The organism is Kitasatospora sp. NPDC048239 (assembly GCF_043202015.1).
Lineage (GTDB): Bacteria > Actinomycetota > Actinomycetes > Streptomycetales > Streptomycetaceae > Kitasatospora.
Window position 1 is genome coordinate 1 of sequence record NZ_JBICZP010000011.1, and the last position, 57,171, is coordinate 57,171.

General features: G+C 72.4%; 49 protein-coding genes and 4 pseudogenes (1 of these 53 only partly in view). 31 read left to right on the forward strand and 22 right to left on the reverse strand.

The genetic code is table 11. The annotated features are described in order from the left end of the window. Positions 1-196: 196 nt before the first annotated feature. From fdxA to ACGFZP_RS26550, 3 genes are all read left to right on the forward strand, one after another. A complete protein-coding gene (gene fdxA, locus ACGFZP_RS26540) occupies positions 197-517 on the forward strand; it encodes a ferredoxin (RefSeq protein ID WP_392937647.1) in 321 nt (106 codons plus the stop codon). 221 nt (positions 518-738) lie between these two features. Then, on the forward strand, positions 739-1,794 hold the full coding sequence (locus tag ACGFZP_RS26545) for a magnesium and cobalt transport protein CorA (RefSeq protein WP_392937649.1): 1,056 nt from the start codon (positions 739-741) through the stop codon (positions 1,792-1,794). A 94-nt stretch (positions 1,795-1,888) separates the two neighbouring features. Then, entirely contained in the window at positions 1,889-3,466 is a 1,578-nt protein-coding gene (locus tag ACGFZP_RS26550) for a phytoene desaturase family protein (protein WP_392937651.1), read from the forward strand. Positions 3,467-3,486: 20 nt separating this feature from the next. On the opposite strand, the gene ACGFZP_RS26555 is transcribed toward ACGFZP_RS26550, so the two are convergent. After that, on the reverse strand, positions 3,487-5,172 hold the full coding sequence (locus ACGFZP_RS26555) for a histidine decarboxylase (protein WP_392937654.1): 1,686 nt from the start codon (positions 5,170-5,172) through the stop codon (positions 3,487-3,489). Between the two features lie 179 nt (positions 5,173-5,351). On the opposite strand from ACGFZP_RS26555, the gene ACGFZP_RS26560 reads away from it, so the two are divergent. From ACGFZP_RS26560 to ACGFZP_RS26590, 7 genes are all read left to right on the forward strand, one after another. Then, positions 5,352-5,855, forward strand: a complete 504-nt coding sequence (locus ACGFZP_RS26560; RefSeq protein WP_392937657.1) for an Lrp/AsnC family transcriptional regulator — start codon at positions 5,352-5,354, stop codon at positions 5,853-5,855. 335 nt (positions 5,856-6,190) lie between these two features. Further along, positions 6,191-7,483 (forward strand): hypothetical protein, encoded by a 1,293-nt coding sequence (locus ACGFZP_RS26565; protein WP_392937660.1) that lies wholly within the window; start codon positions 6,191-6,193, stop codon positions 7,481-7,483. Between the two features lie 119 nt (positions 7,484-7,602). Continuing rightward, on the forward strand, positions 7,603-8,685 hold the full coding sequence (locus ACGFZP_RS26570) for a hypothetical protein (RefSeq protein WP_392937662.1): 1,083 nt from the start codon (positions 7,603-7,605) through the stop codon (positions 8,683-8,685). 63 nt (positions 8,686-8,748) lie between these two features. Continuing rightward, complete coding sequence (locus ACGFZP_RS26575; protein WP_392937665.1) at positions 8,749-9,927, forward strand: hypothetical protein; 1,179 nt, start codon at positions 8,749-8,751, stop codon at positions 9,925-9,927. Positions 9,928-9,945: 18 nt separating this feature from the next. Beyond that, positions 9,946-10,929: a hypothetical protein gene (locus ACGFZP_RS26580; protein WP_392937668.1), complete on the forward strand. Its 984-nt coding sequence runs from the start codon at positions 9,946-9,948 to the stop codon at positions 10,927-10,929. A gap of 88 nt (positions 10,930-11,017) precedes the next feature. Next, the gene (locus tag ACGFZP_RS26585) at positions 11,018-11,818 is read left to right on the forward strand and encodes a hypothetical protein (protein WP_392937670.1); all 801 of its coding nucleotides are present in this window, start codon (positions 11,018-11,020) and stop codon (positions 11,816-11,818) included. Positions 11,819-11,977: 159 nt separating this feature from the next. Further along, on the forward strand, positions 11,978-12,292 hold the full coding sequence (locus ACGFZP_RS26590; RefSeq protein WP_392937673.1) for a hypothetical protein: 315 nt from the start codon (positions 11,978-11,980) through the stop codon (positions 12,290-12,292). A gap of 88 nt (positions 12,293-12,380) precedes the next feature. On the opposite strand, the gene ACGFZP_RS26595 is transcribed toward ACGFZP_RS26590, so the two are convergent. Continuing rightward, the gene (locus ACGFZP_RS26595) at positions 12,381-12,818 is read right to left on the reverse strand and encodes a hypothetical protein (RefSeq protein WP_392937676.1); all 438 of its coding nucleotides are present in this window, start codon (positions 12,816-12,818) and stop codon (positions 12,381-12,383) included. Between the two features lie 249 nt (positions 12,819-13,067). Here ACGFZP_RS26595 and ACGFZP_RS26600 point away from each other — a divergent pair, with 249 nt between their 5' ends. The 3 genes and pseudogenes from ACGFZP_RS26600 to ACGFZP_RS26610 form a co-directional block, all read left to right on the forward strand. Beyond that, positions 13,068-13,562, forward strand: coding sequence for an SgcJ/EcaC family oxidoreductase (locus ACGFZP_RS26600; protein ID WP_392937679.1), 495 nt, complete (start codon positions 13,068-13,070; stop codon positions 13,560-13,562). Positions 13,563-13,572: 10 nt separating this feature from the next. Beyond that, positions 13,573-14,181 carry a chloramphenicol phosphotransferase CPT family protein gene (locus ACGFZP_RS26605; protein ID WP_392937681.1) on the forward strand — a complete coding sequence of 203 codons (609 nt, stop codon included), beginning with the start codon at positions 13,573-13,575 and terminating at the stop codon, positions 14,179-14,181. 90 nt (positions 14,182-14,271) lie between these two features. Next, a pseudogene (locus tag ACGFZP_RS26610) lies at positions 14,272-14,550 on the forward strand (SMI1/KNR4 family protein); the annotation flags it as partial. A 204-nt stretch (positions 14,551-14,754) separates the two neighbouring features. On the opposite strand, the gene ACGFZP_RS26615 reads toward ACGFZP_RS26610, so the two are convergent. The 3 genes and pseudogenes from ACGFZP_RS26615 to ACGFZP_RS26625 all read right to left on the reverse strand — a co-directional run bounded on the left by ACGFZP_RS26615 (position 14,755) and on the right by ACGFZP_RS26625 (position 18,090). Next, entirely contained in the window at positions 14,755-16,116 is a 1,362-nt protein-coding gene (locus tag ACGFZP_RS26615) for a serine/threonine-protein kinase (RefSeq protein WP_392937684.1), read from the reverse strand. A gap of 251 nt (positions 16,117-16,367) precedes the next feature. Beyond that, positions 16,368-17,081 (reverse strand): annotated as a pseudogene (locus ACGFZP_RS26620) (FHA domain-containing protein); the annotation flags it as partial. A gap of 121 nt (positions 17,082-17,202) precedes the next feature. Continuing rightward, positions 17,203-18,090 (reverse strand): peptidoglycan DD-metalloendopeptidase family protein, encoded by an 888-nt coding sequence (locus tag ACGFZP_RS26625; RefSeq protein WP_392937686.1) that lies wholly within the window; start codon positions 18,088-18,090, stop codon positions 17,203-17,205. A 226-nt stretch (positions 18,091-18,316) separates the two neighbouring features. Between ACGFZP_RS26625 and ACGFZP_RS26630 the strand changes: the two genes are divergently transcribed. The 3 genes from ACGFZP_RS26630 (at position 18,317) to ACGFZP_RS26640 (ending at position 21,168) form a co-directional block, all read left to right on the forward strand. Next, positions 18,317-18,628, forward strand: coding sequence for an ArsR/SmtB family transcription factor (locus ACGFZP_RS26630; protein WP_392937689.1), 312 nt, complete (start codon positions 18,317-18,319; stop codon positions 18,626-18,628). Between the two features lie 204 nt (positions 18,629-18,832). Further along, positions 18,833-20,047, forward strand: a complete 1,215-nt coding sequence (locus ACGFZP_RS26635; RefSeq protein ID WP_392937692.1) for an MFS transporter — start codon at positions 18,833-18,835, stop codon at positions 20,045-20,047. 209 nt (positions 20,048-20,256) lie between these two features. Then, entirely contained in the window at positions 20,257-21,168 is a 912-nt protein-coding gene (locus ACGFZP_RS26640; RefSeq protein WP_392937694.1) for a phytoene/squalene synthase family protein, read from the forward strand. A gap of 70 nt (positions 21,169-21,238) precedes the next feature. On the opposite strand, the gene ACGFZP_RS26645 is transcribed toward ACGFZP_RS26640, so the two are convergent. Next, a complete protein-coding gene (locus ACGFZP_RS26645; RefSeq protein ID WP_392937697.1) occupies positions 21,239-22,156 on the reverse strand; it encodes a phospholipase in 918 nt (305 codons plus the stop codon). A gap of 418 nt (positions 22,157-22,574) precedes the next feature. Then, the gene (locus tag ACGFZP_RS26650) at positions 22,575-23,930 is read right to left on the reverse strand and encodes a tannase/feruloyl esterase family alpha/beta hydrolase (protein WP_392937699.1); all 1,356 of its coding nucleotides are present in this window, start codon (positions 23,928-23,930) and stop codon (positions 22,575-22,577) included. Between the two features lie 400 nt (positions 23,931-24,330). On the opposite strand from ACGFZP_RS26650, the gene ACGFZP_RS26655 reads away from it, so the two are divergent. The 4 genes from ACGFZP_RS26655 (at position 24,331) to ACGFZP_RS26670 (ending at position 28,762) form a co-directional block, all read left to right on the forward strand. Then, positions 24,331-25,521 (forward strand): sensor histidine kinase, encoded by a 1,191-nt coding sequence (locus ACGFZP_RS26655; protein ID WP_392937700.1) that lies wholly within the window; start codon positions 24,331-24,333, stop codon positions 25,519-25,521. Positions 25,522-25,604: 83 nt separating this feature from the next. Continuing rightward, complete coding sequence (locus ACGFZP_RS26660; RefSeq protein WP_392937702.1) at positions 25,605-26,336, forward strand: response regulator; 732 nt, start codon at positions 25,605-25,607, stop codon at positions 26,334-26,336. Positions 26,337-26,582: 246 nt separating this feature from the next. Next, a complete protein-coding gene (locus tag ACGFZP_RS26665; protein WP_392937705.1) occupies positions 26,583-27,386 on the forward strand; it encodes a glycerophosphodiester phosphodiesterase in 804 nt (267 codons plus the stop codon). Then, a complete protein-coding gene (locus ACGFZP_RS26670) occupies positions 27,383-28,762 on the forward strand; it encodes an MFS transporter (protein ID WP_392937708.1) in 1,380 nt (459 codons plus the stop codon). The genes ACGFZP_RS26665 and ACGFZP_RS26670 overlap by 4 nt, the downstream gene beginning before the upstream one ends. Before the next feature lie 171 nt (positions 28,763-28,933). On the opposite strand, the gene ACGFZP_RS26675 is transcribed toward ACGFZP_RS26670, so the two are convergent. Further along, positions 28,934-31,792 carry an ATP-binding protein gene (locus ACGFZP_RS26675; RefSeq protein WP_392937711.1) on the reverse strand — a complete coding sequence of 953 codons (2,859 nt, stop codon included), beginning with the start codon at positions 31,790-31,792 and terminating at the stop codon, positions 28,934-28,936. A gap of 135 nt (positions 31,793-31,927) precedes the next feature. Further along, on the reverse strand, positions 31,928-33,337 hold the full coding sequence (locus tag ACGFZP_RS26680; RefSeq protein WP_392937714.1) for a PLP-dependent aminotransferase family protein: 1,410 nt from the start codon (positions 33,335-33,337) through the stop codon (positions 31,928-31,930). 48 nt (positions 33,338-33,385) lie between these two features. Between ACGFZP_RS26680 and ACGFZP_RS26685 the strand changes: the two genes are divergently transcribed. Continuing rightward, a complete protein-coding gene (locus ACGFZP_RS26685; protein WP_392937716.1) occupies positions 33,386-34,585 on the forward strand; it encodes an MFS transporter in 1,200 nt (399 codons plus the stop codon). Positions 34,586-34,627: 42 nt separating this feature from the next. Here ACGFZP_RS26685 and ACGFZP_RS26690 read toward each other — a convergent pair whose 3' ends face one another. Further along, positions 34,628-35,359 carry a heparin lyase I family protein gene (locus ACGFZP_RS26690; RefSeq protein WP_392937719.1) on the reverse strand — a complete coding sequence of 244 codons (732 nt, stop codon included), beginning with the start codon at positions 35,357-35,359 and terminating at the stop codon, positions 34,628-34,630. Between the two features lie 645 nt (positions 35,360-36,004). After that, the gene (locus tag ACGFZP_RS26695; RefSeq protein ID WP_392937722.1) at positions 36,005-36,709 is read right to left on the reverse strand and encodes a TetR/AcrR family transcriptional regulator C-terminal domain-containing protein; all 705 of its coding nucleotides are present in this window, start codon (positions 36,707-36,709) and stop codon (positions 36,005-36,007) included. Positions 36,710-36,832: 123 nt separating this feature from the next. On the opposite strand from ACGFZP_RS26695, the gene ACGFZP_RS26700 reads away from it, so the two are divergent. Further along, positions 36,833-38,074, forward strand: a complete 1,242-nt coding sequence (locus ACGFZP_RS26700) for an FAD-dependent monooxygenase (RefSeq protein ID WP_392937724.1) — start codon at positions 36,833-36,835, stop codon at positions 38,072-38,074. A gap of 166 nt (positions 38,075-38,240) precedes the next feature. Here the strand turns inward: ACGFZP_RS26700 and ACGFZP_RS26705 are convergent, their stop codons facing one another. Both ACGFZP_RS26705 and ACGFZP_RS26710 read right to left on the reverse strand, forming a co-directional pair. Continuing rightward, the gene (locus ACGFZP_RS26705; protein WP_392937726.1) at positions 38,241-39,281 is read right to left on the reverse strand and encodes a hypothetical protein; all 1,041 of its coding nucleotides are present in this window, start codon (positions 39,279-39,281) and stop codon (positions 38,241-38,243) included. Then, complete coding sequence (locus ACGFZP_RS26710; protein WP_392937729.1) at positions 39,281-39,850, reverse strand: RNA polymerase sigma factor; 570 nt, start codon at positions 39,848-39,850, stop codon at positions 39,281-39,283. The genes ACGFZP_RS26705 and ACGFZP_RS26710 overlap by 1 nt, the downstream gene beginning before the upstream one ends. 520 nt (positions 39,851-40,370) lie before the next feature. Here ACGFZP_RS26710 and ACGFZP_RS26715 point away from each other — a divergent pair. The 3 genes and pseudogenes from ACGFZP_RS26715 to ACGFZP_RS26725 form a co-directional block, all read left to right on the forward strand. Continuing rightward, a pseudogene (locus tag ACGFZP_RS26715) lies at positions 40,371-40,454 on the forward strand (transposase); the annotation flags it as partial. 104 nt (positions 40,455-40,558) lie between these two features. Beyond that, entirely contained in the window at positions 40,559-41,806 is a 1,248-nt protein-coding gene (locus ACGFZP_RS26720) for a sensor histidine kinase (protein WP_392937731.1), read from the forward strand. Beyond that, the gene (locus ACGFZP_RS26725; RefSeq protein ID WP_392937733.1) at positions 41,794-42,444 is read left to right on the forward strand and encodes a response regulator; all 651 of its coding nucleotides are present in this window, start codon (positions 41,794-41,796) and stop codon (positions 42,442-42,444) included. Before ACGFZP_RS26720 ends, ACGFZP_RS26725 begins: the two co-directional genes overlap by 13 nt. A gap of 37 nt (positions 42,445-42,481) precedes the next feature. Here the strand turns inward: ACGFZP_RS26725 and ACGFZP_RS26730 are convergent, their stop codons facing one another. Next, a complete protein-coding gene (locus ACGFZP_RS26730; RefSeq protein WP_392937736.1) occupies positions 42,482-43,042 on the reverse strand; it encodes a GNAT family N-acetyltransferase in 561 nt (186 codons plus the stop codon). Between the two features lie 602 nt (positions 43,043-43,644). Between ACGFZP_RS26730 and ACGFZP_RS26735 the strand changes: the two genes are divergently transcribed. Further along, a complete protein-coding gene (locus tag ACGFZP_RS26735) occupies positions 43,645-44,748 on the forward strand; it encodes a DUF4037 domain-containing protein (protein WP_392937739.1) in 1,104 nt (367 codons plus the stop codon). 19 nt (positions 44,749-44,767) lie between these two features. On the opposite strand, the gene ACGFZP_RS26740 is transcribed toward ACGFZP_RS26735, so the two are convergent. The 6 genes from ACGFZP_RS26740 to ACGFZP_RS26765 form a co-directional block, all read right to left on the reverse strand. After that, a complete protein-coding gene (locus ACGFZP_RS26740) occupies positions 44,768-45,418 on the reverse strand; it encodes a hypothetical protein (protein WP_392938123.1) in 651 nt (216 codons plus the stop codon). A 56-nt stretch (positions 45,419-45,474) separates the two neighbouring features. Continuing rightward, the gene (locus ACGFZP_RS26745; protein WP_392937741.1) at positions 45,475-45,912 is read right to left on the reverse strand and encodes a hypothetical protein; all 438 of its coding nucleotides are present in this window, start codon (positions 45,910-45,912) and stop codon (positions 45,475-45,477) included. A gap of 36 nt (positions 45,913-45,948) precedes the next feature. Beyond that, positions 45,949-46,173, reverse strand: coding sequence for a hypothetical protein (locus ACGFZP_RS26750; RefSeq protein ID WP_392937744.1), 225 nt, complete (start codon positions 46,171-46,173; stop codon positions 45,949-45,951). 68 nt (positions 46,174-46,241) lie between these two features. Further along, positions 46,242-47,516 carry a hypothetical protein gene (locus ACGFZP_RS26755; RefSeq protein ID WP_392937747.1) on the reverse strand — a complete coding sequence of 425 codons (1,275 nt, stop codon included), beginning with the start codon at positions 47,514-47,516 and terminating at the stop codon, positions 46,242-46,244. Positions 47,517-48,407: 891 nt separating this feature from the next. Further along, positions 48,408-48,881 (reverse strand): hypothetical protein, encoded by a 474-nt coding sequence (locus ACGFZP_RS26760; protein WP_392937750.1) that lies wholly within the window; start codon positions 48,879-48,881, stop codon positions 48,408-48,410. Between the two features lie 21 nt (positions 48,882-48,902). Continuing rightward, positions 48,903-49,133 carry a hypothetical protein gene (locus ACGFZP_RS26765; protein ID WP_392937753.1) on the reverse strand — a complete coding sequence of 77 codons (231 nt, stop codon included), beginning with the start codon at positions 49,131-49,133 and terminating at the stop codon, positions 48,903-48,905. Between the two features lie 182 nt (positions 49,134-49,315). Here ACGFZP_RS26765 and ACGFZP_RS26770 point away from each other — a divergent pair. From ACGFZP_RS26770 to ACGFZP_RS26780, 3 genes and pseudogenes are all read left to right on the forward strand, one after another. Continuing rightward, positions 49,316-49,972 (forward strand): annotated as a pseudogene (locus ACGFZP_RS26770) (PhzF family phenazine biosynthesis protein); the annotation flags it as partial. Between the two features lie 242 nt (positions 49,973-50,214). Beyond that, entirely contained in the window at positions 50,215-51,741 is a 1,527-nt protein-coding gene (locus tag ACGFZP_RS26775; protein ID WP_392937754.1) for an MFS transporter, read from the forward strand. A gap of 22 nt (positions 51,742-51,763) precedes the next feature. Further along, positions 51,764-52,294 (forward strand): TetR family transcriptional regulator, encoded by a 531-nt coding sequence (locus ACGFZP_RS26780; RefSeq protein WP_392938126.1) that lies wholly within the window; start codon positions 51,764-51,766, stop codon positions 52,292-52,294. A gap of 109 nt (positions 52,295-52,403) precedes the next feature. On the opposite strand, the gene ACGFZP_RS26785 is transcribed toward ACGFZP_RS26780, so the two are convergent. Next, positions 52,404-53,468 (reverse strand): LysR family transcriptional regulator, encoded by a 1,065-nt coding sequence (locus tag ACGFZP_RS26785; protein ID WP_392937757.1) that lies wholly within the window; start codon positions 53,466-53,468, stop codon positions 52,404-52,406. 137 nt (positions 53,469-53,605) lie between these two features. Between ACGFZP_RS26785 and ACGFZP_RS26790 the strand changes: the two genes are divergently transcribed. Next, on the forward strand, positions 53,606-54,766 hold the full coding sequence (locus ACGFZP_RS26790) for an iron-containing alcohol dehydrogenase (protein ID WP_392937759.1): 1,161 nt from the start codon (positions 53,606-53,608) through the stop codon (positions 54,764-54,766). 111 nt (positions 54,767-54,877) lie between these two features. On the opposite strand, the gene ACGFZP_RS26795 is transcribed toward ACGFZP_RS26790, so the two are convergent. Further along, entirely contained in the window at positions 54,878-55,966 is a 1,089-nt protein-coding gene (locus ACGFZP_RS26795; RefSeq protein ID WP_392937761.1) for a trypsin-like serine peptidase, read from the reverse strand. A 189-nt stretch (positions 55,967-56,155) separates the two neighbouring features. On the opposite strand from ACGFZP_RS26795, the gene ACGFZP_RS26800 reads away from it, so the two are divergent. Then, positions 56,156-57,171, forward strand: partial view of an ABC transporter ATP-binding protein gene (locus tag ACGFZP_RS26800; RefSeq protein WP_392937764.1) — the 5' portion only. 865 nt of this gene lie beyond the right edge of the window; the window shows 1,016 of its 1,881 coding nt (coding positions 1-1,016); its start codon is at positions 56,156-56,158; the stop codon falls past the right edge of the window.

Genomic DNA, 57,171 nt, shown 5'->3' on the forward strand with positions numbered 1-57,171 from the left:
GAAGATCGTCGAGACCCTGATCGAGGAGGCCCTCAAGCTCGCCGAGCAGATGCAGGCCGACGGCGTCGAGTCCGGCGCCCCCACCGTCACCGCCGCGAAGTGACCGGCCGTCCGCTCCGGCGCCCCGGTCGGGCGTCCGGGCCGGACGCCCCGGTCCGGCCGGATTCCCTTGCCACAGTGAGGAAGTGAGGAACCCATGACGTACGTCATCGCCCAGCCCTGCGTCGACGTGAAGGACAAGGCCTGCATCGAGGAGTGCCCCGTCGACTGCATCTACGAGGGCCTGCGGTCCATGTACATCCACCCGGACGAGTGCGTCGACTGCGGTGCCTGCGAGCCGGTCTGCCCGGTGGAGGCCATCTACTACGAGGACGACACCCCCGCGGAGTGGAAGGAGTACCGGACGGCCAACGCCGACTTCTTCGAGGACCTCGGCTCGCCCGGCGGCGCCGCCGGCCAGGGGCTGATCGAGAGCGACCACCCCTTCGTCGCGGGACAGCCCGTCCGGACGGCGTGACCCCCGGGCGGCCCGGCGGCGGGCCGCCGTCCTGCCCGATCGCGGGGCGGACGGCTCCGGCTCCGGCTCGCCGAGCCGGAGCCGGAGCCCCCCGCGCGGCCCGACGCGGCGCAGGTCCGGCCGAATCGGAGGAGCATGGACTGCTGGGAGTCGGCTACGGCGTGCATCGCCGCCGGTGGGGCGACGGACGGCGCGGTCGGCCGGGCGCGAGGAGGAAGGCCATGATCGTCGACTGCGCGCACTACCGCGACGGACGCCGGCAGCACGAGGGCCCGATGCCGCTGGAGGAGGCGGCCGCACGCTGCACGCAGGGCGGATTCGTCTGGCTGGGCATGTTCGAACCGGGCCCCGAGGAACTGGCCAGGGTGCGCGAGAGCTTCGGACTGCACGAACTCGCCGTCGAGGACGCCCAGGCCTTCCACCTGCGGCCGAAGGCCGAACGGTACGAGGACGGCACCGAGCTGATCATCCTGCGCACCGCCCGCTACGACGACGAACGCGAGGAGATCGACACCGGCGAGATCAGCATCTTCCTTGCCGAACACTTCGTGATCACCGTGCGCCAGGGCATCGCCAGCGAACTGACCGGCGCCCGCAGCCGACTCGAACACAGCCCCGAACTGCTGCGGACCGGCAGCGCCTCGACACTGTGGGCGATCCTCGACCAGGTGGTCGACAGCTACGCACCCGTCGTCACCGAACTCGAACGCGACATCGAGCAGATCGAGGCCACGGTGTTCTCCGGCACGGTCGCCCCGACCGAACGGATCTACTTCCTGCGCCGCGAGGCCACCGACTTCTACCGTGCCGTCCACCCCCTCCTCGCCGTGCTCGCCCGCCGGCTGCCGCCCGGCAGGTCGGCGCCCGAACTGCTGCCGTACTTCCGCGACGTGCACGACCACCTCCTGCTGGTCAACGAGGAGGTCGCCGCCCAACGCGACCTGCTGACCACCGTCCTGGAGGCGAACATCGCGGTGATCTCCGTCGAGCAGAACAGGATCACCCTCCGGCAGAGCGCCACGATGGAGCGGCTCACGATCGTCGCGACCGTGTTCCTCCCGCTCTCCTTCGTGGTCGGCTTCTTCGGGCAGAACTTCGAGTGGCTGGTCCGGCACATCGACACCTTCCCGGCGTTCCTCGCCCTCGGCCTCGGCGGTCTGATGCTGCCCTGCCTGGTGCTGTACGTCTGGCTGCACCGGCAGCGCGGCCGGACGGCACCACCGCTGCCGGAGGCGGGCAACGGGCTCCACCGCACACCTCGGTCCGCACCGGGGTAGCGGTCGGCGCGGACGCGCAGCCCGCCGGGATCCGGGTGGAACGGGTGGACGCACGCCCGTTCCGCGGCCGTGCGAAGTGGCGTAGCGTGGCCGCGTGAACACGGACTCGCCCTCCCGGCACGACGTCGTGATCGTCGGCGGCGGGCACAACGGGCTGGTGGCAGCCGCGTACCTCGCGCGGGCCGGACTCCGGGTGCTGGTGCTCGAACGGCTGCCGCAGGTGGGCGGGGCGGCGGTGTCGGCCCGGGCGTTCGCGGGGGTGGACGCCAGGCTGTCGCGATACTCGTACCTGGTGAGCCTGCTGCCGCACTCGGTGGTGCGGGACCTGGGGCTGCGGCTGGACCTGCGACGGCGCCGGATCGCCTCGTACACACCCGCCGTCCGGGACGGGAAGCCCACCGGGCTGCTGGTGGATGCCGCCGACCCGGGCCGGACCCGGGAGTCCTTCCGGGCGCTGACCGGTACGGAGCGGGAGTGGGAGGCCTGGCAGCGCTTCTACGGGGCGGCCGGGCGGATCGCCGAGCGGGTGTTCCCGACGCTCACCGAGCCGCTGCCCGCCCGGGCCGAACTGCGCCGGCGGATCGCGGACGACGCCGTCTGGGAGGCGTTCTTCGAACGGCCCCTGGGCGAGGCGATCGAACGGGCCTTCACCGACGACCTGGTGCGCGGCGTGGTCCTGACGGACGCGCTGATCGGCACCTTCACCCACGCCCACGACACCTCGCTGCTGCAGAACCGCTGCTTCCTCTACCACGTGATCGGCAACGGGACGGGCGACTGGGACGTCCCGGTCGGCGGGATGGGCGCGGTGACGGACGCGCTGGCCGAGGCGGCGCTGGCGGCCGGCGCGGAGATCCGGACCGACTGCGAGGTCACCGCCGTCGCCACCGCCGGCGCCGGTGACGCCGAGGTGGCCTACCGCCACCGGGACGGGGAGGCCACGGCCGTCGGCCGGCACGTCCTGGTGAACGCCGCCCCGGCGGTCCTGGCCCGGTTACTGGGCGAGGAGGCCGGGCCCGCGCCGGAGGGCGCCCAGCTGAAGGTCAACATGGTGCTCCGCCGGCTGCCGCGGCTCCGCGACACCGCCGCGGATCCCCGGGACGCGTTCGCGGGCACGTTCCACATCGCCGAGGGCTACCGGCAGTTGGAGACGGCCTACGCCGAGGCGCGGGCGGGCCTGATGCCCTCGGCGCCGCCCTCGGAGATCTACTGCCACACCCTCACCGACCCGTCGATCCTCGGCCCCGAGGCGCTCCGGCAGGGGTTGCAGACGCTCACCCTGTTCGGACTGCACATGCCCGCCCGGCTGTTCACCGACCCGGCGGCCAAGGAGCGTGCGCTCGCGGCGAGTCTGGCGCAGCTCGACGAGGTGCTGGCCGAGCCGATCGCCGACTGTCTGGCATCGGACGCCGACGGGCGGCCCTGTGTGGAGGCCAGGACCCCGCTGGACCTTGAGCGGGAGGTCGGCCTGCCGGGCGGCCACATCTTCCACCGGGACCTCTCGTTCCCCTTCGCGACCGAGGCTCCGGAGAGCGCCGCCGCCCGCTGGGGCGTGGCGACGGCGCACCCGAACGTGCTGCTGTGCGGGGCGGGGGCGGTCCGCGGCGGCGGCGTCAGCGGCATCCCCGGGCACAACGCGGCCCGGGCCGTGCTGGAGGAGCTGGGCCGGTAGCCGCCCCCGGTCGGAGAGGGTCAGACGGCGCACCCGCGGATGACGGGATCCTGGGCGAGTTCGGCCAGCAGCGCGTCCAGCTTCGTCCGGTCGACCGAGGGCATCACGAAGACGTGCACGTAGCTGCGGCGGGAGGACTCGTCGCCCGGGACCATCAGCACGTCCTGGGAGGACAGCGACCACTTCGCCACCAGTCCGGGGCTGGGCTTGCGGAAGCGCACGGTGACCGCGCCGGGGGTGCGGGCCGTCCAGAGATCGACGCCCGTCTCCTGCTCCAGCTCCCTCAGCCGGCGCTCCAGGTAGCCGGCCAGCTCCTGGGCGCTGCGGATCCGGTCCACCTGGTCCTGGTAGGAGTGCCGGGAGAGGTGGTCCCAGATGACCAGCGGGGAGAACCCGTTCCGGGAGCCCGCGAAGGTGGTGTCCGGCGCACCTATGTAGTCCGGCTGGGACGGCGGCGAGATCTGGTACTTGACCTTCGTCATGTAGATGCCGCAGGGCCACGGCGCACCCGGCCACTTGTGGCCGCTCATGGCGATCGAGGAGACCATGTCGAGGTCGCCGAACTCCGCGGTGGGCAGCCTGAGACCGAAGTCGTACTCGGGGAGCTCCACTTCGGGGGTCCAGCCGTACGCCGCCGGGTCCTGGGAGGCCATCCGCAGGAACGGCGCGTAGCCGGCGCCGAGCGCGCCGTCCACGTGGATCCAGAAGCCCCTGCGCAGGTCGACCAGCGGCTCGCCGGTCTGCGGGTCCGTACCGTACGCCACCTGGCGCCGGATCAGGCCGTGGCGCTCGAAGACCGGCAGCAGGCGCTCACAGACCCGCCGGACGTCGTCGTGGGCGCCCTTGAAGGTGCTGCCGAGGTTGAGGTTGACGAAGACCGGGTGGCCCTTCGCGGCGAAGAACTCGACCAGCACCACGAGGGCGTCGACGTCGATCTCGCCCGGGCCGTCCCAGGACCGGCCGGAGGGGCCGGGGCTGGAGGGCACCTCGGTGGGCCACTCGCGGAGTCCGGTGGCGGGGTCGACCAGCGGGCACTCGTCCGCGTACTTCTCCAGACCGACCGCGTGGAAGGTCTCGACGCCCAGCACCCGCACCGCCTTGGCGAAGGAGTAGTGGGTGTCCTCGGAGTAGAACGCCACCGGGCGGTGGGCGTTGGGGTTGTGCCGGTCGGGCGCGGCCTGAACGTACCGCAGGGCGTCGAACGGGGCCGTCGGCGGCTGGATCAGCGCCTTGCCGCTCAGGTAGTCCCGGGCGTTCCAGAGCGCGTACATGTTGCCCTCGGTGGAGCCCATGGACAGCATGTAGCCCCAGTACGACTCGGGGTCGGCGGGGTCGTGCGGCCGCTCGGCGTTCCACAGGGCCGCGTAGTAGTCGAGCACCGCCCGCTCGACGACCTTGGTGTTCGGCTTGTAGCCGCCGCTCTGGAACGGGTCGCCGAGGTTGTTGATGTTGTTCGGCATGAACCGGGCCAGGTCGAGCGCGCAGCCCTGCATGTCCTGGGTGGCCTGGTAGCCGACCAGGTGCCGGCGCTTCCTCGACAGGTACTCGTCCACCGTGTCGAGGGCGTGCAGGCGGCGTTCGTCGTCCAACCCGCTCGTGGGGAGCGCGAAGTCGCGGGCGTCCAGCTCCGCCCCCGGGTCGACGGCGGGCACGGCGGTCGCGGCGGACACGGCGGTCGCGGCGGCGAAGGTGGCGGTCGGGCTCATGGGCGCGGCACTCCGGGATCGGTGCGGGCCGATCCGGGCGGGGAGCGGCAGAGGGGCGTTCGCCGCTCGCGGCCCAGGATGGAACTTCACGGCGCCCGGCGGAAGATCCTCCGAACAACATTCGGTAGTACCGCGTGATGTCTTGCGAATCGACGGGAACAGCTGGAATCCTGCCCGGCATGCCGAATTATCCGCCGACCCGCAGGTCGGCCATCGACGACGTGGACCGGGCGATCATGCGCACCCTGACCGACAACGCCCGGATGCCCAACAACGCGCTCGCCGAGGCGGTCGGCATCGCCCCCTCCACCTGCCTGGCCCGGGTCCGCGCCCTGCAGGAGCGCGGGATCATCCGCGGGTTCCGGGCGGACGTCGACCCCGCCGCGATCGGGCTGCCGCTGCAGGCGATGATCTCCGTCCGGCTCCGGGCCCACACCCGCGAGCAGAACGAGAGCTTCCGCGGCACCGCCCCCGACCTGCCCGGCGTCCTGGCGGTGTTCCACATGGCGGGATCCGATGACTACCTGCTGCACGTCGGCGTCGCGGGCCCCGAGGGCCTGCGCGACTTCGTGGTGGACAACCTCACCACCCACCCGGCGGTGGCGCAGACCCGGACCAACCTGATCTTCGAGCAGATAGCCGGGCGCCGCTACCTCGACGAGCCCTCCCCCGCGACCACCTGAAGCACCTTCGGGAACGGCCGGGCGGGTCGCTCGCGGTCGGGCCGGGCTGGTCGCTCGCGGTCCGGCCGCCGCGCCCGCCGACGGGCGAGCGGCGACCCGGCGACCCACGACCGGGGACCGGTACGCGGAGTCACCGGTGAGCGTGTCAACTTCCCGCTCCGACCCCGCAATCGGGGCTCCCTCCGGATGCGACGGCCACCACATGGGAGCACGGTGGAGATGAGGACGGCGGTCTACAGCCGGTCGGAACTCCGCAGGGGGCACAGGGGAGCCGGGGGCAGTGGTCGCCGTCGGGGCCGCGCCCGGACGGATGGAAGGGACGGGGGCTGAGAACCATGGCCGAGAAGGTCTACAGCATCATCGAGGTGGCGCAGCAGGACGGCAGGTGGGGGTACTCGGACATCAACTTCGCCGAGGGGAGGACGGCCGGTTCAGGGTCCGGCGCCGGGCCGGTGTGGCGGCAGATCAGCCCGCTGCCGCTCGCGGGCAGCGGGCTGGCGGCCGCCGGGTCCGCCGAGGACCAGCGGCGGGTCTACTACCAGGAGTCCGACCGGAGTGTGGTCGGCGCGGTGTACGACCCGTCGTCGCCGGACGGGCACTGGGCCGGGTACCGCGTCTTCACCACGGAGATCGGTGCGCCCAGCGCCGCCGTGGGCAGTGCGCTGGCGGTCACGGGGCGGATCGGGGGTCTACGGGTCTACTACCTCGACGGCGGCCCGCTGGGCGACGAGCTGCTGGGCGACGGCCGGTTGGACGGGAGCCGGTTGGACGGGGGCCGCCACCCGGTACGGCTGGAGGAACGGGACGGGGAGTGGACGTTCTCCGTGTGTACCGTCGCCCCGCCGGCCTCCCTGATCAGCCCGCTGGCCGCCGTCACCACCGAGCAGGGCGAGTACGCCTACTACCTGGACGGGCAGGGCCACCTCGTCGAGGTGTCCTGGCTGGGGGCGGAGGGCTGGTCGGTCTGCGACCTGACCTCCGCGGTCGAGGGCTGCCCGGCCCCCTCCCCGCTCAGCCGGCTGGCCGTCGCCGGCCGCGGGAGCGGCGTCCGCCTCGTGTACTTCCTGGACGGGGGCAACCGGCCCGTCCAACTGGAGCACACCGTCATCGAGGGGACGAAGAAGAGACCGGAGGGCGGCGTGCTGTGGCAGGTGTGCGAGCTGTCCGCGTACGGGGCTCCGGCTGCGGCGGCCGGCAGTCAGCCGGCGGTCGTGCTCGGCGTCGACGGCCATCCGCGGCTCTACTACCTGGACGCCGGCCGGATGGTGGTCGGGGTGGAGTACAACGGCCGCGGGTGGGACGTCCGTCATGCCGGGGTGGATGCCGACAGCGGTGCGGGCGCTCCCCCGGCGGCCGCCGGGGGTTCACTGGCCGCCGTGGCGGGCCCCGACGGCTCGGACGTCCGGGTGTACTACCTGGGAGCGGCCGACGCGGGTGCCGGACCGGAGGATGCCGGAGCACCGGAGGGCGACCACGACCTGATCGAGCTGAGCGGGTCCGGCGACAAGTGGACCTCCCTCGACCTGGGCGCCGAGCTGGACCTGCCCGATGTCGCCACCGGCGTGCCCAGTCCGTTCGCCGCCTCCTGCACCAGCGGCCCGCGCGTCTACTACACGAGCGAGGAGTAGCCGAGGAGTAGCGGAGTCACCGGCTGCCGGGTACCCCACGGCCACGGCGGGACGACCGGGCGACCGGCGCCCTCGGGACGGTGGGCCGCCGAACGGCCGTACGCGCGAAGGAGCCACCCATGCGCATGAACGACACCTACCAGGACGCCATCAGCGGGACCCTCACGTCCGCGGACGACGGACGCCGGACGAACATGACGGTCACCAACGCCACCCCGGTCCACCTGCTGGTGTACTGGGTCGGCCTCGACGGCCTGCTGTACGGCCGCAACCCGCGGACCCGCAAGCTGGTCCCCGGCCACCCGGGCCAGGTCCTGGACCCAGGGGCAACCATCACCTGGACCAATGTCGACCCGTCCTACTGCTTCGTCGCCAAGGCCGGGTACTCGGGTGCCTTCGCGGCGGCCTGGCGGGTCGGCCGGGACAACGCCGCCGTCACCGTCACCGGCCGTGACCTGCTGGACCCGGACGACATCGGGGAGATGCCCGCGCCCACCCCCACCGTGATCATCCCGCCGAACGGTCCGAGGATCCTGGTGGGGGTGGGAGTGCTGCCGAACGGCAACTTCGTCACCCGCGAGCAGTTCTGGCAGCGTCTGCCGGAGTCGTACAGCCTCGCGGCCGGGGAGGAGAAGACCGTCAACTACACGCAGACGCAAGGGATGCAGCAGAGCTCCTCGGACTCCAAGACGGTCTCGGCGTCGGTCAGCGCGAGTGCCAGCGCCGGCTGGGGCCCGTTCAGCGCCTCCGTCAACGCCTCCCTGAGCACGGCCTCGACCAAGACCCAGCAGGTGACCGTCTCCACCCAGACGACGAGCTTCACCTCGAACCAGTACACCAACGACACGATCCACGCGTGGATGTACCTGTTCTGGCAACTCATGGACATCGTCACGGTGTTCGACGGAACGGGTACGCCGTTGTCTTCGGTCGTCTCGGCCAAGGGCCCCCCGGTCGTCTGGCGCCCCGTCAACGTGGACGACCTGGTCGCCGGGAAGTCGGGCGCGGGTGCGCTGAGCACCGGCACCTCCGCTGCCGCTGCCGCTGCCGCTGACACCGGCACTGACACCGGCACCGGCACCGGCACCGGCCTGCCGGACGATGCTCCCGTGATCGTCGCCGTCCAGCCGGCCGCCGAACCGGCCGTCGAACCGATCCGGCCGGCCCGAGGCCCTCGTCCCTCGGCCGGGCCCTGGGGCTGAGCGGCCGAGCGACCAACCACCCGTCCAACGCACGGGTGCACCTACCAGCAGCCGGAGGAGATCATGGCAGCAGAGGGCGCCCGCCCCCTGGGCGTGACCCCGGGCGGAGAGTACACGGCGGTCATCGAAGTGGCCCGCAGAGCGAGCGGATCGTTCTCCTGGGCCAACCTGAACATCCTCGCGGGGACGCGCGTCGGGCCCGGCGTCATCAGGCCTGCGCCCTTCCCCGCCCTGACCGGCGGATTCGCCGCGATCGGATGGGGACCAGACTACCGGCGCGTCTACTACGCGGACACCGACGGCGCCCTCATCGAGCTCGGGACCAACGGGGAGAGCTGGGCGTACCGCAACTTCACCAGTGAACTGGGCGCCCCCGCAGCCGCATGGAACAGCCCGCTGGCCGCGGGCGGATGGCTGGACGGGAGGATGAACGTCTACTACGCGGCCGAGAGCGGCGACCTCACCATCCTGCTGTTCGACGGCGGTTGGCGTCTCGGCACCGATGCCAAAACCCCCAAGGTCGCGTCGAACAGCCCGCTGGCCGCGATGCAGAACGACAGGGGCTGCTTCGCCTACTACTTCGACGACCTCGGCCACCTCAGAGAGGTGGAGGCGTTCGGGACGCATCCGGCTCAGGCCACCGATCTCACCAAATTCGCCGGACTCCGCCCGGCGTCCCGGCTCAGCGGGCTTGCCGCGCTGGGGCGGGGCAACGACGCCCGGCGCGTCTACTACGCGGACACCGCGAACAACCTCATCGAGGCGATCGGCTACGGCGAGACGAAGGGGTGGTCGTGGCAGAACCTCGCCTCGATCGGTGCCAGGCCGCTCAAGGACGGAGGTCCGCTGGCGGCGGCGTTCCGCATCTCGCGGGAGGACGCCTCCGTGACCGGCGTCGCCCAGTTCTGCCGGGAGTCCAAACCGGTCTGGCTCGGTCGGACGGGCAACGGGTGGTCGAGCCAGGACATCTACTCGACCCGGGCGGGAGTCCGTCCGGTGGCGGCCGCCAACAGCTACGTCGCGTGCGCGGTGTCCGGCGACGGCCGCCCCTGGGTGACCTTCGTGACCGACGAGAACCACCTCGTGCTGTGGCGGGGGCCGGCATCCGACTGGTCGTGGTGGGACCTGACCGCCGACGGCCTTCCGCCCGTCGCCAAGGTGGCCGCGCAGGGCCCGCTGGCCCTCGTGCACACCGAGGACGGTCCCCGCGTCTACTACCTCACCGACGAGCCCGCATACTGACGGCCACCGGAGCTCACCATGCGCATGAACGAGACCTATCGGACGGCCCTCTGCGGGACTCTCGTCTCGCCTCCCAAGAAGGCCATGGCCGAGATCCTCATCTTCAACGACCTCTCGGTCCCCCTCGACTTCTTCTACGTCGACCAGTCCGGCGAGCTGTGCGGGCGCACCGACGGGGCCTGGACCGCGGGCCTGCCCGGGCTCCTGCTGGAGCCCAACGGCGGCAACCTCCTGGTCACCGGCGACTGCTGGGCCGACAGCTACTGGGTGGCGAAGTCCCACTACTCCGGAGCCTTCGCGGCCGTGCTGCAGAACCTGCCGGGCAAGAGCACCCTCTCCTTCACCGGGGCCGACCTGCTGGACCCCAACGACATCGGACCGATCCCCGAGCCCAGCGCCGACATGCTCATCCCCCAGGACGGCCCCGGTGTCCTGGTGGCCACCGGTGTCGTCCAGCACGGCGCCACGTCCCGCAGCCCGGTGACCCTCCCGGAGGGCGACCAGGCAGGGCTCGGCGTCGCCGTCACACGCGAACAGTTCTGGCACTGCACCGGGGAGTCCTACAGCCTCGCGCCCGGTGAGAGCAGGACCGTCAGCTACACCGTCACCCAGGGCATGCAGAACAGCAGCTCGGAGACCGACACCACCAACGCGTCCGTCGGCGTGAGCGCCAGCGCCGGCTGGGGCCCGTTCAGCGCCTCCGTCTCCGCCTCCCTGAGCGAGTCGTCCACCACCAGCCAGCAACTCACCGTGTCCACGCAGACGACGTCCTTCGTCTCCAACACCTACACGAACCTCGGCTCGTACCCGGAGCTGAACCTCTTCTGGCAGCTGACCGACGTCGCGACCGTCTACGACAAGGACGGGCTGCCGCTGGCCTCCGTGATCTCCGGCGAGGCCCCGACCGTCGTCTCCGGTCCCTGGGAGGTCCAGGAGATCGAGAAGAAGGACAGACGGGCGCTCGTACGCAAGCAGAGCCGCGACCGGCCGCCCCGCACGTGAGCGTTCGCACGGGACGGACCGGGGACGGCCCCCTGGTCCGGGCCCGACCCCGGCGGGATCACGTGCGCAGACCGGAGGTGCGGCGCCCATGCCGTTGAACAGCTACCAGCATCCGTGTCCGGGCGGGTACCAGATCCAGGCCGCCGACATGCTGATCGGCGGCACCCTGGGGGCCAGAGTGAACTGGGGCGACCCCGCCAGGGACGTCGTCATCACGGCCGGTCACCTCGTGAACAACCTGAACGCGGCCGTCTTCCAGCCCGGCGCCGGTGTCCCGGGCGAGAACCAGCGGATCGGACACGTCGCCGGTAGGTCGCCCCTGCGGACCTATCCGAGCTCCCGGGAGTTCCTCGGCACGCGCGCCGAGACGCCGGGGCAACGCATCACCTGCCGCTACGACTTCGCCTACATCGAGGTGGCGGGCGACTCCGCGGCGACCTCGTACCGGATTCCGGGAATCAACGACACGGACGAGCCGCTCGCCGTCCGGGACCCGATCGAGGGCGAGCCGGTGCACTGGCTCGGAAACACCACGGGAATCGTCCTGGGCGGACACGTGCGGGACCTCTCGTACTGGATGACGATGGAACTGGACCCGACGAACGCCGCCAACCGGCAGTACCTGAGCGTGCAGCCCCTGACCCTGATCGAGGTCCAGGGCACCATGCCCACCCGGGGAGGGGATTCGGGCGCCGCCGTGGTCGCCGTGAACGACCGGCACATCGTCGGCGTTCACTGCCTCGGCGGGACCACCAGGAAGGGCCGCCCGTTCACCATGGCATCCAGGGTGCCGGCCTCACCGCAGGCACTGGCGGAAGGGAGCTCCTCCGCCGGCTTCGACGAGGTCCTGACCTGGATCGCGCGGACGAAGGCCTGGGTGAACTCCTAGAGGCCCTGTCCGCCTGGCTCCGTGTGCCGGGCCCGGGTTCGTCTTCCGGACGGTACGGGAGGGACCGCGCGGACGTGTACGTCATCGGACGGGTCGGCGGGAGAACACACCGCCTCGAGTACCGGAGCCCGCAGCACCGCCGCCGTACAGCACGGACGGGTGGTCGACGACGACTTCCGGATCCCCTGGTGGGAACAGAACGGGTTCTCTTCGAACTTCGGCCCTGCCGTGAAGATCGACGGCGGCTCCGGTCTGCCCGGGGACTGCGGCGCCGCCATCGTGGCCGACGACGACCGCCACGTCATCGGTGTGTTCTGCTTCTCCTCACGGCAGAAGAACTACACGGTGGCGTCCGGGATCCCCTCCCCCGCCCAGGAGTTGGACCAGCGGGGTACTCAGGTGGTCAGCAGGAAGACGGTCGTGGACCGCGTGGCCAAGCTGAAGAGCCCGGGGTTCGGGACCGGAGGCCCGTGAGCGGCCCGGTGGACGGCCGGGTGGCGGCCGGGTGGACGGCCCGGCCTCGGTCGTGGGGAAACCGGGGCCGGGCCGTCCGAACAGGGGGTCAGCAGTTCTGCAGCGACCAGACGTCCGACCAGTTGAACGACCCCCTGGCGCCGACCGGGATGCTCGGGAACCCGCCGCCCCAGCGGTCGAAGAACGTCGTGGTCACGGGCCCGGTCTGGTTGTTGATGTAGTAGCCGCCACCCTCCCAGTTGGACACGGAGTAGCGCCGGCACGGGTCGAAGTAGAAGACCTTCCACTTCTGCGCGCCCGGGTCGTCCACGGAGATGCACAGGCTGCCGCTCGGGCACGGGATCCGCAGCATGTCGGTCTCGTAGCGGTAGTACTGCGTCGGGACCGACGGCGAGACCGACGGCGACGCCAACACCAGCCGGGCGGATTCGACCGGGGCGGCCTGGGCGGATCCGGCGCCGACGACGAGCGCCGGCAGCAGGGCCACGGCGCCGAGCAGGCTGGCGGCGGAACGCTTGAGATTCATGGTGGTGTCCCCCTGGAGTCGGTGAGTGACTCCAGAGTGGCCCGCGGCCCGCACGGGCGGTACCTCGGACCTCCGAGGGTGCCCCCACCACCCTGCCCGCCCAGCCTGCCCGTCCGCCATGACGACGGCGTGGCCCGGGTGTCCGGGCGCGGTGCGGGAATCGCTCCCCGCCCGTTCCCCGGACCTCTATACGCAGCGGGCGCTCCGCGGCCTTCGCCGTCAGACTGTCGTAAAGCGGTGGAGTGCGACGTGGCAGTACGTCCCGGCCCGGTCGACGACGGGCCTCAGGCCATCGTCGACAGTCACCGCGCCCTCTTCGGCGGCTTCGCCAGGGGCACCCGGCTGGCCGACGCCGTTCTCGACAACCGGTTCCCGGCACCCGGCGTGGCCGTGGTCAACGGCCGCGGAGACACCTACAAGGGCAAGCGGCCCGAGAAGCTCAGCAAGATCCAGACCTGCACCCTGGTCCGCGAGGACGACGGCGAGTGGCGGATCGCCGCCTTCCAGAACACCGGGCACCGGCCGCTGATGGAGGCCGTCTCCCACCGGCTCGCCCCCGGGCCTGGTCCCGGTCGCACAGCGCTGACGCCTCCATGTCCCGCACCCGCACCCGCAGTTCCGCCCCGGCCCCACGGAGACCTCGCATGCGGCGCTCAGCCGCCCGGAGGGGCCTGGCACGCCAACGGCGCCCGACCCGACGAGGTGTCAATCAGGCGGATGCGGCGCCGTGGAGGCGCCATGTGACCATGCTGATATGATATCCGGTCGGATCATCCTTCTCAACGGTACGTCCAGCTCAGGGAAGTCGAGCATCGCCCGGGAGCTACTGGACATCCTGGACGACGGCGTCTTCTTCCACCTGGCGGTCGACGACTTCAACGCGATGCGCAGCAGGCGGGAGCTCGGAGCGGAGGAGCTCGACATCGCGCTACGGCAGACCAGGATGGGCTTCCACCGCTCGATCGCGGCCATGGCCGAAGTGGGCAACGGCATCGTGGTCGACCACGTGCTGAGCGAGCCGTGGCGGCTGCTCGACTGTCTGACGGTGCTGCGGCCCGAGGACGTACTGTTCGTCGGCGTCCACTGTCCGCTGGACGAACTGGGCCGCCGCGAGCTGGCCCGGGGTGACCGCCCGCCGGGCCTTGCTGCACACCAGTACGACCTGGTTCACGCTCACGGCGACTACGACCTGGAGTGCGACTCCAGCACGGCGAGCCCACGTGAATGCGCCCAGCAGATCAAGGAATTCCTCCCTCACCGCCCCAGACCTACCGCTTTCACCCGCCTCCGCCGACGCCGTCTGGCGGACAGTCAGTCGAGCCTGACAAACCTGACGAAGGCGAGGCCCCGGGGAACCACGTGACCGCCGACACGCACCTCGCAGAGGCTGGTAGGCCCGGCAACCCGGGCAGCGGTACTCCGAGAGGGAGGTGACCGCGGGGTGGCCGGATCGCCTGAAGGCGTCGTACCGATCCTGACCTGGGGCTGTGGCGTGTACGCAGGTGTTGATTGTCTCAGCAACGACGGTCAGGTCCTGCTCTTCGAGCCGAACCCGTACAGCGGCGGATCGTGGGATCAGTGCTGGTTCCTCGACTCCACCAGCCTCGCAGCATGGCTGGAGACATGGCTCGCGGGGACGGGCTGGTTCGAGGAGGACGCCTTCGACAGGGACGACCTGATCGAGCCCCAACCATGGGACCAAGCCGCGAGCCGACTGCACTCCGGCGCATAGCGAAACACCAACGCTTCGACCCGTTGGCGAGACGCGCCATCCCGGCAGTGCTCTCGGCTCCCTTCGGAGCGCCGGCATCGGAAGGGCGACCAACCCACGGGCTGCGCGTATGGCGACCTGCGCGAGTGCCATGGTCCCGCGTTCGTCTCGCGCTGGAGGATCAAGTGCGGGGACGGCAAGTGGTGCGCCACTCCTTCGCCTGTTCTACGGGGTGCAACTCCTGAGCCACAGATGGGAGTTCGGGTGCTCCTGGCCGGAGAGGTTGCGGCGGCGGCCGTTCTTGACGCAGCCGAGGAGGGTTTGGTGGTCAGGGTCGGCGAAGTACTGGACGTCGATCTGGGTGGCGCCCTCGGAGAGGTCCTGGCCGTTGTTGAAGACCGAGCGCGGGGCCTGCCGGGCGGCCCAGGGGCAGCCGGTCTCGCCTTCGGACCAGTCGGTGTCCGCGTCGACCCAGGCGCAGATCTCGCCCTGGCCGTCCGTCTCGGTGAAGAAGCACACCGCGCCGCGGCGGCAGCGGTCGTAGCCGCTCGCCCCGGCGGTGCTCGGCAGGGCGGCCAGGAGGCCGGCGAGCAGGGCCGCCGCGAGGGCCGCGGCGACCAGCAGGGGGCGGCGGCGACGGCGGAGGAAGGGGCCCGGCCGCCAGGGTGCGCGGCGGCCGGCGGCGGCCGCCTCCACCCGGCGCAACAGCGAGCTCGCGGTGTGCGGGGCGCGGTCCTCGTGTCGGCGGGCCAGGCAGTCCGTCAGGACGGTGCGCCAGGCCTCGGGGAGGTCGGGTGCGAGCCGGAGCCCCTCCTCGCCGCGGGCGTAGCGCATGGCGGCGTCGCGGCGGGCGGCCGGGGTGCCGCCGGGCAGCGGAAGGGTGCCGGTGAGTACCAGGTGGGCCAGGACGCCGAAGGCCCAGATGTCGGCGCTAGGACGGATCTTGCGGCCGCGTTCGCCGATCTCGCACCAGAGCAGGTCCGGCGGGGTGTAGTCGGCGGTGCCGAAGGCCGGGGCGTAGGCGTGGGTGCCCTCCAGTTCGGCGGCCATGTTGAAGTCGGCCAGGCGGGCGGTGCCGTCGGGCATCAGCAGCACGTTGCCGGGCTTGAGGTCGCCGTGCACCCAGCCCGCACGGTGCAGCTGGTCCAGGCCCTCGCAGACGTGGGCGAGGAGTGCGGGGCCGCCGCGCGGGACGGGGTCGACGGCGAGCAGGTCGTCCAGCGAGCCCTCCGCCGCCTCCAGCACGAGGACGGTGGCGCCGTCGAGCTCCGGACGGGCGGGGTCGTCGACGGTGCGTACCTCGTACAGCCGGATCAGTCGGGGGGCGCGCACCCTGCGCAGCAACGCCGTCTCCCGCTCGGCGAGTTCGCGCAGGTGGGTGAGCTGGCGCGGGGTGCGGGTGCCGGTCGGCAGGACCTTGAGAGCGGCCCGGGTGGGCACCCCGGCCTCGGGGACGGCGCGGCGCGCGGCGAAGACGCAGCCGAAGGCGCCGGAGCCGAGCAGGCGGCCGACCGTCCAGGGTCCGATCCGGTAGCCGGCCGGGAGGGGGAGGAGGTCCCCCGGCGGGCCGCCGCGGCGGGCGGTCACCGTGCCTGGTCCGGCACGGGGGCGGTCTCGGCGGCGGCGGTCTCGCCGGCAGCGGTTTCGGCGGCGGCGGTTTCGGCGGCGGCGGTTTCGACAGCAGCGGTCTCGCCGCGGGCGGGCGAGGCGGGCACGGCCGAGGCGGGGGTGCCGGAGCGGGCGGGGACGGGTGCGGAGCCGGATCTGGGAAGCGGTACGGAGCCGGGCCCGAACACCGGGACCGTGCCTGCGGGTGCCGGTCCGGGCGCGTCGGTGTCCAGGCTACGGAGGTCGTCCTCGCGGACCAGGTCGAAGCGCAGCGCCAGCGAGACGAGCGAGTCCTTCTTGCCGGCCAGCCGGGGGCCGGGGTCGGCACTGTCCGGGCCGGGCTTGATCCGCAGCTTCACCGCGAGGTAGTCGATGTTCCACTGCACGGCGGCGCGGTTGGCGGCCGGCCAGAGCGGGCGCAGCCGTTCGACGACCTGGTCGACGGTGGGTGTGGGGGCGTGCGGGGCGACGCGCAGGCGCGGTTCGCAGAGGGCGGTGAGCACCCGGAAGTAGCGCTTGGAGCGGTCGAGCGGGAACGCCAGCAGGGTGGGTTCGCCGCCGGGTGCGGTCCACAGGTCGCGGTCGGCGTAGTCGTGGCGGGGCGCCCAGACGTCCAGGGTGATCAGGTCGGAGCCGGCCGGAAGCACGAGCCGGGAGAACTCGAAGGGCACCGGGGCGCCGAGCCGACCCGGTGCGATCTTGAGGTGCTCGCCGGCGCCCTCGGGGTTCTCCACCACGTAGGTGGCGGTGCGGCTGAGGTTGCTGAGCAGCCAGTGGGTGCCGTCGGCGGTGATCTCGCCGGCGGTCCTGGAGACTCCGCTGTGCGGGATGAACAGGTCCCCCGCTCCGCCGTCCCGGCCGAAGCGCAGGGTCTGGCCGGGGGCCAGCCGCTGTTGGCCCCCGGGCTCCATGCCCGGCCCCGGGACCACGATGATGCTGTACACGCGCTGTTCCCCTCCCCCGCTGGTGCTGGGGGAAGGGTAGCGAGCGGAATGAATCATTCAGGTAACGATGGCCATGAGCCTGTCAGGCGACCCCTGTCAGGCGCGACCCCTGTCGGGCGGCTCAGCACTCCCCGCGCCACTCGAAGCGATCGACGATCCGCCCGCCGGCCGGCAGCTCGCCCCGGCCCTCCGTCCAGCCGTAGTGCAGGCAGAGGCTGCCCCCCTCCCGGAAGTACACCTGCACGTGGTCGTAACCGGGCTGCGGCGTGCCGTTGTTGAAGAAGGAGCGGCGGAGGCCGCAGGTACTCGCGGGCTGGTCGGCGTCGGAGCGGCAGACCGAACCGGTGCCGTCGAGGCCGGAGTAGAAGCAGACGTACCCGCTCGGGCAGTCCTGCCAGGCCGCCGGTGCGGCGGTGCAGTTGTGGCTGGTGACACTCGGCCAGGTGGCGCCCGGACCGGAGTACTCGACGCCGTCGAGGAGGGCCGGCACCCGGTGGCGCTCGTCGGTGAAGTCACCCGAGGCGAGGTAGCGCTGCTCGTAGTGCAGGTGCGCCCAGCCGGAGGCGCCCGAGGTGCCGATGCGGCCGATGGTGGTGTCCGGCGCCACCCGGTCACCCTTCCGCACGTACGCGGCCGGGTCGTCCTTGAGGTGGTAGTAGGCGGTGAACCAGCCGTTGCCGTGGCTGATCTGGATGGTGTTGCCGGAGCCGGGGTCCTGGTACACGGCGGACACCGTGCCTGCGGCGGAGGCGAGCACCGGCAGGCCGTCGGAGCCGGTGTTGCCCTCCACCACCATGTCCAGCGCGGGGTTGTGGCCCCAGGTGTCCAGCCGCCAGGCGGTGCCGCACGGGAACGGCAACTGGAACACGGGCCGCTCGGAGGGCGGACCGGTCACCGCCGGACCGGCCACCGCCGCCGGACCGGTCACCGCCGCCGCCCCCGGCGCGACCACCGGTATCAGCGCCACCGCCGCCAGCCAGGCCAGCAGTCCCACCCACGCTCTGCGCATCGTTCTCCTCCTGAGCTCCCCGGCGGCGGGCACCGCCCGGCCGTCATGCTGGCGGCCCTGGAGCCGCCCCGCCACCTCGGACCTCCGAGGGTCCGACGGGTGCGCTCCGGAGGGCCACCCCCGCTGATCCGACCCTGGCCGCACCCCCCGCACTTGACACGATTCTTCGTATCGAGAATATTGGATATGTCTTTGCGGGATCATCGTGCGGAAGGAGTGTGGGGCGGTGGATCCACTGGCGGTTCACAAGGCGCTCGCCAACCCGGCGCGTGCGGAGTTCCTGCACTGGCTGAAGACGCCCGAACGCTACTTCGACGAGGACTACTACCGTGAGCGCGGTGTGGGGTTCCACATCGGCGTGTGCGTGACGGACATCCGCGAGCGCTCCGGGCTGGCCCAGTCGGTGGTCTCCGGTTACCTGCAGATCCTGCGGGACGCCGGACTGCTCGAATCGGAGCGCATCGGCAAGTGGACCTTCTACCGTCGCAACGAGGAGACGATCGCCGCGTTCGCCGCCTACGTCCGCGACGTGCTCTGACCCCTTCTCGCTCCGACCCCTCCCCTCCCCTCCCCGCTCCGACCCGACTCCGGCGTGACGCCTCCCGCGTCGCGCCGCCCTCTGGCGTCCCCGCTCCATTTTTCCGGCACGACCCATCTACCTATCTAGATTTGTCGCTCGATCCGAGAGGCCGCGCCACGCGAGGCCGTGTGCCACCCCCGGAGCCGAGTGCGGAAGGCTGCCATGCGAAAGACCGGTCTCGTCGTCCTGACCCTCGCTCTGGGGGTGTTCGGGATCATCACCACGGAGATGGGCGTCGTCGGCGTCCTCCCCCGGATATCCGAGGAGTTGGGCATCGCACCGGCCACGGCCGGATGGCTGGTCGGCGTCTTCGCGCTCGTGGTCGCCGCCACCGGGCCGTTCACGACCCTGCTTGCCTCCCGCGTCCCCCGCAAGACGGTCCTGGTGACCGCGCTCGGCGTGTTCGCCGTCTCCAACGCCGTCTACGCGCTGACCGACCGGTTCGAGGTGATGTTCGCCTTCCGGATCGTCCCCGCGGTGTTCCACCCGGTGTTCTTCTCGGTCGCGCTCACCGCCGCCACCCGGCTCGTCCCGGCGCAGAAGGCCACCCGGGCCGCGACGACCGTCTTCGCCGGCGTCACGGTCGGCTTCGCCTTCGGTGTACCGCTCACCTCCTACCTCGCCGAGCACCTGGGCCTCGCCGCCGCGTTCTGGTTCGGGGCGGGCGTCAACCTGCTCGCCCTGCTCGGCGTCCTGGCCCTCTTCCCCTCGATGCCATCCGATCAACGCCTCTCCTACGGAGCCCAGTTGACCATCCTGCGGCGCCCCCGGCTCTGGCTGGCGGTGCTGGCCGTGGTGTCCGTGTTCGCGGCGATGTTCTCGGTCTACGGGTACTTCGCCGAGTACCTGGAGCAGGTCACCCGGCTGAGCGGCTCCCAGGTCGGCGCGGCGCTGATGGCCTTCGGGATCGTGATGGTCGCCGGGAACCTCCTGTTCGGCCGGATGCTGGAACGCGACCCGGTCCGCACGGTGACCGCCTTCCCCGTGCTCTACGTGATCGTCTACGCCGCCGTCTACGCCGTCGGGCCGTGGACCGTCCCGATGGCCCTCGGGGTGCTGTTCTGGGGGGCGGTGCACTCGGGCGGGCTCGTCGTCAGCCAGCACTGGCTGGCCCGGGACGCCCAGGACGCCCCCGAGTTCGGCAACAGCCTCTTCATCTCCTTCTCCAACCTCGGCATCACCCTCGGCAGCGCGGTGGGCGGGCTCGTGGTGTCCTCGCTCGGCACGCACCGGCTGCCCTGGGCCGGGGCGGCGTTCGCCCTCGTCGCGCTGGCCGCCGTCCTGCTCCGGCGTCGTCTCGGGCCCGGCACCCCGCCTCGCCGGCCGGGGGCGGCGACCGCCGCCGCCACCGGCCACCCCGAACCCGCCGCCCGCTGAGGGCGGCGGCGCCACCGGCGGCCCGGGCGCAGCACCGGGCCGCCGGTGGCCGCGCGGTGGGGCCGCGAAGGGTCGCCTCCACCTGGGAGGCAATCCTTTGCGGCCTCCTGCGCAGACTCCTGCTCGGCCTCCCGCTCGGCCTCCTGCTCGGACGAGGTCGACGGCCGTCTACGCTCGGGGGACACCGACCAGGGAGAGGGCGAACACGAGTGGGCAGCTGGGAGAGCGCGCTGGACGCGGCCGGGATCGACCACCCCGGACTGCGCGACGACTACAGCCGACAGCGCCGACAGGTGACGCAGTACAAGCGGGAGGCCGTGCTGGCCGCACAACTCCTCCTGCCGGCACGGCTGCTGCCGCACGTGATCGCGGCCACCGCGTACATGCACCGCACCGACAGCCTGCTCGACAGCGGCCCGCTCGACGAGCGGAAGGCGGCGTACACGCGCTGGGAGCAGGAGGTCGCCGACGGTCTCGGTACCGGCGGGACCGACAACCCCGAGCTGCGCCCGCTGCTGAACACCGTCGCCGCGTACCCGGCCCTGCGCGACCGGGCGCTGGAGCACCTGGCCGGAGCCGCCGCCGACCTCGACTTCGCCGGGTTCGCCACCGAGGCGGACTACCAGCACTACGTGGACGCCTACTCGCTGCCCGCGTTCATGGTCGTCGCCACCCTGCTCGGCCCGGACGGCGACCAGACGCTCTACCGGGCCGCCTGTCGCACCTTCATCGACGCCAGCCAGCGGCTGGACTTCGTCAGCGACCTCGCCGAGGACCTGGCCGACGGCCGTCTGACCATCCCCGAGCAGACCCTCGGCCGGCACGGAGTCACCCGCGCCGACCTGGAACAGGCTCGCGACCTCCCGGCCGTCCGGGCGCTGATCCTCGATCAACTCGACGAGGTCGACCGCACCCTCGCCGAGGGCCGCGCCGTGGTCGGCCTCGTCCCACCCGCCCACCGGCCGATGGTCCGCTGCATGATCGGTCTGGACGAGGCGACCAGTGCCGCCGCGCGCGCCGACACCCCCGCGCTGCTGCGCCGCTCGGCCGGCCCGGGAAAACTCGCCGCCCTTCGCCTGCTCGGCCGCGAGTACCTCCGCGCGCTCCGCGTGAGTCGCTGAGCGTCACGCCCGGGCACCCGATGCGGCTCGCGCGGCACGCGGGAGGCAGCCTCGGCCCGGGCCGAGGCCGCTACCTGAACAGGCGGTCGCCGCTGACGGCCATCCGATGGGTGGAGCCGTGCCGGGCCGCCCAGTCCCGGACGAGGTTGACGGCGTTGGCGCACTGCCAGCTCCTGTCGTACTCGCGCACCCCGGTGAAGCTGCCGTAACCGGCGATGATGCCGTCGACCTGCGCGTCGCCCAGCAGTTTGTCCACGTACCACGGGTCGTTGTAGGTGGTCGTCCACGACAGGGTGGCCGCGAGCTGCCCTGCGGCACGGTCGGCGGCGCCCTTCTTCAGCTCCGCGCAGGTGTTGTAGGTGGCCTCGGTGCAGTTGCCGAACCCGTTGGCGATGTTGCTGTCGCCGTAGTCCATCGCCCGACGGCCGGCCGGGATGGCGGAACCGGACCGGCTGTAGGCGCTTCGGACCTGGTCGCGAGTCCCGGTCGTCGTGATGCCCTCCAGGCTCTTCCAGCCCCTGCCGCCGACGTCCGGGGTGCTGCCGCCGTGGTACTCGTAGAAGCCGTAGAGCACCTGGATGCCGGCGGCCGTCAACCGCTGCGCCTTGTCGCGCAGTCCGGCGACGCTGCAGCCCCGGTTCGGCTCCTCTCCGCAGTAGTTCGGGTCCTTGATGTCCAGCCAGACCAGCGCGAGTCGGCGGCCCGCCTGGGCGTTGGAGACGATGCGGTCGATCATGCTGTCGAAGCTGGGGCCCAGCCGGGAGTCACCGGCCGAGGAACAGTCGTGATAGGCGCGCCATTCGTTCGGATTCCACCAGGCGCAGACGTCGATCTCGATGCCGTTGGCGCCGTGGTCGAGCGCGGCGTCCACACCGTCCAGGGTGTCGACGCGGTGCGCGATGGCGTAGATCGGGTGACGCTGGTCAGCTGCCGCGGCCGAGGGCGTACCGAGCGCGGTGACGCCGATGATCCCGCACAGTGCCGCCATCAGCGCCGCTAAGCTCCGCGAGGCGGCACCGCGCCTGAGGTGGGTGGTCAAGGAAGAGCGCTCCTTCCGGTCGGCGTCCCCGAGGGCTGAGGGTGGCCCCCTAGGTGGATGGTTGGTCCGACCAACCGTCCGTCGACATACGATAGATGGGCACGAACCACGGGTACAGACGGCCTCGGCCGGGCCACCGGCGACCCGCCCACGCTGCGCCGGTGACGGTGGGTTCGCGCACAGCGGCCGTACCGGGTACGCCGGGGGCACCAGCGTGCCGGGCGTACAGCGGGCGGGCCCCGGGGGGAGGGGGGAGCCGGCGACCGCCGTCTTCAGGTCGGTGGTCCGATGCCCTGGCGGCTCACCCCGGCGGGGTGGAGTCCGCCCGGCAGGATCGGACGCACGGGGGTGTCGGGCGACCCCCGGGTCAGAGCGTGCACCCGGCGGTGTTGTCGGCGGGCCCGGGCACGGTGTGGCTGGGCGGCGGGGTGACGCCCTTCTGGGTCCAGGCGTCCAGGTCGTCGAAGGCCGCCGTGAAGCAGGACTGCATCGGCCGGACCACGTCCTTGGCGAGGTCGTAGAAGCCGTCGGTGTGGGTGCCCTTCTCGATCCGGTAGTACTTGTGCAGGTCACCGCGGCCGGCGCCGGTGACCATCCGGTCGTAGACGTCCCCGGTCCGGGTGATCGGCAGCAGGACGTCGAAGGTGCCCTGGAGGGTGATCAGGGGCCGGGATATACGGCCCGTCAGCGAGACCCGCTTGACCGCGTCGTGGACGGCCGCGGGCCGGGAGGCGTAGTCGTAGTCCGTGTCGCAGCCGGCACCCGTCCCTTCGTGGCAGAACGGCGTCCCGCCCTGGGTGGCGCCGTCGTACCCCGGGTCGAGCTCCTCGCGGATGGTGCGCTGCAAGGAGTCCCACAGGCCGTAGTAGTGCGACTTCCACAGGTCCTCGGAGCCCTCCGGGTACCCCTCGGCGTGCATGGCCTCGGCCGCGCCGGGCTCGCCGTTGGCGAAGCGGGGGTAGGCGCGAAGGGCGGGGGGCAGGTTGGTCAGCAGGTTGGGTGCGTCCGGGGTGAGCAGCAGGCCGTTCCAGTCGATGCCGCCCGTGTACAGCTGCGGGAAGTGTTCGAGCTGCCAGCGCACCAGGTATCCGGCCGCGGAGAGCCCGGCCGCGTACGTCCGGGTCGGCGCCTTTCCGTAGTGCTTGGCGGCCACCTGCTTGGCGGCGACGGTCAGTTGGGCGACCCTCATGTGCCACTCCATGATCGCGTCGCCCGGCTGGGCACCGTCCTTGTACAGCTCGGGGCCGGTGTTGCCCTTGTCGGTGGCCGCGTAGGCGAAGCCCCTCGCCAGCACCTGGTCGCTGATGATCTGGTCGTTGGCGTACTGCCGCCGGGTGCCGGGCGGGCCGGCGACGACCAGGCCGCCGTTCCAGTGCTCGGGCAGCCGGATCACGAACTGGCTGTCGTGGTTCCAGCCGTGGTGGGTGTTGGTGGCGGAGGTGTCCGGGAAGTAGCCGTCGAGCTGGATGCCCGGGATGTGCGAGGGGTTGACGGTGTGCTTCGCCTGGAGCTGTGCGTAGTCCTCCTCGCTGGTGAGGTCGAGCGGGAGGCCGGCCGTGGTCAGGTCGGCCAGGCAGTGGGTGATCAGGCGCTCCGCGCCGGGGACGCGCAGCCGCTGGCCCTCGCACGCCGGGCCGGCGGCACTCGCGCCGGCGGCGGGGAGGAGACCGACCGTCAACAGGGCCGGCACCAGGGCCACCAGTGATCGCCAACGTCGTGACATGGGGTGAACGCTCCTTGGACTGAGCAGTGGGTGATCGGAACAGGACGAACGTAGGCCGCGCCTCCGGGCGCCCGGGAGTGCCGAACGGCCAGTCCTGCGGCACCCCCTGACACCCCCGCCGCGGCCCCCCTGCCGATCGACACATGACCTTTGGCCAGACCTTGAACGAGACCCTCGACGGACGGCCGATCCTGCGTATCGTTCCTGGTGAACAGCCGGTTGCCGCCGCACGATCACGGCGGCCGGCCACCCGGGAGAGCCGAAGGAGGCTTGGTTGATGCAGGGTCGGCAGGGCCTCGTCAGGGGCACGCAATTCGGGGACGGCGACCGTCCCGGCAGGGACCAGTGGAGAGGACGGCGGACGGCCTCGCCACCGGCCGCCGTACCGTGGATCCCGCCCGTGCTGTACACGGCGGTCCTGGCCGGCGGCGGCTACCACGCCGCCGTGTCGGACCGCCCGGTGCACTGGGCACAGACGGCCGGTTTCGCAGCGGGGCTGGCGCTGCTCCTCCTGCTCGAACTGGTCGAGCGCCGCCGCTTCGCCCGGGGCACCCCGGCGGGCCCGGCGGCCTCCCTGCTCGCCGCCCGGGTCGTGTTGTTCTCGGCGGTCGCCGTGCTGGACGGCTCGGGCCTTTCGCGGGCCCTGTTCGTGCTGGTGCCGTTCACGGCCTGTCTGGCCTTCGGCCGGCGGGCCGGACTCCTCGCCGGAGCGGGCTGTGTCGCGCTGCTGGTCGGCGGCTACGCGGTGTGGGTGCCCCGGTGGTGGGTGCAGGCCGCGTACGTGTCCGACCTGCTGATGTTCGCGCTGGCGCTGGCTCTGGCGTTGGCGATGGCCACCGTCGCCGTGCGGGAGCAGCACGGCCGGACTCGCCTCGAAGGCATCCTCGCCGAGCTGGAGCAGTCCCACGAGCAGCTGTCCGACTACGCGTTGCGGGTGGCCGAGCTGTCCACGGCGGGCGAGCGCAACCGGGTCGCCCGGGAGATCCACGACAGCCTCGGCCACCACCTCACCGCCATCGCGATCCAGTTGGAGAAGGCCGAGGCGTTCCGCGAACGCGACCCGTCGGCCTCCGCCAAGGCGGTGTCCGACGCGCGCTGGTCCGCCGGGCGTGCGCTCGCCGAGGTCCGCGAGTCGGTGAGCGCCCTGCGCGGCGCCCGTCCGTTCTCGCTCACCCGCGCGCTCGCCGACCTGGTCCGCCACCTGGAGGACGACCGGCTGACCGTGACCCTCGACATCTCCGGGGACGAGAGCGGCTACGACGCCGCCTCGCTCACCGCCCTCTACCGCGCCGCCCAGGAGGCGCTCACCAACGCCCACCGCCATGGGCGGGCCACCCGCATCGAGGTCACGGCGGCGTACGGCGTGTCCGCGGCCCGACTGGTCGTCACCGACAACGGACGGGGGTTCGACACCACCCCGGCCGCCCGCCCGAGCGGCACCGGCTTCGGGATCCGCGGTATGCGGGAGCGGGTCGAACTCCTCGGCGGGCGCGTCGACATCGAGGACCGCCCGGCCTCGCGTCCGGCCACCGGAGCCGTCGTCACCGTGACGGTCCCGCGCAGCCCGGCGCTCGCGGGGAGCGCCCGATGACCGCACCGACGAGCGCCTCCACGAGCGCACCCACGAACGCAGCGACAGAAGCACCGACAGACGGCGCCGGCACCGCGGCGCCCGTGCGCGTCCTGGTCGTCGACGACCAGGAACTGGTCCGGGAGGGGATCGCCTCCCTGCTGGGCATCCAGCCGGGCGTCACCGTCGTGGGAACGGCCTCCGACGGGTGCCAGGCGGTCGATGCCGCTGTCACCCACCGGCCGGACGTGGCCCTGGTGGACGTCCGGATGCCCGGCATGGACGGCATCGAGACCACGGCGGCGCTCGCCACCCGGGTGCCGTCCTGCCGGGTCGTCATGCTGACCACCTTCGACGACCAGGACTACGTCGCCCGGGCGCTCCGGGCCGGGGCCGTCGGCTATCTGCTCAAGAACCTCCCCTCGGCCGAACTCGCCCGCTCCATATGCCTCGTGCACGCCGGCGTCGCCCAGCTCGACGCCTCGGTGATGACCCGCCTCGCCGCCGCGCTGGCGAACCCCGACCCGGCCGACCCAGGCCCGACGGCCCCCGGGTCGAACGCCCCCGGCCCGCACTCCCCCGCCCCGAACTCCCCCGGCCCGACGGCGCCGGGCGGACCGGATCACCGCCCGCCCGGGCCGGCCGACGCCCTGACCGGACGCGAGATGGACGTGCTGCGGCTGATCGCGGACGGCTCGACCAACCGGGAGATCGCATCCCGGCTCCACCTCAGCGAGGGCACCGTCAAGAACCACATCTCCCGCATCCTCGGCCGCCTCAACCTGCGTGACCGCGTGCAGGCCGCGCTGTACGCCCGCGACCACGGGCTGCTCTGAACCGGGCCGCCGCCCCGGAGAACCTCCCCGACCGCGAAGCCACGAAACGGCGAAGCGACAAAGCAGCGAAGCAGCCGGGCAGCCATGCGACCTGCGACCTGCGACCTGCGAAGAGAGGAGCCGACCGCCATCCGCGTTACCCCTTGACAGTGTGCGTAATACTGTAACGCGCATCACCCGGGCGTCGTCGGAGGGCAGCGCCTCACGGGCCCGGCGGGTCCCTCTCCCAGCAGCTCGGAGCACCACATGCACCCCTTCCTCGACCAGCCGGGGCCGCTGGCCTTCGCGCACCGGGGCGGCGACCTCGGCCACCCCGAGAACTCGCTCGCCGCCTTCGAGGCCGCCGTGGCCCTCGGGTACCGCTACCTGGAGACGGATGTGCACGCCACCAGCGACGGCGTGCTGGTGGCCTTCCACGACTCCCGGCTCGACCGGGTCACCGACCGCACCGGGGCGGTGGCCGAGCTGCCCTGGGGCACCGTCAGCCAGGCCCGGATCGGTGGAACCGAGCCGGTACCGCTGCTGGAGGACCTGCTCGGCGCCTTTCCCGGGGCCCGCTTCAACATCGACGTCAAGGCCGCCCCGGCCATCGGGCCGCTGATCGAGGCGGTCCGCCGGACGAACGCCTGGGACCGGGTCTGCGTCGGCGGTTTCTCCGACAGCCGCCTCGCGGCCGTCCGCGCCGCCGCCGGCCCTCGGTTGGCCACCTCGCTCGGCCCGCGCGAGGTGGCCCGGCTTCGGCTGCGCTCGCTGGCCGGGCCGCTGCTGCGGGGCCGCGGGGCGCCGTTCGCCGGGGTGTGCGCACAGGTGCCGCAGACCCACCGGGGCCTGCGGGTCGTCGACCGGGCCTTCGTCCGCACCGCCCACCGGCTCGGCCTGCAGGTGCACGTCTGGACTGTGGACGATCCCACACGGATCAGGGCTCTCCTCGACCTCGGTGTGGATGGCATCATGGCCGATCGCATCGACGTCCTGCGGGACGTCCTCGGCGAGCGCGGCTGCTGGACCGACGGCAGCACCGGCTCCCCCACGGTGACAGGAGCCCCATGACCACCACGGCCCACCTGCCGGACCACCCGGCGACCGCCACCGACGGCCACGCCCTGCGCCGGATGCAGTTCGGCTGGTACATCAACGACTGGGCCAACGCCGCCTTCTCGGCGACCGTCCTGACGGTGTTCCTCGGCCCGTACCTGACCTCGGTGGCCAAGAACGCCGCCGACGCGGCCGGCGACGTGCACCCGCTCGGCCTCACGATCCGCGCGGGGTCGTTCTTCCCGTACACGGTCTCCTTCTCCGTGCTGCTCTCGGTCGCGGTGATGCTGCTGACCGGCACGGTCGCCGACCGCACCGGGCGGCACAAGGAGCTGATGTGCGGCTTCGCCTACGTCGGCGCGATCGCCACGATGGGGATGTTCCTCCTCGGCGGCGACCGCTACCTGCTCGGCGGCGCGCTGCTGGTGGTCGCCAACATCGCGTACGCGGTGTCCGTCGCGCTGTCCTACGCCTACCTGCCGGCCCTGGCCGCCCCCGACGAGCGCGACGCGGTCTCCTCCAAGGGCTGGGCGTACGGGTACGCGGGCGGCGGCCTGCTGCTGATAGCCAACCTGGCGCTGTTCGAGGGCCACGACGCGCTCGGTCTGTCCTCCGGCACCGCCGTCCGCATCTGCCTGGCCTCGGCCGGCCTGTGGTGGGCGCTGTTCACCATCGTCCCGATGCTGCGGCTGCCGTCCCGGGCCGGGGCCGCCCCGGAGCGGGCGGCGACCGGTGACGGACCGGCCGCCACCGGCAGCCTGCGCGAACTCGCCCGCACCCTGCGCGGCATGCGCCAGTACCCGCTCACGCTGCTCTACCTGGGCGCCTTCCTCTGCTACAACGACGGCATCCAGACCGTCGTCTCCCAGGCCTCGCTCTACGGCAGCGAGGAGCTCGGCATGGACCAGACCTCGCTGGTCATCGCCGTGCTGCTGGTCCAGATCGTCGCGATCGGCGGCGCACTGCTCCTCGGCCGGATCGCCCGCCGCCACGGCGCCAAGCGGACCGTCCTCGGCTCCCTGGTCGGCTGGGTGCTCACGCTGGCCCTCGGGTACCTGATGCCGGCCCACCAGCCCGTCTGGTTCTTCGCCCTGGCCTGCATGATCGGCCTGGTGCTCGGGGGCAGCCAGGCGCTCTCCCGCTCGCTGTTCTCCCACCTCATCCCGGCCGGCCGGGAGGCCGAGTACTTCAGCGTCTACAAGGTCAGCGACCGCGGCACCAGCTGGATGGGCCCGCTGGTCTTCGGCCTCGCCTACCAGATCACCGGCAGCTACCGCTCGGCGATCATCTCCCTGCTGGTGTTCTTCGTGATCGGCTTCGCCGTGCTGCTGAAGGTCCCCGTCCGCCGGGCCATCGAGGCCGTCGGCAACCCCGTCCCCGAACGGCTGTAACGGCCCGGCCTCCGGTCTCCCCGGCCAAGCCCGTCGCCCCGGCCCCGGCCAAGCCCCTCGGTCTGGCCAAACCCCTCGGTCTGGCCAAACCCCTCGGCCTGGCCCCGGCCCCGACGGCCCCGACCCCGACGGCCCCGGCCCCGACGGCCCCGGCCCCCGGGTGAGCCCGCCTCAGCCCGCCCCGCCCGCGCGCAGGAGGCCCGAGGCCCGGGCGGCCAGGCCGTCGGCGTCACAGCCGGTGGCCAGCTCCAGTCCCCGGGCCAGGGCGGCCCGGGCGGCCGGAGCGGTGCCCAGCGCCTCCCCCAGGTCGACCAGGGCGAGCGCGTGCTCGTAGCGGGCGGGTGACCGCTCCAGGTGCCGGACGGCCTCCGCGAGCAACTCGGCGGCGCGCGGCCGGTCGTGCACCGCCGCGCCGAGCCGCAGGGCGACGCCGACCGCCGAGTCCGTCCCGGACTCCCGGGCCCGGCGAACGGCCTCCCCGGCCAGGGCGCGGGCCCGGTCCGGCTGGTCGGGGGCGACCGCGCGCGCCAGGTGCCCGAGCCACGGCGCCCACACCGTGTTGCGCCACCCGCGCGCGTCCAGAGCCGCCCCGGCGGCGGTCAGCGTCGCGGCCGCGCCGGACGCGTCGCCCCGGGCCAGCAGGAGGCGGCCGTACAGCGTGGGCGCGTCGGGCAGCACCATCACCGTCGGGTACGGCGGGCCGAAGGCGTGCGTCTGCGCGAGCTCCATGGCCTCGTCGACCCGGCCGCGCGCCGCCAGGGTCTCGGCCAGGGCCCCGACCGCGTCCCAGTGCAGCGGGACCCCGGGGCCTATCCGCTCGGCGATCCGCAGGGCCCGGCGCAGGTAGTCCTCCGCCTCCACCAGGGCGCCGCAGCGGAACCGGAGCATGCCGGTCAGCAGGTAGGCGAACCCGAGGTGGCCGCCGCTCCACCCGGCGACCTCGTACGCGCGCACCGCCTCGGTGAACAGCTGCTCCGCCCGGTCGACCCGGTCGGCGTAGAGGTAGCTGATGCCGAGGATCCCGGGCAGCTCGAAACCCCAGGTGGTGTTGGTCCAGCCGAGGCTGCGGGGCAGTCGGCCGCCCGGCAGCGCCGACTCGGCCAGCGCGATCGCCTCCTCGCGGTCCGCGCCGCGCAGCGTCAGATCCCAGCAGCGCAGCACGGCCACCGCATGGTTCAGGCCGTCGCGCTCGAACAGCACCTCGTCCGGAGTCGGCCCGCCACCCGTGCCGGAACCGGCATCAGCACCGGCATCAGAACCGGCACCGCCGCCGGCACCGGTGTCGGCATCCGTGTCCGTGTCCGTGTCACCACCAGCTCCGGAGTCCGTGAAGGCCAGCCCGACCGTCCGGAGCATCCGGTCGAACTCCGCGAGCCGCCGGGAGCGACCCGGTCCGTCCGCGTCCTCGGACTGGAACGCGGCGAACATGAAGTGGGCGACCTCCAGGCGCAGGCGGCCCGGGCCCGGCATGGTGCGTGCGGCCTCCTCGGCGCACACCGCGGCGGCCTCCCCGAGCCGGTTGCTGTGGGCGAGGGCCTGGGCGAGCCGGAAGGTCGCGTCCACCCTGAGCTCGGGGCCCAGCCCGTACGGGTCGGCGAGCGCCAGCCGCAGCTGGTTGACCGTGGTCGCCGGGTCGGTGAGCAGCGCCGAGCAGCCGAGTTCGTAGAGCACCGCGGCCCGGTCCCGGTCGGCGGGCGGTTCGCTGATGGCGCGGCGCAGGCAACGCTGGGCCGCCTCGGGCGCACCGATCGCCAGGTGCTCGCGGGCGGCCCGGCGCAGCTTGCCGACGATCGCGCGGTCCCCGTCGGGCAGGGTCTCCAGCAGGTGCCGGGAGGCCGTCAGCAGGCCGAGGCCTGCGTTCTCGGTCTCGACGGCGGCGACCCCGTGCATCCCGGTCCGGGTGGCCGCCGGCATCGACTGGTAGACCGAGGTGGCGATCAGCGGGTGGAGGAACTCCAGCCGGCCCCCGGGCGTGCCGGTCAGCACACCGTGCCGGCGCAGCTCCCGGATCGACTGGGCGGCGCTCTCCGGGCCCTGGGCGCAGATGACGGCGGCGAGGTCCGGGCGGATGTCGGTGCCCAGCATGGACGCGGCCCAGGCGAATCGCAGCGCCGTCGGGCCGAGCTTCTCCAGCCAGTGCCGTGGTGTCATCCCCCGTGCACCGGCGGCGAGTTCGCGAAGCTGTCCGGTGCTCTCCTCGACCGGGTCGAGCCGCTGGTCGAGCACCTCGCGCAGCAGGGCGGTGGTCTCGTAGGGGTTGCCGGCGGTGACCGCCCAGACGTGGCGGCAGAAGGCGTCCTCCGCCTGCGCCCCCAGGGCGGCCCGGACCAGGTGCGCGACCGAGGCCGGTTGGAGCGGGCGCAGTTCGTGCCGCCGGTCGGCCCGGCCGAGGAGTCCGCGCTGCAGCGTCAGGGCGTCGTCGGGGAACTCGTCGCGGCAGGCGAGCACCAGCAGGGCCGGCAACTCCGGTGCGCGCAGCGCGAACCCCGCCAGCCAGCCGAGCGACTCCGGATCGGCCCAGTGCAGGTCGTCGACGATCACGGCGACCGGCGAGCTCCGCTGTACGAGGCGGGTGAGCACGAAGTCCAGTCCGTCCCGCACGCCCTGCGGGTCGAGCTGTCCTCCGGGCGGCAGCAGCCCCACCGCCGGGCCGACGATGTCCTCCCAGGGCCCGAACACCTGCGCCCGTTCCTCGTCGGACAGGGCTGCCAGCACCGGCTGGAGCAGTCGGCGCACCACGCGGAACGGCTCGTGGCGCTGCCGCTCCCCGCCCCGGGCGAACAGCACCGTGCAGCCCGCGCGTTGTGCCTCCCGCCGCACCTCGGTCAGTACCGCGGTCTTGCCCAGCCCGGCCGCGCCGGTGTACACCAGCAGTTCCCCGGTTCCGGCGCCGGCGGGCCTGGTGAGCGCCCCGACCGCACGCGAGGCCGACCGGATCTCGGCCTCGCGCTCGTGCAGCGGAAAGCCGTCCTCGCCGACCGCGCCGCCACCTCCGGACCCGGACCCGGCCTCCCTTTCGACCACTGCCACCCCCCGATTCGCCGTTCCACGGCCGTCGTTGCCGATGCCGAGGCTACTGCCGAACGGGCGGCTCCGCTGCGGGCTTGACAATCTGCCCGGCCGGCGGGCGGATTGACGCGAACGGCGGGGGTTCGAGGACGAACCCTACGGCCGGCCGGTGAGCAGGTCGGCGACGAGCGCGATGCCCTCGGCGATCGCCCGGATCCCCACGTTGCCGAAGCCCAGGATGAGTTGGGCGGGATCGGCGGCCTGGGAGGCCCGGCAGACGCTCATGCCGTACAGGCCGACGGATCGCGCCCGGGCCGCCGCGAGGACGTGCAGCTCGTCCGCGCCGGCGGGCAGTCCGGCGACGGCGTGGAAGCCGGCCGCCAGACCGGTGACCGGCACCTCGGGGGCGTGTTCGGCCAGCGCGGCCAGCAGGGCGCCGCGGCGGGCCGCGTACCCGGTGCGCATCCGGCGCAGGTGGCGGTCGAAGTGCCCCGACTCGATCAGTTCGGCCAGGGCGAGTTGGTCGAGCGTGGGTGTGCCGCGGTCGCTGCGCTGCTTGCGGTCGGCGATCGGCCCGACCAGGGCGGGCGGGCAGAGCATCCAGCCGATCCGCAGGGCGGGCGCGAGGGACTTGCTGACGGTTCCGCAGGAGACGACCCGGTCGGGGGCCAACCCCTGGAGCGCGCCGACGGGTTCGCGGTCGTACCGGAACTCGGCGTCGTAGTCGTCCTCGATGATGATCGCGTCGCGCTCCCTGGCCCACGCGGCCAGGGCGAGTCGGCGCTCCGGGCTGAGGAGGACGCCGGTCGGCCACTGGTGCGCGGGGGTGACGACGACGGCGCGGGCGTCCGTCGAGGCCAGCGCCCGGACGTCGATGCCGTGTTCGTCGACCGGTACGGGGGTCGCGCGCAGGCCTGCCGCCGCCGCGGCCGCGCCGATCGTGGCCGGTGAGCCCGGGTCCTCGAAGGCCACCGTCCGGACGCCGTCGTCGGCCAGCACGCGCAGGGCGAGGCCGAGGCCCTGGGCGTAGCCGTTGCAGACGACGATGTGTTCCGGGTCCGCCGCGGCGGCGCGCACCCGGCGCAGGTAGCCGGCCAGGACTTCACGCAGCACCGCACTGCCGCGCGGGTCGCCGTAGCCGAAGTCCGCGGTCGGCATGACGCGTGCCGCGGCCCGGGTGGCCCGCAGCCAGTCCTGCAGCGGGAAGGCCCCCAAGTCCGGTACGCCCCATTGGAAGTCGGCCACCAGGCCGGGGGCCGCCGGGCCCGGCCGGACGGCTCCGGGCGACGGCGCGGCGCAGGCCGCCACCCGGGTGGCGGAGCCGGGCCTGGTCACCAGGTAGCCCTCGGACTGGAGTTGGGCGTAGCACTCCTGCACGAGACCGCGCGAGAGACCGAGCGTGCGGGCGAGTTCGCGGGAGGAGGGCAGCCGTTCGCCGACCTGCAGGCGGCCGGCTCGTATCGCGGTGCGCAGCCCCTGCTCCACCTGGGCGCGCAGCGGGCGGCCGCTGGTCCGGTCGACGGCGAGTAGCAGCTCGGGCGGGGAACTGGACCACTCCAACGGCATGGAACTGGAGCTTACCGGCGATCCGGAGGGGCACTTAGCGTTCCTGCCGTGACCAAGACCAAGACCCTCGGCTCGACACATCCGCCGCTCGCGGCGCGCCCGCCGCTGCTGACCAGACCGCTCCTGCTGCGCTTCGTCTCCATCCTGGGCTCCTCGACCAGCCTGTACCTGCTGCTGCCGGTCGTCCCCGGCTATGCCACGGCCGGCAGCGGGAGCGGTGGGGCGGCCGGGCCGGCCACCGCCGCGCTGATGCTGGCGACGGTGGCGGGCGAGTTGGCGACACCCGGTCTGGTCGACCGTTACGGCTACCGGGTCGTGCTGACGGCCGGCCTGGTGCTGCTGGGCGCACCGGCGCTTGCGCTGCCGCTCTCCCACGACCTGTGGTGGATCGTCGTGGTCTGTCTGCTGCGCGGGCTGGGCTTCGGCTTCGCCCTGGTGGCGGGCGGCGCGCTGACGGCGTCGCTCATCCCCGCCGAACGGCGCGGCGAAGGGCTGGCGCTGGTCGGCGTCGTCAGCGGGGTGCCCTCGCTGGTGGCGCTGCCGCTGGGCGCGTGGCTCGCCTCGCACGTCGGCTACGGGGTGGTCTTCACGGCGGGGGCCGTGGCCTCGCTCGCCGCGATCCCGGCGGTGCCCGGCCTGCCCGACAAGATCCGCGCGTCGGGACGGCCGATCGGCATCCTGGAGGGGATGCGGACGGCGGCACTGCTGCGTCCCGCGGTGGTCTTCGCGGCCCCGGCGGTCGCCGCCGGGATCATCGTCACCTTCCTGCCGCTGGTCGTCCCCGCCTCGGCCACGGGTCTGCTCACCGCGGCACTGTTCGTCCAGCCCGCGACGGCCACGGCGGCCCGCTGGCTGGCCGGCCGGCTGGGGGACCGCCTGGGCCCGGGCCGCCTGGTGCTGCCCGGGCTGCTGCTGTCGGCCCTCGGCATGCTGCTGATGGTGCTGTTCCGCAGCCCGGTGGCCGTCGTCCTCGCCGTCGGCGTGTTCGGGATCGGCTTCGGCATCTCCCAGAACGCCACGCTGGCCCTGATGTACTCGCGGGTCCCCGCCGCCGGCTACGGCACCGTCAGTGCGCTGTGGAACATCGCGTACGACGCCGGCATGGGCGCCGGCGCCCTGGCCTTCGGCTGGCTCGCGGCGGGCACCGGCTACCCCTGGGCCTTCGCCCTGACCGGCGTCGCGATGCTGGCCGCCGTCGTCCCGGCCTGGTACGACCGGCGCGCGGGGGCCGGCGCACCCGGCCGCTGAGGTGACGGCCGCACCGCTCCGGCCGGCCGGTCCGGCGAGCCCCTACGAGCCGGCGGTGGCCGCCTCCAGGGTGGTCGCCATGATCGGGCTGGTGAAGGTGTTCGTCGCGTCACCCGTGGAGGGGTGGTAGGAGCCCCACTTGAGGTAGTTGCGGTCGCCGTCCCAGGTGGTGCCCTTGAAGGTGCCCGAGCCGGTGGTGAACTTCTGCTTCACGCCGTCGAACCAGAAGTCGATGGTGCCGTCGGTGCGGCCCAGGCGGATCTTCAGCGCGTAGGAGTGCCACTGGTTGTTGGTGGTCGGCGCGGTCCACAGCGTGTGCGCGACGTGGGCGGTGTCCCACTCCTGGAGGCGGATGCGCCCGGTCGTCGCGTCGATCTCGATCGGGTGGTTCGCCGTGTCGGTGCTCGGCGAGCACTTGAGCTGGAAGACGTAGCGGCTGTTCGCGTCCTTGATGTCGACCTTGGACGACCAGCCGAGGTAGAAGGTGTCGCCCTCCTTCAGGTCGGGGCCGACCGTCTCGCAGCGCTCCTCGCCCGCGGCCTGGAACGCCCGCCACACACTGCCCTTGGCGGAGTCCTTGACCACGCCGAAGCCGCCCGACGCGCACTGGACGGCGGCGAAGGAGGACGGGCCCTTGCTGGTGCTCGGGGTCCACAGGACCTTGCCCGGCACGGCGGCGGAGCTGCTGGCGGTGGCCGTGCCGCAGGAGATCGCGAGGGTGGTGAGGGCCACGAGGCCGACGGCGGTCCTGCGGTGCTCGGACAGAAAGGACATGCGTCTCCCTGAGTCGGTGGGCGGCCGGAACGGTCGGTGGGTGGCCGACCGGTCCGAGGGTGGCCGGAACGGACGCCGTCCGGGCCGATCGGCCCGGACGCACCAGGCGATTCGACCACCTGACGGCCCGTGGGGCCAAGCAGGCCGACCGGCAGAGGCCCTTTCGGGCAACTCCACCGGTCGGCCACGGGCACCGAATCAGGACCTCCGGGGCGCGCGGCCCCCAAGAAGCGGGCTCTGGCGCCCCGCTACCGGGTGCGCGCGTCGTACCACTCCAAGTCGACGTGCACGCGCTCGAAGCCGTGCGCGATCAACCGCTGCTCGTCATCGAGTGCAGTTCGCTCTCCCCGCGACGGCGACCGTCCTCCCCGCGCCCACAGGGAAGGCCCCCACCAGGGAAGACAGAGAGGGCCTAGGGTGTCCGGTGTCCCGGTGGACATGGCTGCGGTGGCGATTGCGACGACCGGTGTGGCGGGAACTCCCTGAGCCGCGCTGCTCACCCAGCGGGGCTACGTCAAGTTCACCCACCTGCTGGCCAACCTGGTCGTCTTCCACAACTCCCTGGACATCGCCGACATGGTGCGCGTGCCGGGGAACAGGGGCCGGGTGGAACTTCAGCGACCGGTTGCGGCGATCCTCGCCGAGTTACCGGGTGCGGCGCGTGATCAGGGCCTCCAGACCGTCGAGGATGCGCTCCAGGCCGAAGTCCAGCGCCTGGTCCCGGCCGTCCTTTGCGGCCAAGGCCGCGGCGAGCGCGGGGAAGCGGTCGGCGTGCTGGTGCACCAGGGGACCGAGGACGGCCAGGAGTTCCGCCTCGGGCGAGCCGTCCGGCCGGGCCGCGCGGGCGTGCTCCGCGACGCCCCGGACGTGCCCGGCCAGCAGCACCGCGGCGTCCATCCGCTCGGGGCCGGTCAACCCGTGGCCGTCCAGGGCCGCGACCACCCGCTCCAGCCAGCCGAGTTCCTTGGGGCCCACCACCCGCGGTCCGACGGTGGCGTCGAGCAGCCACGGGTGCTCGGTGAACGACCTCGCCAACTGCTTTGCCCAGGACGCGAGCTCCTCACGCCAGTCGAGCGCATCCACAGCCTGTGGCGGTTCGCCGACCGTGGCCTCCACCATGAGCGCGACCAGCTCCGCCTTGCCGGGCACGTAGCGGTAGAGCGACATCTTGGTGAAGTCGAGCAGCCCGGCCACCTTCTGCATCGAGACGGCGCCGAGGCCCTCGGTGTCCGCGATCTCGACGCCTGCCGCGGCGATCCGCGCCAGGCTCAGCCCGGGCTTCGGCCCCCGGGACGGCTTGGCGGGCGGTCCCCAGAGCAGCCGCACCGCCCCGTTCACTTCCTCGCTCAATTCCCGCTCCGTCCCGTGGTTCCGGCCGCCCCTTGCGAGGCGATCCAACTGCGTCTACCGTACACAGCAATAAACAGTGTCCGCAGGACGCAGTTATCGACAGTCCAGGATGGAGTGGTTCACGTGAGCACGAAGGTCCTGATCTCGGGCGCGAGCATCGCGGGCCCCGCACTGGCCTACTGGCTGGGGCGGTACGGCTTCGAGACCACCGTCGTCGAGCTGGCCCCCGCCCTACGCGACGGCGGCCAGGCGGTCGACTTCCGCGGCGAGACCCACCTGACCGTGCTGGAGCGGATGGGCGTTCTCGACGAGCTGCGCGCGCTCGGCACCGGCGGCAGCCCGATGACCTTCGTCGACCGGCGCGGCCGCCAGCTCCTCCACCTGCCGGCCGAGTTCGCCGGCGGGGACGTCGAGGTCCCACGCGGGGAGCTCGCCCAGGTGCTGCACCAGCGCACCCTCCCGCGCACCGAGTACCTCTTCGGCAACTCGATCACCGCCCTGGAGGAGACCCCCACCGGCGTCCGGGTGGACTTCCAACACGGCGCGCCACGCAAGTTCGACCTGGTGATCGGCGCCGACGGGCTGCATTCCAACACCCGTCGGCTCGCCTTCGGCCCGGAGGAGCGCTACGTCCGCCACCTCGGCTACTACGCGGCCACCTGGCAGCTGCCCAACTACCTTGGCCTGCCGCCCGGTTCGGTCGGTCTCAACGTCCCCGGCCGACTCGCCGCGGTCGGCGCCAACCACCGCGACCCGGCTCGGGCAGGTACCTTCTTCGTCTTCGCCTCGGCCGAACTCCGTTACGAACGCCACGACGTGGCGCAGCAGAAGGCGCTGATCCGGGACGCCTTCGCAGGGCTCGGCTGGGAGGTGCCCCGGCTGCTGGAGAGCCTGGAGCGAACCCCCGAGCTGTACTTCGACTCGATCAGCCGGGCCGACGTCCCCGCCTGGTCCGCCGGCCGGATCGCTCTGCTCGGCGACGCCGCCTGCGGAGCCACCATCGGCGGGATGGGCACCGGCACCGCCGTGGTGGCCGCCTACGTCCTGGCCGGCGAGCTGGCCCGGGCCCGCGGCGACCACCGCACCGCCTTCACGCGCTACGAGCACGCCCTGCGCGACTACGCCAAGGGCTGCCAGAAAGGCGGCGACCGCACCGGCCCGTTCCTGGCACCTGGTACCGCAACCGGGCTGCGGGTGCGCAACGGGTTGCTGAACCGGCGATGGATCCTCAGCAGGATGCTGGAGACGGGCAAGCAGATCAGCAGCGTCGACCTGCCCGACTACGCGGCCGAGCCGTCCAACGCGGCCGCGTCCAGTGTCGTGGCCGGACGGGTTGGCCCTCGGACAGCACGCCGCCGACGGTGACCACCCGGTCGCGGGGGGCTCCCAGGGCGACGGTGAAGCTGTACGCCATGGCTGCACAGGGCACTCCCGGTACTCGCCGACGAAGCCACCACCTCGGTCCGCGGCCGGGACGGGGAGCAGTACCCGATGAACCGGATCCTCTAGGCCACGCCTCTGCCGCGAGGGATCAGACCCTGGTCACATCTCGGGTTCCGGTTCCCGGCCGGATGACGTAGATCCCGGACCCGGGCAGCGTCTCCCGCGAATCCTCCCTGAGCCGGTCGATGCTGATCTCAGCCGGCCATCGCGTGCGCAGTTCGGACCAGCGGACTCCCGCAAGGTCGACACGGGTGAGGTCGGCGCTGCTCAAATCAGCGGTGGTGAAATCATCCAGGACTTCGGAAAGGAATTCCAAGTCGAGGGTTTCCGGCTCGCCAAGCATGAGTAGCTCCCCGACCTGTACGGCCAGTGCCCGCGTGAGGTATTCCACCTCCCGTACGGCGCGGGTGAGCTCGCCGCCGCGCACCGCGAACATGAATACCTGGCAGGCGCGCAGGAACTCGGCGATCGCTGGGTGGTTTGCACTTCGTACGCGCTGGTCGATCGTTGCTGCCATATCTCGCACCAGGACCTGTCCGATCGCTCCGGCCTGGTCGATCGCCGGGTAGTGGGGTTCCAACAGCGCCACGATCTTGTGCGCCATGTCCCGCAGCCCCCACGCGAGTGCGGCCCGCCCATCCAACTCGTGGGCGATGCCTTGGGCGATGCCTTGGGCGACGAACGCCGCCCTCTTCAGGGGCATCCCGTGGTACCGGCCGAACCCGAGGCCGTAAGCGAGGTCCTGGGCCAGCACCACCGTCCGGATGAGAAGATCGGCAAGGATGGCGGACGTGACCAGCGGATGCTCGCGTAGTACGAGCCGCTGCTCGGGTTCGATCAGCTCGAAACGCTGGTGCATCAGGCCGACGTCGTAGAGGGGCGCGGCTGCCTCCTCGAACGCGGTCCTGGCTGTGGTGCGGGAGGTGATGGACGTGAGTCCGGCCTCGACGTCCAGCACTGCGTCCAGACCTTCGGTGAGATTCTCGTGGTGGGCGCAGAGCATCACCTCGCGCAGCCCGACCTCCGTGTCGAGATGACTGTCGAGCCCGTCCAGGAAAGTTTTCCGCAAAGCCGCAAGCTGGCTCGAGAATTCACGGGTTCGATGCTCCGGAACCAAATTCTCGCCCATCACTCCCCCTCTCGTTCGGTCATCTTCCTGGAAACAGCCAGACGCGCTTTGAAAAGGCTGGCCCTGGCCGCCGCCGATGTCATCCCCAACTCGGCCGCAATCTCCGTCGGGGAGTATCCGTCCAGTGTCCAGGCCATTACCTGTCGCTGCCGGGCGGGTAGGCCGCTCAGCAGATACAAGATCTCCTGCTGCCGCTCCCACTCCGCTGCCTCCCCTGGCGACGGCAGTACTGAGGTCGGTTCGAAATCGAGTTCCTCGATGCTTGTCTCGACCCGGCTGAAGGCGCGGACGAGCTTGCGGGACGCGACTCTTCGGCTCCATGCAGCCGGCGACTGAATACGGTCCCAACGCTCGTACGCCTTGACCATCGTGTCCTGGGCCAGCTCCGCGGCCAGGGGTGCCGACGCCCCCAGCCACATCAAGAACGCGACCAACCCGCGGAGGCTCGTGCGATAGAAGTAGGCGAACTCTCCGTCCCGGGGGCTGGTCTCGGTCCCGCTGGCGGAGTCCGGCAGGCGTCCGAGGGGTGCTGCTGAGACAGCCTCCCCGTCTGGGCCGGTTTCACTCATGCGCGCCGTGACCTCGCTTCTCCTGCCGCACCGGCCCCCCAAGGTCGTCTTCGTCGGCACCACGCAGCGCGAGGACGATCACGACCGGAGGGGGTGGAGATACCGGGAGCGTGCTGCGTCGGCGTTCTCGTAACTGCCCCACGAGGGTGAGCGAGGCCGCCACCACCCCCAGGACAGCTGCCACCACCGAGCCCATGACGGGATCCACCAGCACTCCCTGCTCTCGTTCAACACTTCTACAACTAAGAGTCACGAGAAGGCGGAAGCGTTAACTAGTCCAAGGAACCAATTCTGGCCGACTTGCAGCGGTCCTCCCCAGGGCCCGCCCGCAGCCCGGCGGCCTCGTGGCGGCCCCGGTGGCCCTCCCCGCAGGCGCGGGGGTCAGCCGTACCGGCGCAGTACCGTCTCGCGCCAGTGGACGTCCTCTCCGCAGGTGCGGGGCAGCCGGACGCCGACCGCGAACCCAGCGACACGATAGTGTCCTCCTCGTGCAGCGGGGGGTGATTGCGAACGGATCGACGTCGGCGACGCGAGCGCCTTCCCGACCGCCGCCCACCTCGCCTCCTACGTCGGCCTCGCCCCAGCAACCCGCAGTTCCGGCTCACCCACACAGGCCAAGGTCAAGATCTACAGCTGGTACTAGGTTCACCATGAGATCGGGTACAGGTTTCATGGCACAGTCCTCCTGCGGTGCCTTAGCGTCGTGCCATGACGATTCCAGCTGGACTGAGACGCACGGTCCTCCGGGCGCAGCGGGACACCGGCTTTCTTGCCGCTGGTGTGCTGCCGCACCTGGCGCTGGTGCCCGTGTGGGCCTGGGCGGCGGCGACTACCGCCAGGACGGGGAACTGGCTCCTCACGGTTTCCGTGTCGGCCGTGCTGGTCCTGTTCGGAGCCCCGGTGCTGACGGCCGTTCAGCGGGCTCGCTACCGGGTGCTCATCGGTGTGGACGTCCCCCGGCTCACCCCCACCGCGCCGGAACAATGGACGTGGGCCGCGACCGCCCGGTGGCTCGCGGCGACGCGGCCTTGGCGCAAGATCGGCTATCACCTCCTGCTGGGCCCGCTGCTCGCACTGCTGGAGCTACTGGTGCTCGCGGTGGCAGCGGCGTGCCTGGCGGGCGTCGTCGCCTACGCCTGGTCATGGGCGCTGCCGACCGGAGTCCGCCAGGACTGGTTCGGCCACCTGACCCAGCTGCCGGCTTACACAGCGGTTGGACTCCTCCTCCTGTGCGCCCTGCCCTGGACCGCGCGGGCAGTAGCCCGGGCCGAGGCGCGGCTGGCGTTGGGCCTGCTCGGGCCGAGCCGGGCGCAGCGGCTCCAGGAGCGGGTCGACCAGCTGGCCGTGAGCCGGACCGACTTGATCGAGGCCGTCGACGCGGAGCGCCGCCGGATCGAGCGCGACCTGCACGACGGCACCCAGCAGCGGTTGGTGTCTCTCGCGGTCAACCTGGGTCTGGCCATTGCCACCTGCCCGGACCTGTCGAGTGATGCCCGCGAGGTGATCGCGAGAGCGCACCTGGAGGCGAAGGAGGCGATCGACGAACTCAATGACCTGGTGCGCGGGCTGCACCCGGCCGTACTCGAGGACCGGGGTCTGGACGCGGCGTTGTCCGGGCTGGCTGCCCGCACGCCCCTGCCGGTGCGGCTGCGGGTCGATCTGGAGGAGCGGGTGGCGCCCGACGTGGAGTCGGTCGCGTACTTCGTGATCTCTGAGGCGCTGACCAATGCAACGAAGCACGCCAACGCGGTGCGTGCAGAGGTGATAGTCCGCCAGGTCGGCGAGGTGCTGCGAGTGCGCGTTAGCGACGACGGGCTGGGCGGTGCCGACGCCGCCGCCGGCACGGGGCTGACCGGGCTGGCCAAGCGGGTCGGCTCCCTCGACGGGGCCTTCCACGTCAGCAGCCCCGTTGGCGGGCCCACCACCATCACCGCGGAGCTGCCGTGCGCGCGGTGATCGCCGAGGATTCGGTGTTGTTGCGGGTCGGCCTGATCAAGGTGCTGGAGATGGGCGGGTTCCAGGTCGCCGCGGAAGCCGGCGACGCGGAGGGGCTGTTGGCGGCAGTGGCGGAGCACCGGCCCGAACTTGCCCTGATCGACGTCCGGATGCCGCCCGGCTTCACCGACGAGGGGGTGCGGGCGGCGATGGAGATCCGCCGGCGCTGGCCGGGGACGCCGGTGGTGCTGCTTTCTCAGTACGTGGAGGAGCGGTACGCGGCCGACCTGCTGTCTGCGAACACCAGCGGTGTGGGCTACCTGCTCAAGCAGCGGGTTGCCGATGTCGCCGACTTCGTGGCGGCGGTCCGGCGAGTGGCGGACGGGGGCACGGCCCTGGACCCGCAGGTCGTCGCCCAGTTGCTGCTGCGGCGCGACAGCGACCCGCTCTCGCGGCTGACCCCCCGCGAACGGGAGGTGCTCGGCCTGATGGCCGAGGGGCGCTCCAATGCCGGCATCGCGCAGGCGCTGGTGGTCAGCGAGAGCGCCGTGGCGAAGCACATCAACAACATCTTCGCCAAGCTTGACCTGCCCGTGGTCGACGCGGACCACCGCCGCGTCCTGGCCGTGCTGCGCTTCCTCGGAGCGTCCCGGGCCTGACCTTCCCATCTGTGATCACGATCCACGGCTGGAGTGCCTAGCGACCGGCCGACGGGTGCCACTCGCGGCGGAGGAGGCCGAAGACCCAGGAGTCGGAGACGTCGCCGTTGACGACGCAGTCCTCGCGGAGGGTGCCTTCGCGGACGAAGCCGAGCTTCTCCAGGACCCGGGCGGACGCCGCGTTGCGGGTGTCGGTCTCGGCCTGGACGCGGTTCAGGTCCAGGGTGTCGAACGCCCACCGCAGGACGGCGTGCGCGGTCTCCGTGGCGTAGCCGTGGCCCCACGCGGCGGCGTCGAAGACGTAGCCCAGGGACGCGCTGCGGAAGTCCGGGTTCCAGCTGGTCAGGCCGCACCAGCCGATAAACGCACCGTCGGAGGCGCGGTCGACGGCCACCCGCGCTCCCGTTCCTTCCTCCTCGATCGTCCGGCAGGTCGCGATGAAGCGCTGGGCGCGGGCCGGTTCGGTCCACGGCGAGGAGTCCCAGTACCGCAGCACGTGGGCGCTGCTGTGCAGTGCGTAGAGCGGTGCCGCGTCGGCGTTGGTGAACGGCCGCAGTCGCAGGCGGGCGGTGTGCAGCTCCGGGGTGGGCAATGTCATGCGGAGCATCCTGCCGCGTCACGCGCGCCCCCGACCATCCGTTTATCCGGCATCCCGTCGGTTGCCGGCCGGGTCGGCCACCCGCGCAAGCGCCCCGAGGCCCTACTCGGCGACAAGGGCTACGACAGCAACGCCAACCGTCGCGAACCGCGCCGCCGGGGCATCCTGCCGGTCGTCTCCCGACGTGGCGCACCCGACATCCAGGGCCTGGGCAAAATGCGCTACGTCGTGGAGCAGACCTTCGCCCTGCTCACCAGTTCAAGCGCCTCGCCATCCGCTGGGAACGACGCCTGGACCTCCGCGACGCCCTGATCTCGCCCGCCTGCGGTCTGATTTGCTGGCGACGACTCAAGAGGGCTGCTGCGTAGTCGCGGTACGCGCTTCGCCGCCCGTGTACGGCGGTTACCGATACGAGTGATCAAGTTCGACAGCTCGTTCGAGGCGACTGCTCAAAGATCAAGCTGGTAGCGGCTCCATAGTCTCGGCCGGTCCGGTCGGTGCACCGCCCCGCACGGCAAGAATCGCGCCTCGCCGCTGACATGCCGGGCCGGGCCGGGAAAACCCTTCGACCAATCACACGTCGATCCGGCACCCTCCCCAGCATGACCACGCCCGCTTTCATCCCCGGTCTGGAGCTCTCCCGGCGCTTCTACCTCGAAGCCGTGCGCCCCGTGCTGGACCAGGCGGTCCCCGGGATCGTGCACTCCGCCGCCCGTCTCGGCAGCGGCTCGGAGGTCCTCGGATTCGACACCGCCCGCTCTGCGGACCACGAGTGGGGTCCCCGCCTGCAGATCTTCCTGAGCCCGCGGGACGCCGCCCGCCACGCCGCAAGGATCAGGGAACTGCTCTCCGACCGCCTGCCGAAGACCTTCTGCGGCTATCCGACCCACTTCGCCTCCACCGGCGAGGCGGGCATCGGGGTCATGCAGGCGACCGACGGCCCCGTCCACCACCGTGTCGACGTCACTGACCCTGGAGCCTGGTTCACCGCTCAACTGGGCTTCGACCCGCGCAAGGACGTCACCCTGACGGACTGGCTGGCCACCCCCACCCAGCTCCTCGCCGAGGCTACCGCCGGTGCCGTCTTCCATGACGGACTCGGACAGCTCGCACCGGCCCGCGCCAATCTCGAGTGGTATCCCCGCGATCTGTGGCTCTACCTGCTCGCCTGCCAATGGCAGCGCATCTCCCAGGAAGAGGCCTTCGTCGGCCGCTGCGGTGAAGTAGGCGACGAGCTCGGTTCCGCCGTCGTCGCCGCCCGGCTGGTGCGAGATCTGATGCGGCTGTGCCTGCTCATGAACCGACGCTACCCGCCCTACAGCAAATGGCTCGGTTCCGCCGTCGCCCGCACCCCACAAACAGCCGTCCTCACCCCTGTCCTCACCGCCGTCCTCGCCGCCACCGACTGGCGCACCCGCGAACAGCACCTCTGCCGCGCCTACGAGGCCGTCGCCGATCTACAGAACCAGCTCTGCCTCACCGACCCGGTCGCCCCCGCCACACGGCCCTACCACAGCCGGCCCTTCCAGGTCCTGCACGCCGAACGCTTCACAGCCGCCCTGACCGCCCGCATCACCGATCCCGCCGTCCGCGCTCTGCCGACGGTCGGGGCCGTCGACCAGTTCATCGACAGCACCGACGTCCTCGGCCGCCCCGAGCTGACACGCGCAGCCGCCCATGCCGCACTCACCACCCCGAAACGATGAACCCGGCCCCGCGACGGGACTACCGCGCCCAGCGTCCCATCGTCGGCGCGGTGCCGATCAGGCACTCGATGTCGGTCGGGAAGCCGACGAGGGCGTAGGCGGTCAGGCGCAGGTGGCCCTCCAGGCAGACCAGGCTGTCCTGCCTCTCGCCGACGAGGATGAGCGGAGGGAACCGCTCGCCGTTGATGAGGGCGTCGGCTGCGTCGATGAACGGTTCGTTGGGCACGTCGAACGCGCGTAGCCCTGCCCTGATGCGTGCGGCCGCGTCGGTCGGCCGGCGGCTGCCACCCGACAGCTCGACCCAGTAGGAATAGGCGAGGTAGCGCACGCCGGCCGCCTCATCGGCGGACAGGAGTGCCCTGGTCCACGTGACGCGGGCGGGGAAGTACTCGAACAGATCGCGGTTCTCGCCGTACCCGCGCACCGCAGCGAGCAGAGCGCGACGTGCGAAGTTCGCTCCAGCGTCGGAGAGGTTCGGATGCATCAGCAACTGCTCGGCCTGCCCGGCTGCCGCCAGGTGGGACCGGAGGTTCCGGCCGAACCTCCGGCTGGACAGCTCGCCGCTCAAGAAGCAGGCGACCATCTCGTCCTCACTGCTCTCACCCAGTACCTGCATGACCCTCAGCATAGGATCGACCTCGTTGCGCGCCGCAGCCTGCTTGCACGTCATCTCATCCACAGGTCTTGACTATTGCTCCCGCCCGTCCGAGGCCGGCAGATCTTCAGCTACTCAGCGGTGGGCTTCTGCCTCCAGTCCCGTTCCCCGAGGCGCTTCATCCGCCAGCTCGGCAGCGGGTGACGGGCCTCTGTGGTGAGGAAGTGCATCATGTCGATCAGCATGCGTCGAACGTCCGCAATGGGGACAACCAGTTCCTCCCACTGGTTGTAGCGGGCGTGCAGGCGAATCCGGTCGTCGGAGACACGCTCCAGCAGGCAGCTTTCCACCCCCAGCCGGAGCTCATCGCCAGCTTCGATCCTGAGCCACTGCAGGAGGACTGACGAGACCATCCAGTCCGGCCCGCATTGGGAGACGCTCTCCTCTGCTGCCCAGCACAGCGCCTGGGGCGTTCCTTGAGGAGCGCTGATGACGGTGGTGTCGAAGACGGAGGCAACACGATGGGATGCCCCGTCCTCGCCCCTGTCAGAGCAGCCGGTCGTGTCCATGCACAGCCGACGCCGAGTAGGAGCGTGCGGTCAGGTCTACGGCCGCGGCCGACGGTTGCGCACCGCCGCGAACGTCTCCGGGTGGTAGATCCCCTCGACCCCGTACGGCAGGAGCTTCGGGTCGAAGTCCACCGCCCGGCTGGCCAGCACCAGCAGCTCGGCGGGGCGTTGCTGCGTCAGTTCGGCCCGTACGTGTCGGCGAGGTGCACGCGCAGCAGCCTGCGCGTCGCCTCCCAGTCCCGGGCTGTCCTGAGCCCTCACATGACACCGCCCGTCACTCAGCTCCGTGGTCCTCTCCGTGGTCCTCTTGGAATCGACGGAGCGATCCGTCACCGTCCCGCCACCCTGGCCCTGCACGGGGCGCAGGCGTGGACGCCGTTCTCGCCGTAGCGGTGGATCGGGTCCCCGCAGCCGGCACACGGGCCGATCTGCCAGGGCTCGCAGCCGTGTGCGAGGGCGGCTTCGCGGCGCTCGGTCTGGGTGGCGGCCAGTCGGCGGTCCTGCCGGGGCACGGTGAACAGCCGCCTGGGGACGTCGTCGAAGGTGTGGAGGCCGCTGCCGGCGGAGTTGCCGCGCCTGGGGCGGGGGTCGTTGAAGGTGAAGGTCTCCTCACCGTAGCGGCAGGTGGCGTCGAGTTCCTGCTGGGTGTAGGTGATGTCGGCGTCCCGGGCCTGGGTTTCGGCCGGGGAGTCCGCGTCCTCGTCGGGGCCGAACATGTCGTGCCAGCTGTCCCGGTCCGCGACGGGCACCCACATCCGGGAGACGTGGCGCGGGTCGCGCTGACCGGGGATCCGCATGGGGACGAAGTCGCCGTTCGCGCTGTCGACGACGAGCCGGTCGACCTCGGTGGGCGGCCGCGCGGGCAGGCACAGGGCCGGCAGGAACCACTCGGCGTGGAACCGGCCGCAAGAGCTGCCGTTGTCCGGGCAGGGCCGCACGCTGCTCGGCAGGCACTTCCAGCGCTGCAGGTGGCGCACGCCTGCGCGCACCACCATGGAGAGCGGGGAGGCGATCTCCTTCCAGCTGAAGTCGTCTACGCGGGCCCACGGTGCGCGCTCGATCACCGCGGAGCTGTCGGTGTTGGTCACCCACAGCGGCACGATGCCGTGTGCGGCGGCCGTGCGGGAGCGGCGGCGGACGGTGTCGGCGCTGATCGGTGAGTACTGGGCCTCCCAGCCGATCCGCCGGCCCCCGTCGCCGGTGACGAGGACGTCGGTGCGGATCCGACCGTCGCTCGTGCGGGCCTCGACCTGCACGTCGAGGCCGTGGCGCTCGGCGGCGCGCGCGATCCGCTCCTTCATCGCCTTGTGCTTCGCGCTCTCCTCCGCGGTGGGGGTGTGACGCACCGGCAGGTGGGCGGCCACCCACGTGGTGTGACCGCCCACTGTCCTTCGGCGGATCGTCATCCACGGGGGCCGGCCGTCCTCCTCGGCCTGGCAGGCCCCGTCGCGGTGATGTTCCAGGCACTCCAGGAGTTCGCGCTCGCGCTGGTCGATCGGGGTGGTGATTTCCTCGAGCAGGCCGGGACGGTCCGGCTGGTCGAGGTCGGGCATGGTCAGGTTGATCTCGATGCCGTACCCGGTGTGGAAAACGCCGTTCGCCATATTCGGAGAATAGGAACAGGGTCCGAAAATTTAAACACCACTGCGAACGTTTGGGATCGTCGAAAATCACTGCCGGACCACAGGCGCCCCACAATCAACTATCCCGAAAATGCGTTCGAACCGCCAGCGTCGCGCGCCCCACCGCACGGGGTGGGGTCGATTCATAGATCTTTTTCTGCCGCGGGGCTGTCGGGTCCTGGTGCGCCGGCTGCGCATGGCGACGGCCCGCGGTCGGGTCGGTCGTTCCCACCCCTTGCCGACGGCCCCGGAGAGCCGGGTGCGCAGGGTTGATGCCGTGTCACCGCGAGTGCGACGTCGCGCGCCCGGCGCACGCCTTTGTCGATCATGGCGTTGAGCAGCTGATTTATCGGGCCTCGCGCCAATTTTGCCGCAGCCCAGAGCGCGATGCCCGAGGCCCTCCCGCTTCGGTCAGGCTGCACCTTCGAGGTGTGCTGCCCGCCACCCGGCGCACGCCGAGTGGCGAAGCCGCTCCAGGGCCAGGAACAGTCGATACATGACACAGACCACATGGACCGAAGCCAGAATTGAGCTCCCAGCCTCCGAGGGCGGCCACGCCGCAGACACAGGCTTGGCCCTTATCGGCCCAGATGGCTGGGTGCACGTCAAGCCGGACATCAGCGGCGGCGGGGGCTTTAGGTCCTACCCGCCCCACGCGGTCTTCAAGATCACCTGGAAGACCGATCCGTGGTCCGCAGACCAGTAGCGCACGCGGAAGGGCCCCGGCACCGAAGCGGCGGGGCCCTGCCTGCTGCTACGCCGCGTCGTCCGGATCGAACCCGGCCCCGACCGCCGCCCGCCGCGCCCATTCCGGCACCGGGGCGCGCGCCCTACGGCGGGCGATCGCCAGTCGTGAAGCCGATCAGTAGGTTGTCACGGTCCGTGTCGGCGGCTGGCCGCGACGAGGAGGAGTCGTTTCCGGAGCAAGGGCGGCTTCGCTCGACCGAACATGCCGCGCTTGAGGGCCTTGAGGTCGTTGACGCGGCCCTCGACTGGGCCGGATGACCAGTCGGTGCCCATACCGAAGGCGACGGCGTCGCAGTCGGGCAGCAGATCCAGGGGCCGACGCGTCTCGCAGTCGACCAGGATGGTGCCGTACCGGCGGTCCTTCCTGGTCGCGAACTCATCGATGCCCACCACCCTCGGGGCCGCCCAGAGCGGGTCCGGCAGCGCCATGACCAGGCGCAGGACCGTCATCCGGCTGGCGACGATGCCGAGCAGCAGCCCCGGACGCGCCACCGCGCGGGCCGCCAGGACCACACCCGGCGCCGCGAGCATCCGCTGCAGGACGGGCGTGCGCCGACCGTAGCGGCAGGTCAGCCCCTCGACCTGCTCGGCGAACGTCACCCGCTGACACGCGCTGTTGTCTCAGAACAGCCGGCGCACCGACAGCTCGATCACGACGCCGCGCCCGCCGCACGGCGCGTCCGCCAGGTGCCGACCGTACCGGCTGTGCACCCGGCCGGACGCCACTCCGCAGTCGGGACGGGGCACGAACCCGCCCTGCGGTGTGGACGCCTCGATCACTGTTCGGCCGTCCCGTACCTCTATGCACTCGACCCGCACCCGCGCGAGGGAGCAGAAGGAGGATGTCATCACGCTCGGTCAGCATCCAGCTGGAGGTGACAGTACGGCGCTCCCGACGGCCGCGTCGATGACGGTGGCCAGGATGCCGCCGGCGAGAACGCCGAGGTGGTTGGCGTGCCGACGGAGGTACCGAACGCCCCGTCAACACCCGGGCCCGCGTGGACGTCAGCCCGTGACGCCCCTCGTACACCCTCCGGCTCTTCACCGCCGCGGGCGAACTGCCGGCCTGCGGCCACGGCACCGTCGCCGCCCTCGCGCTGCTCGCCCACCGTGCCGGCGGCGACGCCTACCACGCCGTCCTGCGGACGACCCACCGCGGTTTCGACGGCCGGGCCACCCGCGACGGTGACAGCCTGACAGCCTCCTTCGACCCGGGCCCGGTCAGCCTGCGCGAAGCCCGAGGCCCCGAACTGGAGGCGGTCACACAGGGCCTCGGACTGACCGCGGAGGCGGTCGCCGGGGACGCCTGCGTGGCGTCGAACGGGCGGCCGAGACTTCTGCTGCCCGTCCGGTCCCGGGCCGTGCTCGCCGGACTCACCCCGGATTTCCCCCTGCTGCGCGCGGTCTGTGACCGCTACGGCCTACTGGGCTGCTACGCCTACTCGCCCCCGGACCGGCACGGCCGGACGGCAGCCCGGATGTTCGCGCCGTCGATCGGCGTCCCCGAGGACGTCGCCAACGCCAACAGCACGGCCTGCCTGGCCGCGCACACGGCCGGATCGGGCATGGACCGCCTCGTCGTCGACATGGGCGACCACCTCGGCCGCCCGTCGACCGTCCACCACGACGGCCCGGAGCGCCGGATCCGGGTCGGGGGCCGAGCGGCGATCGTGCGGACCCTCGTGCGCTGAGGCCTGCGGCGGTCAGGGCCGGTCGGGCCGGGTGCGGAGCAGACCGGCCCACGGGCCGTCGGCCGGAGCGGCCAGGACGAGGCGTTCGATCTGTGACCGTTGCACCGCACGCGACGACCGGCCTCCCTTGTGAGGTGAACGGCATTCACCTAGGGTGGTGAACGCCGTTCACCTCAGAGGGGGATTTCGCCGTGCCCGCTGCTTCGCGACCGCCGACGTCCGCGACCGCCGACCGTGGTGTCATGACCGTCCTGGCGGCCGGCGGCATCGTCACCACGCTGGTGCAGACCGCGGTCGTGCCGCTGCTGCCGCAGCTGCCCCACCTGACCGGCGCGGCGCCGGTCGACGTCGGATGGGTGGTCACGCTCACGCTGCTGACCGGCGCGGTCGCCACCCCGCTGCTGGGGCGTGCCGGGGACATGTACGGCAAGCGGCGGATGCTGCTGCTCGCGCTCGGGGCGCTCGCCGCCGGGTCGCTGGTGTGCGCGTTCGCCGCCACCCTCCCGTGGCTGTTGGCAGGGCGGGCGCTGCAGGGGGTGGGCGCGGCGGTGGTGCCGTTGTCGATCAGCTTCCTGCGGGGTGTGCTGCCGCCGCAGCGGACGGGTTCCGCGGTGGCGCTGATGAGTTCGACGGTGGGCATCGGTGCGGCTCTCGGCCTGCCCCTGGCCGCGCTGCTGGTGCAGTACGCGGACTGGCACGCGATGTTCTGGGCCATGACCGTGCTCTCGGCGGGCGTGCTCGCCCTGGCGTGGCGGCTGCTGCGGGAGGAGCCGGTCCGGTCACCGGGGCGCTTCGACCTGCTCGGGGCGTGCGGGCTGAGTGCGGGGCTGGTGCTCCTGCTGCTGGCGTTGTCCAAGGCGGGCCAGTGGGGCTGGGGCAGTTGGCGGATGCTGGGCCTGTCGGGGGCGGCGCTGCTGATCCTGGCGGGCTGGACCGTCCACCAGCGCCGCGTGCCGCGGCCGCTGGTGGACGTGCGGCTCGCGATGCGTCCGGCGGTCCTGCTGCCGCACCTGGCCGCGTTGCTGGCCGGGTTCTCCTTCTACGCCAACTCCCTCGTCACCGCGCAACTGGTCCAGGCGCCCCGGGCCACCGGGTACGGCCTCGGGCTCTCGGTGATGGCAGCGGGTGTCTGTCTGCTGCCCAGCGGTGTGATCATGGTGCTGTGCGCTTCCCTGTCCGCCCGCCTGTCCGCCGCCCGCGGGGCCAAGGCCACCCTCACCCTGGGCACGGTGGTCATCGCGGCCGGCTACGGTCTGCGCTTCGCGGAGAGTCGGCAGTTGTGGGCGGTCATCGCGGACGCGGCCGTGGTCTCGGTCGGCACCGCGCTCGCCTACTCGGCCCTGCCCATGCTGATCATGCGGGCGGTGCCGCTGGAGCAGACCGCGGCGGCGAACGGCCTCAACGTCCTCATGCGCACCATCGGGCAGGCGCTGTGCAGCGCGGTGGTCGCCACCGTGCTGGCGCAGCACACCCGCCTGTTCGCCGACCCGGCGGGCGCGGCCGTGGCGGCGCCGACCCTGGACGGGTACCGCGTGGCCTTCGCCGCGGCAGGCGCGGTCGCGCTGCTGGCCTGCGCGGCCGCCTGCCTCATCCCGCGCCGGCCGCGACCGACGCCGTTCCCCCTCCAGGAGACTGACCAAGATGCCCGATCCGAGCTCCGCCTCCCCGCGCAGCGCCCGCCCGCGAACGACGCCCAGGAACCCGCCGACACCGGCACCGCCGCCGCCGACGCCCGACCCGGCCCCGGACCGGCCGGCACGACCGCGTGACGCCGACGCCCGCCGCGCGGACATCCTCGCCGCCGCCCGGCGCGCCTTCGCCCGCCACGCCTACGCCGACACCACCATCGCCGCCATCGCCGCCGACGCGGGCGTCAGCCCGGCGCTCGTGATGAAGTACTACGGCAGCAAGGAACAGCTGTTCACCCAGGTCTTCACCTTCGACGCCGACGCCACCGCCCTCTTCGACGCCCCCCTGGACCGCCTCGCCCGGCACATGGTGCTGCACCTGCTCGCCACCCAACGCGGCCAGACCCGCGACCCGATCCTGCGCATCGCCTTCTCCCGCCACCACCTGGAGCTCGGCGGGCAGGCACGGGCCAACTTCCGCACGCAGGTCATCGACGCCCTCGCCGCCCGCCTCCCCGGCCCGGGCGCCCCGCTGCGGGCGGAGATGGCCGTCGGCGTGCTGCTCGGCCTCGGCGCCCTCTACGCGACCGTCCAGGCCGACCAACTCACCAGACTGGACCCCGACGAAGTCGCCGACCTGTACGTCCCGCTCCTGTACCCCCTGCTCTGCGGCGAGGCCCCGACGGACCGGTGACCGCCGAGCGACCGAACGGCCCCCTGCCGGGAGGGGGCCTCTACATCCGCTGTGCGACCCGGCCGCAGTGGACGACGACGACCGGGGCGAGGAGCAGCCCGGCGCCCGGTCAGCGCAGCGGCTCGGCCGACCGGGCCGTCCGGGCTGAGGCCTCCGGCAGCAGTTCGGCGGTGCGGTCGGCGACCTCGTGGTGCAGGGCGTCGCGCACGGCGCGGACGGCGGGCCTCGTCACCGCCTCCCGCCGCACGGCCAGCGTGATCGGCAGGCGGATGTCGACCTCGTCGGCCAGCACCCGCCGCAGCCCGGCCCGGCCGGCGAGGAAGGCCGGCAGCACGCCGATGCCGGCTCCCAGCCGGGTGGCCTCGACCTGGGCGAAGACGTTCGTGGAGGAGAACGCGGGTGTGACGCCCGGCAGATGGCGCTCGATGTCGAGGTCGCCGACCTGCAGCATCGACTCGACGTAGAAAACCAGCGGATGCTCCCGAAGGTCGGCGACCGTGCCGGGTGCCCCGCACCGCGCGAGGTACTCGTCGCCGGCGTACAAGCCCAGCGCGTAGTCGGTGAGGTGTTCGGTCACCAGTCGGCTCCTGGGCGGCCTGCCGATGGTCAGGGCGAGGTCGAAACCGGCCGGGCGCAGGCTCAACTGGCGTGTCGCCGTGATGAGTTCGGCGTGCAGTCGGGGGTGGCTCCGACGCACCCGGACCAGCGCCGGGGCGGCGAAGACGGTACCGAAGCCGTCCGGGGCACTGACCCGGACGGTGCCGTGGAGCGACGGCGCGTCCTGACCGGACACCGCGTCGACGACCCGGACGAGGGCGTCCTCGATCGCGCGGGCGCTCTCGGAGACGGCCTTTCCGACGTCCGTCAGGACCCAGCCCTCCGCGCCGCGCTCCATCAGCCGCACGCCGAGCCTCGTCTCCAGCGCGGTGATCCGGCGGGACACGGTGGTGTGGTCCACCCCGAGCACCTCGGCCGCGGTCACCAGAAGCCCCGTACGGGCGACCGCGAGCAGGTAGCGCAGATCGTCGGCGCGGAGTGCGCGCGGATCGAGGCCGCCGCGGTCCGTCCGCGCGGGCGGGACGGCGGGCGGGACGGCGGGCGGGACGGCGGGCGGGACGGCGGGCGGAGTGTCGCCGACCGGGTCGTCGCCGGCCGGGCGGGAACGGGAGGGCACCGGATCAGCGTATCTGCGTTTCCGCACACCCCGTCTGCACGATTGGCGGTTGAACGCACACCCGCGCGGGCGGCACAGTCGGACCTCCCCGGCCGGTGCACCTGGCCGCCGTTCCTCCCACCGTCGAGGGGTCCTCCATGGTCGCCAGTCTCTCCCTGCCACGGATCATGCGCGTCGGCCGCGGCGCCGCCGAGGAGTTGGGCGAGGTCGTCGCAGGGCTGGGGCTGAGCCGCCCGCTCCTCGTCACGGACGCGTTCCTGGTCGGGACCGGCGCGGCGGACCGGCTGGCGGAGACGCTGCGCAAGGCCGGGCTGCACCCGCGGCTGTTCTCCGACACCGTGCCCGACCCGACGACCGACTCGCTGGCCCCGGGCCTGGAGGCCCTGCACGACCACCGGGCGGACGCGGTCATCGGGTTCGGCGGCGGCAGCCCGATGGACAGCGCCAAGGCCCTCGCCCTGCTGGGTGTGCAGGGCGGCCGGATGCGCGACTACCGGGCGCCGCGCGTCAACCACGGACCGGCGCTCCCGGTGATCGCCGTGCCCACCACCGCCGGCAGCGGATCGGAGGCGACCCAGTTCACCGTCATCACCGACAGCGGCACGGACGAGAAGATGCTCTGCCTGGGCCCGGCGTTCCTGCCGCTCGCCGCCGTGGTCGACGTGGAACTGACCATGTCGATGCCGCCCCGGCTGACCGCCGACACCGGCGTCGACGCCCTCACCCACGCCGTCGAGGCGTACGTGAGCCGCCGGGCCAACCCCTTCTCCGACGGCCTCGCCCTCACCGCGATCGGCACCATCGGCCGCCATCTGCGCCGGGCCTACGCGGACGGCTCGGACACCCGGGCCCGCGAGGCCATGATGCTCGCCGCGACCCAGGCCGGCATCGCCTTCTCCAACTCCAGCGTCGCCCTCGTCCACGGCATGAGCCGCCCGATCGGCGCCCACTTCCACGTCGCCCACGGCCTGTCGAACGCGATGCTGTTCCCCGCGGTGACGGCCTTCTCCGTGCACGCGGCGCCCGACCGGTACGCCGACTGCGCCCGCGCCCTGGGAGCCGCGACCGCCATGGACGCCGACGAGGTGGCCGCCGACCGGCTCGTCGACGAACTCCGCGGCCTCTGCCGGGACCTGGACGTACCCACGCCCCGGAGCCACGGCATCGACCGGGAGGCCTGGATCCGCCTGACGCCCCTGATGGCCGAGCAGGCCCTCGCCTCCGGCTCCCCCGCCAACAACCCCGTCGTGCCCACCGCCGACCAGATCCAGGACCTCTACGGCCGGATCTACGCCTGACCCCGTGCCACCGCGCGCTCCCGCCTGCCCGTCCGGCGCCTGCCCGACCGGGCAGGCGCCGGGCAGGTTCCGGACAGGCACCGGACAGGCACCGGACAGCAGGTCAGCGCGTCAGACCGCCCGGGTCTGCGCCCAGGTGTAGAGGAGGCGGGCGCTGTCGCCCAGGCGGGTGGCGAAGAGCGTGTCGGCAGGCCCGCCCGCGAGTTCCTCGCCGGTGGTGGTGACGCCGACGACGGTGCCGACGCCGGTCCGGGTGTCGAACTGTGCGAGGTGCGGGCCGCCGCTCGCCCCGTGCCCCATGTCGCAGGGCTCGCCCCACAGCAGCGGGGCCTTCGTCCCGGGCCGGGCCGGTCCCGCGCAGTGGATCATGCGCGATCCGGCGTACTTGGCATCGGGGCTGTTGAGCCGGTCCTTCGGGTACCCGAAGGTGTGGACGAACTCACCCTGCACGGGCCTGGTGAAGGCGATCCGCTGGCTTCCCGTGACGTCCGCGATCCGTCGCCCGCCGGCCGACGGGTTCACCACCAGCACTCCCGTGTCGTACCCGGCGACGGCGATCACCTCGGAGTTGGTCGTGCCCGGGTCGGCGTCCCAACGGGAGGAGGTGGCCATGGACTTGATGCTGAAGCCGCCGAGCGGCTTCGTCCCGTTGCGGTAACCGGGCACGAAGTGGAGGTTGTGGTTCCAGGTCCCGTCGGCGGCGGGATCCCCGACGCCGCGCAGACAGTGCGCCGCCGTGATGACGGTGCTGCGGTTCGCGCCGGTGACGACCGTCGCGGTGCAGCTGCCGTCGTAGCCGTCGGCGAAGGTGAAGAAGAGACGCCCGATGCTCCGGTCCGCCGCTCCGGCGTGCGTCCAGACCGTGCCCGGGTCCGGTGTGTTCGCGGGGAGCGGGCGCGGATCGTCGGGCGTGTTGTCGTCCTCGGGCACGGGGGTGATCTCGGGGACCATCGCGCCGGCCAGCCTCATCCGGTCGGGGGTCCAGTAGGTGTCGATCCGGCTGCGCTCCTGTTCGGTGGTGGCGCCGGCATGCGTGGTGACGGACGCCGGCTCCGCGGCGGAGGCCGCGGTCGGCAGCAGCACCGCCGTCGTCGTCACCGCGCTCAGCAGGAGGGACCCGGCGGCGGCGAGCCGGCGGGGGGACGGGCGGCGGCGCACGTTGGTGCGGTGACCGGTGGTCGGACCGTGTGTATGTGACATGGGTGGCACGGTAGAAGCGGGACGTCAGAGTCCTGTTGAGGGAGCGTCTCATCGGTTCATCGGTCACGTCAGGGTGCCGCAAAGACCGTCTCGGTCCGGTATCGGCGACCCGGCGTTGACAGCGTTCGACGAGGCGCACCATAATCCCGTGATCGATCACGTGAGCGTTCACGGGGCGGGAGGGTCTCCTTGGGTGGGGTTGGGGCGGACCCGTTGCGCGGGCTGGTCCGCGAACGGTGGCGACTGTTACGGCTGCTCGGCCTGGCCCGGCGCGGGGACCGGATCGGACTCCTCGCGGCCGCCGGGCTGCTCGTCCTGGCCGCCCCGCTGACCGCGATGACGGCCGGCCGGCTGGTCGGTGCCGTCGCCCGGGCCGGAGAGCCGACCGGCTCCGCGGGATCGACAGGCTCTGCCGGCTTTACGGGCTCTGCGGGCACCACCGAGGCGTTCCTCGCACTCGGCGGCCTCCTCGGCACGATGCTGCTGTTCCAGGCCTCCTCCACGGTCCAGCAGATCTTCGAGCAGCGGGTGGCCTGGGCCATCGACGGCGGCGTGCGCCGAAGGATCCGCGAACTGGCCACCGCTCCACGGGAGATCAGCCACCTGTCGGAGCCCGGCTTCATGGCCGATGCCGCCCGGGCGACCGACCTGGGGTTCACCTGGCGCACCCGGTCCGCGGGAACGGCCACCACCGGGCAGGTGCACCTCCTCGCCCGACTCGTCGGCACGGTCGCGGCGACGGCCGTCCTGGCCTGGCACCTGCCCCTGCTCGCCCTGCCGCTGCTGGTGGTGACGATGCTCAACCGGGCCGTGGTCCGCAAGCAGTGGGTCCACCTCGTGGCGGTCGAGGACGACGCGATCCCCGGTGAACGGAAGACCGAGTACTGGTCGGAGGTGGCGGCCGGCCCCACGGCGGGCAAGGAGGTCCGGCTGTTCGGTCTGGCCGGCTGGATCGTCGAGCGCCGCCGGGCCGAGCACCACGCGTGGATGTCGGTCCGCTGGGCCGCCCGGCGGGCCGTCGTCCGCCGGCAGACGGCGCCCATCGTCCTGACCGCGCTCTCCGCCGCCTGCGCCCTCGTCGTCCCGGGCGTCGCCGCCGCCGGAGGCCGGTTGGACGCCGGCGAGCTGGCGACCTGCCTGGTCGCGGCCATGACGGTCTGGAGCATGGGCGTACTGCTCGGCCAGGACCTGGACCTCGCCCACGG

Bases quoted from the DNA above. Each gene is read 5' to 3' on its own strand.
- ACGFZP_RS26635 (WP_392937692.1), top strand. From the start codon at position 18,833: ATGCGAAAGACCGGTCTCGTCGTCCTGACCCTCGCTCTGGGGGTGTTC.
- ACGFZP_RS26605 (WP_392937681.1), top strand. From the start codon at position 13,573: ATGATATCCGGTCGGATCATCCTTCTCAACGGTACGTCCAGCTCAGGG.
- ACGFZP_RS26645 (WP_392937697.1), bottom strand. From the start codon at position 22,156: ATGGCGGCACTGTGCGGGATCATCGGCGTCACCGCGCTCGGTACGCCC.
- ACGFZP_RS26545 (WP_392937649.1), top strand. From the start codon at position 739: ATGATCGTCGACTGCGCGCACTACCGCGACGGACGCCGGCAGCACGAG.
- ACGFZP_RS26710 (WP_392937729.1), bottom strand. From the start codon at position 39,850: ATGAGTGAAACCGGCCCAGACGGGGAGGCTGTCTCAGCAGCACCCCTC.
- ACGFZP_RS26575 (WP_392937665.1), top strand. From the start codon at position 8,749: ATGGCAGCAGAGGGCGCCCGCCCCCTGGGCGTGACCCCGGGCGGAGAG.
- ACGFZP_RS26705 (WP_392937726.1), bottom strand. From the start codon at position 39,281: ATGGGCGAGAATTTGGTTCCGGAGCATCGAACCCGTGAATTCTCGAGC.
- ACGFZP_RS26690 (WP_392937719.1), bottom strand. From the start codon at position 35,359: ATGTCCTTTCTGTCCGAGCACCGCAGGACCGCCGTCGGCCTCGTGGCC.
- ACGFZP_RS26775 (WP_392937754.1), top strand. From the start codon at position 50,215: ATGACCGTCCTGGCGGCCGGCGGCATCGTCACCACGCTGGTGCAGACC.
- ACGFZP_RS26680 (WP_392937714.1), bottom strand. From the start codon at position 33,337: ATGCCGTTGGAGTGGTCCAGTTCCCCGCCCGAGCTGCTACTCGCCGTC.
- ACGFZP_RS26670 (WP_392937708.1), top strand. From the start codon at position 27,383: ATGACCACCACGGCCCACCTGCCGGACCACCCGGCGACCGCCACCGAC.
- ACGFZP_RS26570 (WP_392937662.1), top strand. From the start codon at position 7,603: ATGCGCATGAACGACACCTACCAGGACGCCATCAGCGGGACCCTCACG.
- ACGFZP_RS26740 (WP_392938123.1), bottom strand. From the start codon at position 45,418: ATGACGTGCAAGCAGGCTGCGGCGCGCAACGAGGTCGATCCTATGCTG.
- ACGFZP_RS26790 (WP_392937759.1), top strand. From the start codon at position 53,606: ATGGTCGCCAGTCTCTCCCTGCCACGGATCATGCGCGTCGGCCGCGGC.
- ACGFZP_RS26755 (WP_392937747.1), bottom strand. From the start codon at position 47,516: ATGGCGAACGGCGTTTTCCACACCGGGTACGGCATCGAGATCAACCTG.
- ACGFZP_RS26745 (WP_392937741.1), bottom strand. From the start codon at position 45,912: ATGGACACGACCGGCTGCTCTGACAGGGGCGAGGACGGGGCATCCCAT.
- ACGFZP_RS26595 (WP_392937676.1), bottom strand. From the start codon at position 12,818: ATGAATCTCAAGCGTTCCGCCGCCAGCCTGCTCGGCGCCGTGGCCCTG.
- ACGFZP_RS26650 (WP_392937699.1), bottom strand. From the start codon at position 23,930: ATGTCACGACGTTGGCGATCACTGGTGGCCCTGGTGCCGGCCCTGTTG.
- ACGFZP_RS26730 (WP_392937736.1), bottom strand. From the start codon at position 43,042: ATGACATTGCCCACCCCGGAGCTGCACACCGCCCGCCTGCGACTGCGG.
- ACGFZP_RS26555 (WP_392937654.1), bottom strand. From the start codon at position 5,172: ATGAGCCCGACCGCCACCTTCGCCGCCGCGACCGCCGTGTCCGCCGCG.
- ACGFZP_RS26720 (WP_392937731.1), top strand. From the start codon at position 40,559: ATGACGATTCCAGCTGGACTGAGACGCACGGTCCTCCGGGCGCAGCGG.
- ACGFZP_RS26665 (WP_392937705.1), top strand. From the start codon at position 26,583: ATGCACCCCTTCCTCGACCAGCCGGGGCCGCTGGCCTTCGCGCACCGG.
- ACGFZP_RS26585 (WP_392937670.1), top strand. From the start codon at position 11,018: ATGCCGTTGAACAGCTACCAGCATCCGTGTCCGGGCGGGTACCAGATC.
- ACGFZP_RS26560 (WP_392937657.1), top strand. From the start codon at position 5,352: ATGCCGAATTATCCGCCGACCCGCAGGTCGGCCATCGACGACGTGGAC.
- ACGFZP_RS26625 (WP_392937686.1), bottom strand. From the start codon at position 18,090: ATGCGCAGAGCGTGGGTGGGACTGCTGGCCTGGCTGGCGGCGGTGGCG.
- ACGFZP_RS26735 (WP_392937739.1), top strand. From the start codon at position 43,645: ATGACCACGCCCGCTTTCATCCCCGGTCTGGAGCTCTCCCGGCGCTTC.
- ACGFZP_RS26565 (WP_392937660.1), top strand. From the start codon at position 6,191: ATGGCCGAGAAGGTCTACAGCATCATCGAGGTGGCGCAGCAGGACGGC.
- ACGFZP_RS26795 (WP_392937761.1), bottom strand. From the start codon at position 55,966: ATGTCACATACACACGGTCCGACCACCGGTCACCGCACCAACGTGCGC.
- fdxA (WP_392937647.1), top strand. From the start codon at position 197: ATGACGTACGTCATCGCCCAGCCCTGCGTCGACGTGAAGGACAAGGCC.
- ACGFZP_RS26580 (WP_392937668.1), top strand. From the start codon at position 9,946: ATGCGCATGAACGAGACCTATCGGACGGCCCTCTGCGGGACTCTCGTC.